Below are 56387 nucleotides of genomic sequence, written 5' to 3'. Positions count from 1 at the left end.
ACGTCATTTGCCAGCAGATAACGCAAAAACTCCCGGGTGCGGCTACCGCGCAGATCGACAATCGTCATGTGGGACACGTCGAACATACCGGCATCGGTGCGCACCGCGTGGTGCTCATCAATCTGCGAGCCGTAGTGCAGCGGCATCATCCAGCCATGGAAGTCCACCATGCGGGCGCCGCATAACACGTGTTGTTCGTACAAAGGAGTCTGTTGAGCCATCTTGTCCTCGTTGAAAAATTCACCGTGAAACCCGGTGTCGGTCCCGTTACCTGGCGCCGACGCAAACGTTCTCTTTTACCCGAACTTACCACCGAAACCGGCGGTTAACCATAAGGTAAAATGGGTCATCACATTAGCTTATGACCAAAAAACGCTAAAAAGCCTACAGAGTTATTCACTGGAAAAATGCGATTAACCCCGCACAAAATTAACAATGATCTAACAGGATTTAGCACATGGTGATATTTCGTGCGGAAAAACGGGCCGAATTTCCGTAACATAAAATCTCGCAGATTAGATTTTCTAATGCGAAAAATGACGTGAAATTAGAATATTTCAAACGAGGGAATTTCCCCGGCGCAGAGGCCGGGAAAATAAAGTGTGACGGGGGTCTAAATTAACGTAGCCAGTCCGGCAGGTCGTTAAGACCCATCGCCTGACGGAGGAGTTGAGGTTTGACGCCAGGAAGCGTATCGGCCAGTTTAAGACCAATATCGCGCAGCAGTTTTTTCGCCGGATTTGCGCCGGCAAACAGCTCGCGGAAGCCCTGCATGCCCGCCAACATCATCGCCGCACTGTGCTTGCGGCTGCGCTCGTAGCGACGCAGGTAGAGATGCTGGCCGATATCTTTGCCTTCGCGGTGCAGGCGACGCAGTTCCTCAACCAGCTCCGCCGCGTCCATAAAGCCAAGGTTGACGCCCTGCCCTGCCAGCGGATGAATGGTATGCGCCGCATCCCCCACCAGCGCCAGACGATGCGCCGCAAACTGACGCGCGTAGCGGCCGGTTAACGGGAACACCTGCCGCTCGCTTTCAAGGGTGCACAAGCCAAGGCGGTTATCAAACGCCATGCACAGCGCCTGGTTAAAGGCATCCGGCGTCGCCTCCTGCATCAGCTGGGCTTTTTCAGGCACCAGGGACCAGACAATCGAGCATAGGTGCGGATCGGCAAGCGGCAGGAACGCCAGAATGCCGTCGTTGTGGAAAATCTGCCGCGCCACGCCGCCGTGCGGCTCCTCGGTACGGATCGTGGCAACCAGAGCGTGATGACGATAGTCCCAGAAGGTCAGCGGAATATCGGCTTTATTCCGCAGCCAGGAGTTCGCACCGTCAGCACCGACCACCAGACGCGCGGTCAGCATGTCGCCGCTCTGTAAGGTGATAAACGCCTCGTTTTCACCCCACGCCACCTGCTGGATCTGCGCAGGCGCAATCAGCGTCACGTCGCTGCACTGCTGCGCTTTCTGCCACAGCGCGTGGTGGATCACCGCGTTTTCGACGATATGACCCAGATGGCTGTAACCCATGCTTTCATCATCAAAAGCAATATGACCAAAGCTGTCTTTATCCCACACTTCCATGCCGTGATAGCAGCTGGCGCGCTGCGCCACAATATCTGCCCAGACGCCAAGGTGCGTCAGCAATTTCTCGCTGGCGGCATTGATCGCCGAGACGCGGAGTTCCGGCGGGGCATCTGGCGCAACGGGCTGAGGCTGCTTTTGCTCCAGCACCGCCACGCGCAGGCCGCTGCCCTGTAAACCACAGGCCAGAGCCAGTCCGACCATACCGCCGCCAACAATGGCGACATCAACATTTTGCACGGTGATAACTCCTTAACGCGCGACCCAACCAAGAGTCCGCTGCGCCAGCACGTCACGTGCCGGAATGAATAATTCCATCGCCATTAGCCCGAGGTTGCGACCCGCAACCAGCGGTGCCCAGCGATTGGCAAAAAGATGGACTAAGCCGTCGGTGACGCCAATCGTCGCCTCTTTATCCACCTGGCGGCGCTTCTGGTAATGGCTGAGCACCGGGTATGCGCCACAGTCTTTTTGTTCGCCCCACGCCTGAGAAAGGGTTTCCGCCAGGCTCATAACATCCCGCAGGCCAAGGTTGAACCCCTGCCCCGCGATGGGGTGCAGCGTCTGAGCGGCATTACCGACAAGCGCCAGACGATGGGAGATGGACTGAGAGGCAGTAGTCAGCGAAAGCGGGTAAACCGCCCGCTGTCCAGCATGGGTAATACGCCCCAGCCGCCAGCCAAAGGCTTTCTGCAGCTCGGTACAAAAACGTTCGTCTGACCAGGCTTTAACCTCTTCGGCCTTATCCTGCGAATGACACCAGACAAGCGAACAGCGCCCGTCCGACATCGGCAGCATCGCCAGCGGGCCATGCTGCGTAAAGCGTTCAAACGCCCTGCCGTGGTGTTCAGCTGCGGTAGAGACGTTGGCAATGACCGCAACCTGCCCGTAAGGCTGCTGACGCCACTCCACGCCGCACTGGGCGCCGAGAGATGAGCGCGAGCCGTCCGCGGCGACCAGAAGCTGGCCTTCAAGCACGGTACCGTTTTCCAGCGTCACGCTGACCGACGCCTCACTGCGGCTCACGCTGGCCACGCGCGCCGGACAATGCAGCGTGACGCCCGGCGCATCCTGGAGCAGACGAAACAGACGCAATCCGACGTCGTGCAGCTCGACAACCTGACCCAGCGCGTCAATGCGGTAATCCTGCGCGTCCAGCGTGACAAAGCCAGCATGGCCGCGATCGCTTACGTGAACGGTTTTAATTGCCGTCGCGCAATCGGCGATGGCCTGCCAGATGCCAATACGGGACAGCTGCTGGCAGGTACCCTGCGCCAGGGCAATAGCGCGGGAATCAAAACCGGGATGATTTTTTGCCTGCGGCGCGACGGCTTCCACCAGGTGCACCGGAAGCTGTCCCTTCGACAAATGCGAAATGGCCAGCGCCAGCGTGGCCCCGGTCATGCCGCCGCCAACGATAATCACGCTCATGCGCGTGCCGCTGCCATCAGCGCCTCGATATCGTCAGCGTTTTTCACGACGCTCGCGGTCAGGTTTTCGTTACCGGTTTCGGTGATCACGATGTCGTCTTCGATGCGAATGCCAATTCCGCGGTACTCTTCAGGCACGTCGGCATCCGGCGCGATATACAGGCCTGGCTCCACGGTTAACACCATGCCCGGCTCCAGCACGCGCGAACGGTCGGTGCCGTACGCGCCAACGTCATGCACATCCAGCCCCAGCCAGTGGCTCAGGCCGTGCATGAAATACGGTCGATGCGCATTTTCAGCGATCAGGATATCGACCTCCCCTTTCAGGATCCCGAGCCTGACCAGACCGGTAATCATGATGCGCACCACTTCGCCGGTCACTTCCTGCATGGAGGTACCGGGACGATACAGCCTGAGCGCCGTCTCAAGCGATTCCAGGACAATGTCATAAATGGCGCGCTGTGCCGGTGAGAATTTACCGTTCACCGGGAAGGTACGGGTGATGTCCCCCGCGTAGCCCTGGTATTCGCAACCGGCGTCAATCAGGACCAGATCGCCGTCGCGCAGCGCGCTTTCGTTTTCGGTGTAGTGCAGAATGCAGCCGTTTTCTCCGCCGCCAACAATGGTGTTGTAGGAGGGATAACGCGCGCCGTGGCGGTTAAATTCGTGATGAATTTCGCCTTCCAGCTGGTATTCGAACATCCCGGGACGGCACTTTTCCATGGCGCGGGTGTGCGCCAGGGCGCTGATTTCGCCCGCACGACGCATCAAATTCAGCTCTTCTTCAGACTTGAACAGGCGCATTTCATGCACCACCGGACGCCAGTCCGTCAGCGTGGCCGGCGCGGACAGGTTCTGCCGCGAGCCTTTGCGCAGCTTATCCAGCGCGGTGAAAACAATCTCATCGGCGTAGGCATATTCACCCTGCGCGTGATAGAGCACGTCGAGGCCGTTAAGCAGCTGATAGAGCTGCTGGTTGATTTCGCTAAACGCCAGCGCGCGGTCAACGCCCAGCTTCGCCGGTGCGGCCTCCTGGCCTAAGCGGCGGCCAAACCAGATTTCGGCCGTCAGATCGCGCACGCGGTTGAAAATCACGCTGTGGTTGTGGGTGTCATTGCTCTTAATCAGCACCAGCACCGCTTCCGGCTCGTTAAAGCCGGTGAAGTACCAGAAATCGCTGCTCTGGCGATAGGGATATTCGCTGTCGGCGCTGCGCGTGACTTCGGGCGCAGCAAAAATCAGCGCGGCGCTGCCCGGCTGCATTGTTGCCAGCAGCGCCTGACGGCGGCGCGAATACTCTTGACTCGAGATAACCATGACACCCTCCTGTGCGTTATTTTTCTTAATGTAAGGTTGGCTTGCGGACTTCCGGCGCGGTCGGCTGAGAGCGCGTGAAGTTATCGTGGCACAGCAGTGCCGCCACGCGCACGTACTCGATAATCTCTTCAAGAGACATTTCCAGCTCTTCCTGGTCTTCGTCTTCATCGTAGCCGAGCTGGGCAATGTTACGCAGGTCGTCAATCGCTTCACCCGCTTCGCCGGTCACTTTATCCAGTTTAGGCTGCGTCACGCCGAGCCCCAGTAGATAGTGGTTTACCCAGCCGGCCAGCGCATCGGCGCGATCGAACACGCTGACGTCGTCGCCTTCAGGCAGATAAAGCTGAAAAAGGAAGCCATCGTCTTCCAGCGAATCGCTGGTTGCGGCGTGCATTTTACGCAGCGCTTCCGCCAGCTCGTGACCAAACGCCAGCCCTTCGTTCGTGAGGTCGTGGATCAGCGGCTGCCATGAGCTGTCGCTGTTTCCGCCGCACAGCATGCCACTGATCAGACCGTGCATTTCGGCAGGGGTTAAACCGACTCCCTGCTGGTTCAGTAACTGGTTTAAATCCTTGTAACCAGGCATTTCGTTCTGTATAGACATGAGCATTCGTCATCAAAGGGGGGAAGTTTCATGATATGCTACCACTTTGGACCCTGGTGATACCAGAAAAGGGCTTGTATCTTCACATCAGGGTAGCTATAGTGTCGCCCCTTCGCAGCCCCCGGGGCAGTAAGCGAAGGCAGCGCAGTCAATCAGCAGGAAGGTGGCATGTCTGCACAACCCGTCGATCTCCAGATTTTTGGCCGTTCACTGCGAGTGAATTGTCCGCCTGAACAAAGGGATGCTTTGAATCAGGCAGCGGACGATTTGAATCAGCGGTTGCAAGATCTAAAAGAACGCACTAGAGTCACAAATACTGAGCAGCTGGTTTTCATCGCCGCGTTGAACATCAGCTATGAACTGACTCAGGAAAAAGCGAAGACCCGCGACTACGCGGCAAGCATGGAGCAGCGCATTAAAATGCTCCAGCAGACCATAGAACAGGCATTGCTTGATCAAGGTCGCAATCCCGAAAGACCGGGACCAAAGTTTGAATAACACTTCTCAGTTGACTATGGTAGAGTAACTGTGAAGACAAAATTTCTCTGAGATGTTCGCAAGCGGGCCAGTCCCCTGAGCCGATATTTCATACCACAAGAATGTGGCGCTCCATGGTTGGTGAGCATGCTCGGTCCGTCCGAGAAGCCTTAAAACTATGACGACACATTCACCTTGAACCAAGGGTTCAAGGGTTACAGCCTGCGGCGGCATCTCGGAGATTCCCTCTCTTTTCTTCTACCGACTACCATGACCCAATTCCCTGAAGTTTCTGCTTCACGCCAGGACATCCGTCAGTTAATTCGTCAGCGCCGCCGTGCGTTAACCGCCGATCAGCAAGCGCATTTTGCCCAGCAGGCCGCCGCCCGCATGATGGCGTATCCCCCTGTCGTGATGGCGCACACCGTTGCGCTGTTTCTGTCATTTGATGGAGAACTGGATACCCAACCGCTGATAGAGCAGCTCTGGCGCGCCGGGAAGAAGGTCTATCTGCCGGTGCTGCACCCGTTCAGCGAGGGGAATTTGCTGTTTCTGCACTATCACCCGCACAGCGAGCTGGTGGTGAATCGCCTGAAAATCACCGAGCCGAAACTCGACGTGCGCGATGTGCTCCCGCTGTCACAGCTGGATGTGCTGATCACGCCGCTGGTGGCGTTTGATGAACAGGGCCAGCGTTTAGGGATGGGCGGCGGTTTTTATGACCGGACGCTGCAAAACTGGCAGCAGTACGGGTTGCAGCCGGTGGGCTATGCGCATGATTGTCAGGGCGTGGAGGCGTTGCCGGTGGAGAAATGGGATGTGCCGTTGCCGGCGGTAGTGACGCCATCGAAGTTGTGGGAGTGGTGAAACAGGCGTGCGGCCTGATGCCCTCACCCCAGCCCTCTCTCACGGGGAGAGGGAGAAAACATAAAAAACGGTAACTATCGTTACCGTTTCGCATTTACCTCGCCACAATCAGTACAGCAGACGCGCGCGAATCGTCCCCTGAATCGCCTTCATGCTCTGCAGCGCTTTCTCAGCAACATCGTCATCCGCTTCGATATCAATGACCACGTAGCCCATCTGCGAGTTCGTTTGCAGATACTGTGCGGCAATGTTGACGCCCTGCTCGGCAAAGATCTGGTTGATCGCAGTCAGCACGCCCGGACGGTTTTCGTGGATGTGCAGCAGGCGACGACCACCGTGCAGCGGCAGAGACACTTCCGGGAAGTTCACGGCAGAGAGCGTAGAACCGTTGTCGGAATATTTGCTCAGCTTACCCGCCACTTCCAGACCGATATTCTCCTGCGCTTCCTGGGTAGAGCCGCCGATGTGCGGCGTCAGGATCACGTTGTCGAACTCGCACAGCGGAGAGGTAAACGGATCGCTGTTGGTCGCAGGCTCCGTCGGGAAGACGTCGATGGCCGCGCCCGCCAGATGCTTACGCTTCAGCGCATCCGCCAGGGCCGGGATATCGACAACCGTGCCGCGCGCGGCGTTGATCAGCAGTGAGCCCGGCTTCATCAGCGCCAGCTCTTCCGCGCCCATCATGTTTTTGGTGGACGCATTTTCCGGCACGTGCAGGCTCACCACGTCGCTCATGTTCAGCAGGTCAGAAAGGTGTTGAACCTGGGTCGCATTGCCCAGCGGCAGCTTGCTTTCGATATCGTAGAAGAACACGTGCATACCCAGGGATTCCGCCAGAATACCGAGCTGCGTACCGATGTGGCCGTAGCCGATAATCCCCAGTTTTTTACCACGCGCTTCATATGAGCCGGACGCCAGTTTGTTCCACACGCCGCGGTGCGCCTTGGCGTTCGCTTCAGGAATGCCGCGCAGAAGCAGCAGCAGTTCGCCAATCACCAGCTCCGCCACGGAACGGGTGTTGGAGAACGGGGCGTTGAAGACGGGAATACCGCGTTTGGCGGCAGCATTCAGGTCAACCTGGTTGGTACCGATACAGAAGCAGCCGATAGCCACCAGCTTTTCCGCCGCGGCAATAACCTCTTCAGTCAGGTGAGTACGGGATCGCAGGCCAATGAAGTGGGCATCACGGATGGACGCTTTCAGCTCTTCGGTATCGAGCGCGCCTTTGTGAAATTCGATGTTGGTGTAACCTGCCGCACGAAGGCTATCGATTGCTTTTTGATGCACGCCCTCGACCAGCAGGAATTTAATCTTGTCTTTCTCCAGTGATACCTTTGCCATTTACCCGACCCTGTTTTTGTCTGAACTGATGTTGTGCTGGATATGAATCCGCTGTAGCCAACATATCAAAAAAAACTATTGCAGCAATATGAACGTTTGCGTCGGCACTCTGAAGAAAAGTCATACAGAGCAAAATGTCAGAGGAAAATGCTATGGAAATTTACAAACGCGGCAGGATCGGCATAAGAGGTTGAAAAACGTGACACAAGTCACCGAATTTAGCTTTTCAAAAATTTTTTAGCGGGGGGAGGACTCCCCCCGTCAGATCATTTTACGATGGTTTTCACGCCGTCAGCGGTGCCGATCAGCGCCACATCCGCGCCACGGTTGGCGAATAGCCCTACGGTCACTACGCCTGGAATACCGTTGATGGCATTTTCAAGCGCAATCGCGTCAAGAATTTCCAGACCGTGAACGTCGAGGATCACGTTACCGTTGTCGGTGACGACGCCCTGACGGTATTCCGGACGACCGCCCAGCTTAACCAGTTGACGTGCAACCGCGCTACGGGCCATTGGGATCACTTCGACCGGCAGCGGGAAATTACCCAGAATGTCGACCTGCTTGGAGGCATCCGCGATGCAGATGAACTTGTCCGCAACGGAGGCGATGATCTTCTCGCGCGTCAGCGCCGCGCCGCCGCCTTTGATCATCTGCATGTGGCCGTTGATTTCATCCGCACCATCAACGTAAATCCCCAGACGATCCACTTCGTTGAGATCGAAAACGGTAATGCCGAGGCTTTTCAGCTTTTCCGTGGAAGCATCAGAGCTGGAAACCGCGCCCTCGATTTGCCCCTTCATCGTGCCCAGCGCATCGATAAAGTGTGCCGCGGTTGATCCCGTACCGACACCAACAATGGTACCCGGCTGCACGTACTGGAGAGCGGCCCATCCTACTGCTTTTTTCAGTTCATCCTGCGTCATGATCGTTTTGCCTGTGGTGTGAAAACTCAGGGCGCATTATAGAACACGTCGAATGGAATTCGTCTGCCACGAAGGGAAAATTGTGTCATAGTGCAGAATAAGCAAAATTAAGGAGCCATCCAGAGCAATGAAACGTCCGGACTACAGAACACTACAGGCACTTGATGCAGTTATTCGTGAACGCGGTTTTGAGCGCGCGGCGCAAAAGCTTTGCATCACCCAGTCCGCCGTATCACAGCGTATCAAACAGCTTGAAAACATGTTCGGCCAACCGCTGCTGGTGCGTACCGTGCCGCCACGTCCAACCGAGCAAGGGCAAAAGCTTCTCGCCCTGCTGCGCCAGGTTGAACTGCTGGAAGACGAGTGGCTGGGTGACGAACAAACGGGCTCTACGCCGCTGCTGCTCTCTCTGGCGGTCAACGCCGACAGCCTGGCAACCTGGCTGCTGCCGGCCCTTGCGCCGGTATTAGCGGACTCCCCTATCCGCCTGAATTTACAGGTTGAGGATGAAACCCGTACCCAGGAACGCCTGCGTCGCGGTGAAGTGGTTGGGGCGGTCAGTATTCAGCCTCAGGCGCTGCCAAGCTGTCTTGTCGATCAGCTGGGCGCGCTGGACTACCTGTTTGTGGGTTCAAAAGCCTTTGCCGAGCGCTACTTCCCGAACGGCGTCACCCGCGCCGCGCTGCTGAAAGCCCCTGCCGTGGCGTTCGACCATCTGGACGATATGCATCAGGCGTTCCTGCAGCAAAACTTCGATCTGCCGCCGGGCAGCGTGCCGTGCCATATCGTCAACTCGTCTGAAGCCTTTGTGCAGCTTGCGCGTCAGGGCACCACCTGCTGCATGATCCCGCATCTGCAGATTGAGAAAGAGTTGAAAAGCGGTGAGCTGATTGACCTCACGCCGGGGCTGTATCAGCGCCGGATGCTCTACTGGCACCGGTTTGCGCCGGAAAGCCGCATGATGCGCAACGTCACCGACGCGCTGCTGGCGTACGGGCACAAGGTGTTGAGACAGGATTAATCGATTGAATTCCCTCTCCCTGCGGGAGAGGGTTAGGGTGAGGGCAAATTACTGCGCCTTAGCCGCCTCAGTTTGCTGAGTTTGAGTTGGCTCCAGCTGGAACACCACATCCACCTGATCGTCAAACTGGATGGTTGGCTGCTCGTAAGTTTCCTGAGCAGACACCGGGGCTGCATCAGCCTTCATCATCCGCACCATCGGGCTTGGCTGGTAGTTAGAGACGTGGTAACGCACGCTGTAAACCGGGCCGAGCTTGCTCTTAAAGCCAGAAGCCAGCTGTTCCGCCTGGTGAATGGCGTCATCAATCGCCGCTTTACGCGCTTCGTCTTTGTATTTCTCCGGTTGCGCAACGCCCAGCGACACGGAACGAATTTCGTTCAGACCCGCCTTCAGCGCGCCATCCAGCAGCGAATTAAGCTTATCCAGCTGACGCACGGTCACTTCGACGGTACGCACGGCACGGTAGCCTTTCAGGATGCTTTTACCATTCTGGTAGTCGTAATCGGGTTGAGTACGCAGGTTCGCGGAGTTGATATCTTTTTTACCGACACCGTTCTGCTCGAGGAAAGAGAGATATTGCGCAACACGATCGTCAGCCTGCTTCTTGGCAGATGCCGCATCTTTCGCAGACACATTGACTTCAATTGCCAGCGTTGCGACATCGGGTACCGCGTCCACGCTTGCGGTGCCTGAAGTGACGATGTGCGGGCCATCCGGCAGTTCACTTGCCTGCACCGACACCGCACCAAAACTTACTAATGCCGCCAGGGCCATCACCTTAAACTTCACTGTTATTCCTCCATGTTGCGAAGAGTGCCCATTAACAGGGCGCATGCCAGCAAGCTTAGCGGGTCTTGTTCAGTTGTCCATAAGACAAGGATTAGTTGAACAATTCCTGAACGTGGTGAATCCCCTCTTTTGCCAGCTGAAAAGCAATAAACCACATCACCAGCCCCACCAGAGTATTAATGATGCGCTGGGCTTTGGCCGTACGCAGACGAGGTGCCAGCCATGCAGCCAGAATGGCGAGGCCAAAGAACCAGAGGAAAGAGGCGCTAACCGTACCCAGCGCAAACCAGCGTTTCGGCTCAACGTCCAGCTGCCCGCCCAGGCTGCCCAGCACCACGAAGGTGTCCAGATAAACATGCGGATTAAGCCAGGTGACCGCCAGCATGGTGACGATAATCTTCCAGCGGCCCTGCTTCATGACTTCCGCGCTCGCCAGTTCGAGGTTGCTGCTCATCGCCGTTTTCAGGGCACCAAAACCGTACCAGAGCAGAAATGCCACGCCACCCCAGGTGACCAGCGCCAGCAGCCAGGGAGACTGCATGAGCAATGCGCTGCCGCCAAAAATTCCGGCACAGATCAGCAGTAAATCGCTTACCGCGCACAGCAGGGCAATCATCAGATGATACTGGCGGCGAATGCCCTGGTTCATCACAAACGCATTTTGCGGGCCAAGGGGAAGGATCATGGCCGCACCTAAGGCAAGCCCTTGAAAGTAATAAGATAACATGACGAAATTCTCACAGTATTGTCCTGGAAGGAGACTATACTGCGCGAATCACATTAGAGGAAATTGATAATATTAATTGGGGATTAGCAGCACTTATAAAAATAAAGCCCGGTGGCGCTAGCGCCTACCGGGCCTGCGGGAGAAGTTATTCGGCTTCTTTGACTTTTTTGACGTTTACGTCCATCTGAGGGTACGGGAAGCTGATGCCGTTGGCATCAAAGTCGCGCTTAATGCGCTCAAGCACGTCCCAGTACACGTTTTGCAGATCGCTGCTTTTGCTCCAGATACGCACCACGAAGTTAATGGAGGAAGCGCCCAGCTCGTTCAGGCGAACCGTCTGCTCTTTGTCTTTCAGAATGCGATCGTCTGAAGCAATGATGTTGCTAATCAGCGACTTCACCTGATCGATGTCGGAGTCGTACGCCACGCTGATAATCAGTTCGTTACGACGCACCGGTTCACGGGAAAAATTAATGATGTTGCCCGCGATGATTTTCCCGTTCGGCACGACCACGATGCGGCCATCGACGGTACGCATGGTCGTTGAGAAAATCTGCACCTGCAGCACGGTCCCGGCAATGCCGCCAAGGTCAACGTATTCGCCGGAGCGGAACGGACGGAAGGTGACCAGCAGAACGCCTGCCGCCAGGTTTGAAAGCGAGCCCTGCAGCGCCAGACCAATGGCCAGACCGGCGGCACCGAGAACGGCAATGACGGAAGCGGTCTGCACGCCCACACGGCCCAGCGCCGCAATCAGCGTAAAGGCGATAATGCCGTAGCGCACCAAAGCGGAGAGGAAGTCAGCCACCGTGGCGTCAATGTTACGGGCCAGCATTACGCGGTTAACCGTGTTCGATACAATGCGCGCCACGATCATCCCGACGATGATGATGGCAATCGCCGCGACGATATTGACGGCATAGCTCAGCAACAGCGCCTGGTTGCGCACCAGCCAGTTACCGGCGTTATTGATGCTGTCTACAACATCGAGTTGTTCCATTTATTCTTCCTTTTGTTAAACCAAAACACAAAATCCATCCCCCATGGAGACAGGCAGGTCCGTAAAGGGTAAACAAAAAGCGCAAGTATTGCCAAACAGATCACAAAAACCGGCCTGGCAGAGTATTGAAAAAGCAGAAAAAAAGGCCCGCATTTGCGGGCCTTCTGATGCTGTTAGCAGCTCAAATTACAGAACGTCTACCGCGTTCAGTTCTTTGAATGCCTGCTCCAGACGAGTAATCATTGAAGTCTGGGCAGCGCGCAGCCATACGCGTGGATCGTAGTATTTCTTGTTCGGCTGGTCTTCGCCTTTCGGGTTGCCCAGCTGACCCTGCAGGTAAGCTTCGTTGGTTTTGTAGTACTGCAGGATACCGTCCCATGTTGCCCACTGGGTGTCGGTATCGATGTTCATTTTCACTACGCCGTAGCTTACGGAGTCTTTGATTTCCTGAGCAGAAGAACCGGAACCGCCGTGGAAGACGAAGTTCAGGCTGTTGTGCGGCAGGTTGTGTTTCTTGGAAACATATTCCTGAGAATCACGCAGGATGGTCGGGGTCAGAACCACGTTACCTGGTTTGTAAACGCCGTGTACGTTACCGAAGGACGCTGCGATGGTGAAGCGTGGGCTGATTTTGCTCAGCTCGGTGTAAGCGTAATCAACGTCTTCAGGCTGGGTGTACAGGGCAGAAGCGTCCATGTGGCTGTTGTCCACGCCGTCTTCTTCACCACCGGTGCAACCCAGTTCGATTTCCAGAGTCATGTCCATTTTGGCCATGCGCGCCAGGTATTTGGAGCAGATTTCGATGTTTTCGTGCAGTGACTCTTCAGACAGGTCGATCATGTGAGAAGAGAACAGTGGCTTACCGGTAGCCGCGAAGTGTTTTTCACCCGCGTCCAGCAGACCGTCGATCCACGGCAGCAGTTTCTTCGCACAGTGGTCAGTGTGCAGGATAACTGGAACACCGTAGTGCTCAGCCATCTGGTGTACGTGGTGCGCACCAGAGATAGCGCCCAGGATTGCAGCACCCTGAGGAATGTCAGTTTTAACGCCTTTACCTGCGATGAACGCAGCGCCGCCGTTAGAGAACTGAACGATAACTGGCGCTTTAACTTTAGCAGCAGTTTCCAGTACGGCGTTGATGGAGTCGGTACCCACGCAGTTAACTGCTGGCAGAGCGAAGTTGTTTTCTTTAGCTACCTGGAACACTTTCTGTACGTCATCACCAGTGATAACGCCAGGTTTTACGAAATCAAAAATTTTAGACATGTTGCTTAGTCCTGTATCTTCGGCCGTTAGAAAAGGTGCGAGCTCTTAAAAGCGCGCTGAAAATTGGGCAGGTTTCCCTGCCCTGGAATGGCTTACTTCTTAGCGCGCTCTTCGAGCATTGCTACTGCTGGCAGTACTTTGCCTTCCACGAATTCGAGGAATGCGCCGCCACCAGTGGAGATGTAGGAGATCTTGTCAGCGATACCGAACAGGTCGATTGCCGCCAGGGTGTCACCACCGCCTGCGATAGAAAACGCTTCGCTGTCTGCGATAGCGTTAGCAACGATTTCAGTACCTTTGCGGAAGTTCGGGAATTCGAACACGCCAACAGGACCGTTCCACAGGATAGTTTTTGCGTTTTTCAGGATTTCAGCCAGTTTCTGTGCAGAAACGTCGCCCAGGTCCAGAATCTGCTCTTCATCTTTGATGTCGTTTACAGATTTCAGGGTCGCGGTTGCGGTTTCGGAGAACTCGGTCGCTACGCGAACGTCAGTTGGAACCGGGATATCGCAGGTGCTCAGCAGGCGTTTGGCTTCGTCAACCAGGTCTGCTTCGTACAGGGATTTGCCCACGTTGTGGCCCTGAGCGGCAACGAAGGTGTTAGCAATACCACCGCCAACGATCAGCTGGTCAGCGATTTTAGACAGGGAATCCAGAACGGTCAGTTTGGTAGAAACTTTAGAACCACCAACGATAGCCACCATTGGACGAGCAGGTTCTTTCAGTGCTTTACCCAGCGCTTCCAGTTCGTCAGCCAGCAGAGGACCGGCGCACGCTACGTCTGCGAATTTACCGATACCGTGGGTTGACGCCTGAGCACGGTGAGCCGTACCGAATGCATCCATCACGAATACGTCGCACAGTGCAGCGTATTTTTTGGACAGAGTTTCGTCGTCTTTCTTTTCGCCTTTGTTAAAGCGAACGTTTTCCAGAACAACCAGTTCACCGGCTGCAACTTCAACGCCGTCCAGGTAATCTTTCACCAGGCGAACCGGGTTGGACAGTTTGTCTTTCAGGTAATTAACCACTGGCAGCAGAGAGAACTCTTCGTTGTACTCGCCTTCAGTTGGACGACCCAGGTGGGAGGTGACCATCACTTTCGCGCCCTGCTTCAGAGCCAGTTCGATGGTTGGCAGAGATGCACGGATACGCGCGTCGCTGGTCACTTTGCCATCTTTAACCGGTACGTTCAGATCGGCACGGATGAAAACGCGTTTACCAGCCAGATCCAGATCGGTCATCTTAATTACAGACATGGTGAATCCTCTCGTTGATTCTTAAAGTTTTGCAGACGCACAATGCGTCTTACCTGAAACCTTGAGCGGCCATTGCTAACGTGGTGTCAAGCATTCGGTTAGCAAAGCCCCATTCGTTATCACACCAGACCAGCGTCTTGATAAGGTGTGCGCCACTGACTCTCGTTTGCGTACCATCGACGATGGCGCTGTGCGGGTCGTGGTTAAAATCTACTGAGACCAACGGTAATTCCGTATAGTCAACTATACCATGAAATGCCCCCTGTGCCGCTTTTTGCAGCAACAGGTTGACTTCACAGGCTTTTACCGGTTTTTTCACCGTCACGCTAAGATCGATTGCGGTGACGTTAATCGTCGGTACACGCACGGCAATCGCTTCAAACCGGTCATTAAACTGCGGAAAAATTCGGGTGATCCCTGCAGCCAGTTTCGTGTCCACCGGAATGATTGACTGGCTCGCTGCGCGAGTGCGTCGTAAATCCGGATGGTAGGCGTCGATAACCTGCTGATCGTGCATGGCGGAGTGAATCGTGGTCACGGTGCCGGATTCAATGCCATACGCATCGTCTAACAGTTTGATGACCGGAATAATGCAGTTAGTGGTACAGGAGGCGTTGGAAACAATGCGGTGTTCGGCCTGCAGCTCATGCTGGTTGACGCCAAATACGACGGTCGCGTCGAGGTCGTTACTGCCGGGATGAGAAAACAGGACTTTTTTCGCGCCTGCTGCCAGATGCGCTTCGCCATGTTCGCGGTTGCCGTACACGCCGGTACAGTCAAGCACCACATCCACACCCAGTTCACGCCAGGGTAGCCCGGAGATGCTGTTCTCATGCAGCACACGAATAGCGTCGTCACCCACAAACAGCTGTTCTCTTTCCTGGCGTACGTCCCAGGCAAAGCGTCCGTGGCTGGTGTCATATTTCAATAAATGCGCCATGCCCGTAGCATCCGCCAGTTCATTGATTGCCACCACGGTTATTTCCGCCCGACGTCCGGATTCATATAAAGCACGAACCACGTTACGTCCGATGCGACCGAAGCCATTAATCGCTACGCGTACGGTCATAGATCTCCTGCAAAGCAATCCCTGAGTTTGAGGTGGCTGAAAGAGTAATCCAGCTACGCCCGAAGGGGAATCCTTGCTGTCACAAACTGCGATTGATTGGTCAATTGTCGAACATTTAATCGACTGAAACGCTTCAGCAAGAATAAGCGAATCGGGGAATAAAAGGAATGTCTGTCCAGATGAATAAGCGCGCTATATGACTTGCGTCACATTTTAGGTGGAATAATGGCGGCAAGGTAAAAGCAAAACGGTAACCGAGAGGTTACCGTTTTTTAGTGTTTGCACCCTCTCCCGTGGGAGAGGGCTCGGGTGAGGGCATCAGCCCGCACCGTACAAACGATTACAGCAGTTCTTTCGCTTTCGCGACAACGTTCTCAACGGTGAAGCCGAACTCTTCGAACAGCTGTTCTGCAGGAGCAGATTCACCGAAGGTGGTCATACCGACGATAGCGCCGTTCAGACCCACGTATTTGAACCAGTAGTCAGCGATACCCGCTTCCACTGCTACACGAGCGGAAACCGCTTTAGGCAGAACGGATTCACAGTAAGCGGCATCCTGTTTGTCGAACGCATCGGTAGACGGCATGGAGACCACGCGCGCTTTCACGCCTTCGGCAGTCAGTTTTTCCCACGCGGCAACAGCCAGTTCAACTTCAGAACCGGTGGCGATGAAGATCAGCTCTGGCTGGCCCGCGCTATCTTTCAGCACGTAACCACCGCGAGCGATGTTTGCCAGCTGCTCAGGCGTACGCTCCTGCTGTGCCAGGTTCTGACGGGAGAGAATCAGCGCGGTTGGACCGTCCTGACGCTCAACGCCGTATTTCCACGCCACCGCGGATTCCACCTGGTCACATGGACGCCATGTGCTCATGTTCGGGGTCACGCGCAGTGAAGCCACCTGCTCTACCGGCTGGTGAGTTGGACCATCTTCGCCCAGACCGATGGAGTCGTGGGTGTAGACCATCACCTGACGCTGTTTCATCAGCGCGGCCATACGCACGGCGTTACGTGCATATTCGACAAACATCAGGAAGGTAGAGGTGTACGGCAGGAAACCACCGTGCAGGGAGATACCGTTGGCAATAGCGGTCATACCGAATTCACGTACACCGTAATGGATGTAGTTACCGGCAGTATCTTCGTTGATTGGCTTAGAACCAGACCACAGGGTCAGGTTAGATGGCGCCAGGTCAGCGGAGCCGCCCAGGAATTCTGGAAGCCATGGGCCGAACGCTTCAATCGCATTCTGAGACGCTTTACGGCTCGCGATTTTAGACGGGTTCGCCTGCAGCTTAGCGATGAATTCGTTCGCTTTCGCGTCGAAGTCAGACGGCATATCACCTTTCATACGACGGGTGAATTCAGCCGCTTCCTGCGGGAACGCTTTCGCATAGGCAGCGAATTTCTCGTTCCAGGCCGCTTCTTTCGCCTGGCCTACTTCTTTTGCATCCCACTGAGCGTAGATCTCAGACGGGATTTCGAATGCAGGGTGTTTCCAGCCCAGCGCTTCGCGGGTCAGTGCGATTTCCGCGTCGCCCAGCGGTGCGCCGTGGGAGTCGTGAGTACCCGCTTTGTTCGGCGAACCGAAGCCAATGATGGTTTTGCACATCAGCAGGGACGGTTTGTCCGTCACAGCGCGCGCTTCTTCCACTGCACGTTTAATCGAGTCAGCATCGTGACCATCAACGCCACGCACTACGTGCCAGCCGTAGGCTTCGAAACGTGCTGCGGTGTCGTCGGTGAACCAGCCTTCAACGTGACCGTCGATGGAGATACCGTTGTCGTCATAGAACGCAACCAGTTTGCCCAGCTTCAGGGTACCTGCCAGGGAGCACACTTCGTGAGAAATGCCTTCCATCATGCAGCCGTCGCCCATGAACGCGTAGGTGAAGTGGTCTACGATGTCGTGACCAGGACGGTTGAACTGCGCCGCCAGCGTCTTCTCGGCAATCGCCATACCCACAGCGTTAGCAATACCCTGACCCAGCGGGCCAGTGGTGGTTTCTACGCCAGCGGTGTAACCCACTTCCGGGTGACCTGGAGTTTTAGAGTGCAGCTGACGGAAGTTTTTCAGCTCTTCGATAGGCAGATCGTAGCCGGTGAGGTGCAGCAGGCTATAGATCAGCATAGAGCCGTGGCCGTTGGACAGCACGAAGCGGTCGCGGTCAGCCCATGACGGGTTCTGCGGGTTGTGGTTCAGGAAATCACGCCACAGGACTTCGGCGATATCAGCCATACCCATAGGAGCCCCTGGGTGGCCGGATTTGGCTTTCTGTACTGCGTCCATGCTCAGCGCACGAATAGCATTAGCAAGCTCTTTACGTGAGGACATTTTAACTCCAGATCGGACTGTTAAAGGCCATGCCCTTGACGACAGCGCGTTTTGGGCTACGCCGGAAAAAAGTGCCAACAATGTAACCCAAGCCGCAAGTCATGTACATGGAGCATTCTTTTGCTTGTTAAGAAATCTCTGGATCATGCTCGCATGTTGCGCAATCTGCTCGCCCGGCCCTGTAGATATTCCTTATACTTAGCCCGACACCGGCTTCGCTGACGGTGCCCTTTTCGGATTTTATTCAGTTTAACGAGTACGGAAGCAACCTCATGAAAATGCGTGCAATAGTGCTGGCCCTGGGTACAACGCTCCTGCTGAGCGGCTGTCAGAATATGGATTCTAACGGTCTGATGACGTCAGGCGCAGAGGCCTTTCAGGCCTATTCCCTGAGCGATGCGCAGGTGAAAGCGCTGAGCGACCAGGCCTGTAAAGATATGGACGGAAAAGCCACGCTTGCGCCGGCTAACAGTACCTACACGCAGCGTCTGAATAAGATTGCTTCCGCGCTGGGCGACAACATCAACGGCCAGCCGGTGAACTACAAGGTGTACATGGCGAAAGACGTGAACGCCTTCGCGATGGCGAACGGCTGTATCCGCGTCTATAGCGGGCTGATGGACATGATGACCGACAACGAAGTGGAAGCGGTCATCGGCCATGAAATGGGCCACGTTGCCCTGGGACACGTGAAGAAAGGGATGCAGGTTGCCCTGGGCACCAATGCCATCCGCGCAGCGGCGGCCTCTGCGGGCGGTATCGTTGGCAGCCTGTCGCAGTCACAGCTTGGCGACGTGGGTGAAAAACTGGTTAACTCTCAGTTCTCACAGCGTCAGGAGTCCGAGGCGGATGACTACTCCTACGATCTGTTGCGCAAACGCGGCATTAATCCATCAGGCTTAGCCACCAGCTTCGAAAAACTGGCCAAGCTGGAAGCCGGACGCCAAAGCTCCATGTTTGACGATCACCCGGCCTCAGAAGAACGCGCACAGCATATTCGCGACCGTATGGCCGCAGACGGGATTAAATAATTTCAGAAGGAGGCAATTTTGCCTCCTTTTTATTTCGCATGAATTGTTAACTTAACAGCACGTATCGATAACACCCCTGAAAGCCCCGCCAAATCTGCCTTATCACCTTGAAATGTCTGGTCACATAATTATTGCAAAGGTTACTTTTTCCGGTAATTATCACCCCGCAGTTATTCAAATTAATATATCCAGACAGAGACGTTCCCTCCGTGAAAAAAGAATTATCATTAATTGCTTTAAGCTTATTTTCCGCATTACCCGCCGCTGCAAGCCAGCAATCCGACAGCCAGGGTTTTATTGACGACAGCCATCTGGATCTGTTTTTACGCAATGCGTATATCAGCCGCGACTACCATCAGGGCCAGCAGGACAAAGCCGAATGGGGTCAGGGGATCATCGCCACGTTTGCATCCGGCTATACCGAAGGGCTGGTGGGCTTTGGCGTGGACGGAATCGCGCAGTATGGCGTGCGCCTGGACGGCGGCCGCGGCAAGAGCGGCGCGGGCGGCATCGACTTCTTTAAGCAGGAAGACGACGGCCGGGCAAAATCCGATCTGGCAAAGTTTGGCGCAACCGCCAAAATGCGCATCTCGAATACCGTACTGAGCTACGGAAATCAGCGCCCTGAGCTGCCCATCGTGAATGCCGACAGCTCCCGCCTGCTGTTTGAAAGCTACACCGGCACCATGCTGACCTCGAAAGAGATCGACGGTCTGGAAATCAACGCCGGTTACTTCACCGACGAGCAGCGTAAAAGCGATGACCGCCACGACAGCGGACTGAAGAGCCTCTCCTTCGGCGGTGCGAGCTATCAGTTTAACGACCAGTTCAGCGGCGCGCTGTACGCCTCTCATAATGAAGAGGTGATGAACAAGCAGTACCTGGGCATGAACTTCAAACAGCCGTTCAGCACCGGGCAGCAGCTGGTGCTCGACTTCAACGGCTATAACTCCCGTCTGGATCAGGGTTACGCGGACAGCCTCGACACGGGCCGCAGCAACACCATCTGGAGCCTGGCGGCGAGCTACATCTGGGACATTCACACGTTCAAAGTGGCGTACCAGCAGAGCAGCGGCAGCACCGGCTACAACTACGGCGGCTATCGCGACAAGGGCGGCGTGGGTGACGGCGGAAACACCATCTGGCTGGCGAACTCCTACTGGTCTGATTTTAACGGCGAAGACGAACGTTCCTGGCAGGCATCCTACGGTCTGGACTTTGGCGGCCTTGGCTTACCGGGCCTGAGCTGGACCACTGCCTACGTGCGTGGGGATAATATTAAAACCTCTGAAACCAGCAACGGCAAAGAGCACGAGTGGTTTAACCAGATCCAGTACCAGGTGCAGGATGGTCCGGCGAAGGATCTGAAGCTTAAACTGCGCTACTCCGTACTGCGCATCTCCGGCAACGCCAGCGAGTACAACGTGGGCGGGGACGAGATTCGAGCTTATGTGGAATACCCGTTTAACGTGTTCTGAAGGCAATAAAAAACCTCTCAATAGAGAGGTTTTTTTTCACGCAAGGTGAGGCTTATTCGCCTTTTTTGGCTGCCTGAATGTAGAGCATTTCCAGCGCCAGAGTCGCTGCGGCCAGCGCGGTGATCTCGGACTGGTCATACGCAGGCGCCACTTCCACCACGTCCATCCCGACAATGTTCAGATCCTTCAGGCCGCGCACCAGCTTGATGGCACGATCTGAGGTCAAACCGCCGATGACCGGCGTACCGGTGCCCGGTGCAAATGCCGGATCCAAGCAGTCGATGTCGAAGGTCAGATACACGGGCATATCACCCACGATCTGCTTCACCTGAGCGATGATGTCGTCGACGCCGCGATCGTTAACCTGGCCCGCATCCAGCACGGTGAAGCCGTTGTCTTTGTCGAACTCGGTGCGAATACCGATCTGCACGGAGTGGTTCGGGTCGATCAGACCTTCGTTCGGCGCGGTGAAGAACATGGTGCCGTGGTCAAACTCGCAGCCGTTCGCGTAGGTGTCGGTATGTGCATCGAAGTGCACCAGCGCCATTTTACCGAAGTGCTTCGCATGGGCGCGCAGCAGCGGCAGGGTCACGAAGTGGTCGCCGCCGAAGGAGAGCATGCGCTTACCGGCAGCCAGCAGCTTCTCGGCGTGCGCCTGCAGCTTCTCGCTCATCTCACGCGCGTCGCCGAAGGCGTACACCAGGTCACCGCAGTCCACCACGTTCAGGCGCTCGCGCATGTCGAAGTTCCATGGGAAGCGGTTATGCTCCCAGGCCAGGTTAGTGGAAACCTGACGAATCGCAGCCGGGCCGTGACGCCCCCCCGCGCGGCCAGATGTTGCCATATCGAACGGCACGCCGGTGATCACCCAGTCAGCGTCGCTGTCGTACGGCTGGAAGTTCATCGGAAGGCGTAAAAAACCAAACGCGTTAGATACCAGAGAGTTATCGTACTGATGACCTAAAGTGCTCATGTCCTGACCTCTTTTAAAGTCGATACATTAAAAACAGATGAAAAAAAATCCCCTCCGCGTCGTTAAACCCGACGAGGAAGGGATTGATTCGTAAATCGCTTATTGGGGCGAATTATCGCCGGTAATGCATACGGGTTCAAGTGAGTATAGGGCATTGTGCGGTCTGATGCCCTCACCCCGCCCTCTCCCTGTGGGAGAGGGCGTTTTCCTACTCGTCTTCCAGGTAGGTGTACCCGTACAGGCCCGCTTCAAACTCTTCCAGGAACTGCTGCTGGAGCGCATCGTCCAGACCGGTGTTTTTCACCTGGTCGCGGAACTGAGTGAGCAGTTTTTTCGGATCCAGCTGAACGTATTCCAGCATGTCCGCCACGGTGTCCCCTTCATCGGACAGCTCAATTTCCACGTTGCCGTCAGGGAACACGAACACGTCCACCGCTTCGGTATCACCGAACAGGTTGTGCATGTTGCCGAGGATCTCCTGATACGCGCCGACCATAAAGAAGCCCAGCATCGGTGGGTTCTCCGGGTCGTATTCCGGCATTGGCATCGTCGTTGCGATACCGTCTCCGTCAACGTAGTGGTCGATGGCACCGTCGGAGTCACAGGTGATGTCCAGCAGCACCGCACGGCGTTCCGGCGCGTGGTTCAGCCCTTCCAGCGGCAGAACCGGGAACAGCTGGTCGATACCCCAGGCATCCGGCATCGACTGGAACAGCGAGAAGTTGACGTAAATCTTGTCCGCCATACGCTCCTGCAGCTCGTCGATAATCGGACGGTGCGCGCGGTTGCTCGGGTCGAGCTGTTTCTGCACTTCATGGCACATGTTCAGGTAGAGCTGCTCCGCCCACGCGCGCTCCTGCAGGCTGAAGGTGCCTGAAGAATAACCCACGTGAATATCATGCAGGTCCATCTGGCTGTCGTGCAGCCATTCGCGCAGGGAACGACGCGTGCCCGGCTCGTGCATTTCCTGCCAGGTTTCCCACATGCTTTGCAGGGAACGCGGAGCATCGTCTGCCGGAGGCGTCGCTTCGCTGATTTCGCTACGCTCAACGCCGATGATGTTAGAGACCAGCACCGTATGGTGCGCGGTCACCGCGCGACCGGATTCGGTGATCACCGTCGGGTGCGGCAGGCCGTTCTCTTCACAGGCATCGCCGATCGCCCAGATGATGTTGTTCGCGTATTCGTTCAGGCCGTAGTTCACGGAACAGTCAGACTGCGAGCGGGTCCCTTCGTAGTCCACGCCGAGGCCGCCGCCCACGTCGAAGCACTGAATATTCACGCCGAGCTTGTGCAGCTCAACGTAGAAACGCGCTGACTCACGCACGCCGGTGGCGATGTCGCGAATATTGGCCATCTGCGAGCCGAGGTGGAAGTGCAGCAGCTGAATGCTGTCCAGACGACCGCGCTCGCGCAGGATTTCCACCAGCTGCAGCACCTGGTTTGCCGCCAGGCCGAACTTGGATTTCTCGCCGCCGGAGGACTGCCATTTACCGGAACCTTGTGACGCCAGACGCGCACGCACGCCAAGGCGTGGCACCACGTTCAGACGTTCGGCCTCTTCCAGCACGATGGCGATTTCGGTCATCTTTTCGATAACCAGATAGACCTTGTGGCCCATCTTTTCGCCGATCAGCGCCAGACGAATGTATTCACGGTCTTTATAGCCGTTACAGACGATCACTGAACGGGTCATGCCCGCATGCGCCAGAACCGCCATCAGCTCCGCTTTGGAGCCAGCTTCCAGGCCCAGCGGCTCGCCGGAGTGGATCAGGGATTCAATCACGCGGCGGTGCTGGTTCACCTTGATCGGGTAAACCAGGAAATAGTCGCCTTTATAGCCGTAGGACTCACGCGCGCGCTTGAACGCGGCGTTAATAGAACGCAGGCGATGTTGCAGGATCTGCGGGAAGCAGAACAGTGCAGGCAAACGCTGGCCCTGAGCCTCACGAGCTTTCACCAGTTTCGCGAGATCCACGCGCGCTTCAGGGACGTCCGGATCCGGGCAGACGCTGATGTGGCCCAGTTCGTTGACGTCATAGTAGTTATTGCCCCACCAGGCAATATTGTAAGTGCGCAGCATCTTGCTGGCTTCCTCGGAGCTCATCGCAACCTCCTGCATAGAACGTAGTACACCCTGTTCGCCCGCTGACGAAGGCGAAAAAGAAGACATGTCGTCAGACATAGCGAACCTCAACTCTTTGTAATAAGTGTAAAACAGTTGACTACTATCGCAGCGTTATACGGCGATAACAACCCATAAACGGCTCCGTTTCCCAGCAGAGTATGCTGAAAACCAGACCGTGCGACCGGTTTCTTATTCATATCATTGTAAAACACGTATCCGAACTCTGTATGACAAGGTTCGGCGAAACCACGAGAAAACTCTTGTATTAACAAGAGCGCCCTTGTTCAGTTTTCACAAAGCGTGACCGGCCCTGGAATCCTGAGAAGCGCCGAGATGGGTATAACATCGGCAGGTTTGCAGACTAGAAATGCGGGTTGCGGGAATCAAATACGCGCCAGAACGGCTGCGCTGAATGTGCGGAAAACGATGGTTCATTATCTCGTATCACCTCCACGGCCGCCTCTGTTGAAACGGACCACAAGCCAAAGCTAAAAGTTCACTGCTTAACCCGGCTGGAAGTGGCGACACGATGAGTTCATCGAGCGCTTATTTTATATGAGCCGCGCGCCGCGTTTTATACCGAGAACAGGGGTAAAAAGCAAAAGATAAATGTGCGTGTTGCCGGGGCCGTCAGGAATTATTGCCAGCCGTAATTTCAACTGAGTGAGAGGTTAGTCAAAAAAAACTGGAAATCGGGCGAAGAAGTGACCTAAAATAGCCGTCCAGATGTTAATCCATCTATACTGATTAACACTCATACTGCCAGTGTCAAAAACCTGCAGGCCTTGGTAGAATTATCTCCTTTGGCTATTCCGCACAGCAGCTTGAGCTAACCAAATTCCTCTTAGGTGAAATAAAACATGGCAAAACACCTGTTTACGTCCGAGTCCGTATCAGAAGGACATCCTGATAAAATTGCTGACCAAATCTCCGATGCAGTGCTGGATGCGATCCTGGCGCAGGATCCTAAAGCGCGCGTCGCGTGCGAAACCTATGTCAAAACCGGCATGGTTCTGGTTGGCGGTGAGATCACCACCAGCGCATGGGTTGATATCGAAGAGATCACCCGTAACACGGTGCGTGAGATCGGCTATGTGCATTCTGATATGGGCTTTGATGCCAACTCCTGCGCGGTTCTGAGCGCGATTGGCAAACAGTCTCCAGACATCAACCAGGGCGTTGACCGTGCCGATCCGCTGGAACAGGGCGCGGGCGACCAGGGCCTGATGTTCGGCTATGCAACCAACGAAACCGACGTGCTGATGCCAGCACCGGTCACCTACGCACACCGTCTGGTGCAGCGTCAGGCTGAAGTGCGTAAAAACGGCACCCTGCCGTGGCTGCGCCCGGATGCGAAAAGCCAGGTCACCTTCCAGTATGACGACGGCAAAATCGTTGGGATTGACGCGGTAGTGCTTTCTACCCAGCACTCCGAAGATGTCGATCAGAAATCCCTGCAGGAAGCAGTGATGGAAGAGATCATCAAGCCGGTTCTGCCGACCGAATGGCTGAGCTCTGCGACCAAATTCTTCATCAACCCAACCGGACGCTTCGTTATCGGCGGCCCAATGGGCGACTGCGGCCTGACCGGTCGTAAAATCATCGTTGATACCTACGGCGGCATGGCGCGTCACGGTGGCGGTGCGTTCTCTGGTAAAGATCCGTCTAAAGTTGACCGTTCTGCGGCGTACGCGGCACGTTATGTGGCGAAAAACATCGTTGCAGCCGGCCTGGCTGACCGCTGTGAGATCCAGGTTTCCTACGCGATCGGCGTAGCTGAGCCAACCTCCATCATGGTTGAAACCTTCGGTACCGAGAAAGTGCCTTCAGAACAGCTGACGCTGCTGGTGCGCGAGTTCTTCGACCTGCGTCCATACGGCCTGATTCAGATGCTGGATCTGCTGCACCCAATCTACAAAGAAACCGCGGCATACGGTCACTTTGGTCGTGAACATTTCCCATGGGAAAAAACCGACAAAGCCGCCCTGCTGCGTGAAGCTGCCGGTCTGAAGTAATCGACTGACATCTGCGTGATAAAAGGCCAGCCTTCGGGCTGGCCTTTTTTTGTTGGTGGCGCCGCAAAGGTGCACATATGGTACCGATTACACCGCACCGGACGCGTCTCGCTTTCAGAATATTCTCTTTGCATGATCGCCTTTCTTCTGCTGTTACATCGCCTTTCAGTTAAGTCTGAAATGTGTTCTTTCGCGATGCATATCACCTCGTTTACCTCTATATTTTCAAAGCTTTAATTATTTTTACGGTTGCGCGTTAGTGTAACCGATTACACCAATGTGATTAATCTCACATATTTTTACGGGTCACTCACCTACCCTTTACATCAATAAAACTGATAACCCAACTGGAGGGCATAATGCCTGACAATAAAAAACATGGGCGTACGTCCAACAAGGCGATGACATTCTTCGTCTGTTTCCTCGCCGCCCTGGCAGGATTACTTTTTGGCCTGGATATCGGCGTCATTGCCGGTGCATTACCTTTCATCACTGACGAGTTCCAGATCAGCGCTCACACCCAGGAGTGGGTGGTCAGCTCCATGATGTTCGGCGCCGCAGTGGGTGCCGTCGGCAGCGGCTGGCTCTCCTTCAAGCTCGGGCGTAAAAAGAGCCTGATGATCGGCGCGATCCTGTTCGTTGCCGGTTCACTCTTCTCTGCCGCTGCGCCTAACGTTGAGGTTCTGCTGGTTTCCCGCGTGCTGCTCGGCCTGGCCGTGGGCGTGGCGTCCTATACCGCCCCGCTTTACCTGTCTGAAATCGCGCCGGAGAAAATCCGCGGCAGTATGATTTCGATGTATCAGCTCATGATCACCATCGGTATTTTGGGCGCGTATCTTTCCGATACCGCGTTTAGCTACAGCGGCGCATGGCGCTGGATGCTCGGCGTGATCATCATCCCGGCAATTCTGCTGCTGATTGGCGTCTTCTTCCTGCCGGACAGCCCGCGCTGGTTTGCCGCCAAACGTCGATTCCACGATGCCGAACGCGTACTGATGCGCCTGCGCGACACCAGCGCCGAAGCGAAAAACGAGCTGGAAGAGATCCGCGAAAGCCTGAAGGTCAAACAGTCCGGCTGGGCGCTGTTTAAAGAGAACAGCAACTTCCGCCGCGCGGTGTTCCTCGGCGTGCTGCTTCAGGTGATGCAGCAGTTCACCGGGATGAACGTCATCATGTATTACGCGCCAAAAATCTTTGAGCTGGCGGGCTATACCAACACCACCGAGCAGATGTGGGGGACCGTCATCGTGGGTCTGACCAACGTGCTGGCGACCTTTATCGCCATCGGTCTGGTGGACCGCTGGGGACGTAAGCCAACTCTGACGCTGGGCTTCCTGGTGATGGCGGCCGGTATGGGTGTCCTCGGTACCATGATGCATGTGGGCATTCACTCACCAACCGCCCAGTACTTTGCGGTCGGCATGCTGCTGATGTTTATCGTCGGATTTGCGATGAGCGCCGGCCCGCTGATTTGGGTGCTGTGCTCTGAGATCCAGCCGCTGAAAGGGCGTGATTTTGGTATCACCTGCTCTACCGCAACCAACTGGATTGCCAACATGATCGTCGGCGCAACGTTCCTGACCATGCTCAATACCCTGGGCAACGCGAACACCTTCTGGGTCTACGCCGGTCTGAACATCTTCTTTATTGTGCTGACTATCTGGTTGGTTCCAGAAACCAAACACGTTTCTCTGGAACATATTGAACGTAACCTGATGAAAGGTCGTCCGCTGCGCGAAATCGGCGCCCACGACTGATCCTCACGCGGGAGGCGCCTCTTGCGCCTCCCCGCTTCGCGCTTTATGCTCTGCCCCTATGAAAGCACCCCGTCTCCCCATTGCCGTTCAGCAAGCCGTTATGCGCAGCCTGCGGGAAAAACTCGCCCAGGCGAACCTGAAGCTCGGCCGTAATTACCCTGAACCTAAGATCGTATATCAGCAGCGCGGAACCGCAGCGGGCACCGCCTGGCTCGAGCCCTATGAGATCCGCCTTAACCCGGTGCTGATGATGGAAAACCAGCAGGCGTTTATCGAGGAAGTGGTACCGCACGAGCTGGCGCATCTGCTGGTGTGGAAACACTTCGGACGCGTCGCGCCCCACGGCAAGGAGTGGAAGTGGATGATGGAAGCGGTGCTCGGCGTTCCGGCACGCCGTACCCATCAGTTCGAGCTGGAATCGGTGCGCCGCAATACCTTCCCCTACCGCTGCCAGTGTCAGCAGCACCAGCTTACCGTCCGCCGCCATAATCGCGTGGTGCGCGGCGAGGCGACCTACCGCTGCGTCAAATGCGGCGAGCCGCTGGTTGCGGAATAATCATCTGAACTTTCAGGAACTTTCCTGATCTGACTGATTGCATACGGGAACAACATTCGTTACGTTGCGGGCTCGTTTTGACACGGAGTGTAAGATGTCCCGTAATTTTTCTCTCGCGGTCGCCTTTCTGACGACGGCGCTCTCAGGCCATGCTCTGGCCGACGGTATCAACAGTTTTTCCCAGGCCAAGGCAGCAGGCGTGAAGGTGAACGCCGATGTGCCGGGCGATTTCTACTGCGGCTGTAAAATTAACTGGCAGGGTAAAAAAGGGGGCGTTGACCTTGAGTCCTGCGGCTATAAGGTGCGTAAAAACGAAAACCGCGCCAGCCGCATTGAATGGGAACATGTCGTTCCGGCCTGGCAGTTTGGCCACCAGCGCCAGTGCTGGCAGGATGGCGGACGTAAAAACTGCGCCAAAGATCCGGTTTATCGCCAGATGGAAAGCGATATGCATAACCTGCAGCCTGCCGTAGGTGAAGTGAACGGTGACCGGGGTAATTTCATGTACAGCCAGTGGAACGGTGGCGAAGGCCAGTACGGCCAGTGCGGTATGAAGGTTGATTTTAAAGAGAAAGTCGCCGAGCCCCCTGCCCGCGCGCGCGGCAGCATTGCCCGCACCTACTTCTATATGCGTGACCGTTACGACCTCAACCTCTCCCGCCAGCAGACGCAGCTGTTCAACGCCTGGGACAAGCAGTACCCGGTGACGGAGTGGGAATGCCAGCGCGACGAACGCATCGCCAGAGTCCAGGGGAATCACAACCCTTACGTCCAGCGGGCTTGCCAGGCGCAAAAGAGCTAACCTACACTACGGCCATTCGCTTATATCGCATGACACATGGAATTTCTGACTATGCGCATTCCCCGCATTTACCATCCTGAACTGATTACCGCAGGCCGCGAAATCGCCCTGTCTGATGACGCCGCCAACCACGTTGGCCGCGTGCTGCGCATGGGCGCAGGTCAGGCAATACAGCTGTTCGACGGCTCGAACCAGGTTTTCGACGCGGAAATCACGCGGTCTGATAAAAAAAGCGTACACGTTAACGTCCTGCGTGGCGAAGTGGATGACCGGGAATCACCGCTGCACATCCATCTGGGCCAGGTGATGTCGCGCGGCGAGAAAATGGAGTTCACCATTCAGAAATCCATTGAACTGGGTGTAAGCCTCATTACGCCACTTTTTTCTGAGCGCTGCGGCGTTAAACTGGATGCGGAACGTCTGAACAAAAAGATCCAGCAGTGGCAGAAAATTGCCATTGCGGCTTGCGAACAGAGTGGCCGCAACCGTATTCCGGAGATCCGCCCGGCGATGGATCTGGAGGACTGGTGTGCAGAAGAGGAGAGCGGGCTGAAGCTCAATCTTCATCCGCGCGCCAGCGCCAGCATCAATACGCTGCCTCTGCCCGTTGAGCGCGTACGCCTGCTGATTGGCCCCGAAGGCGGCCTGTCGGCGGATGAAATTGCGATGACGGCACGTTACCAGTTTACTGATATTCTGTTGGGACCTCGCGTTCTGCGCACTGAGACAACGGCACTCACGGCCATTACCGCGCTACAGGTACGGTTTGGCGATCTGGGTTGAAGCATTAACGGAGAAGAACATGATCAAGCTCGGCATCGTGATGGACCCCATCGCAAACATTAACATCAAGAAAGATTCCAGCTTCGCCATGCTGCTGGAAGCGCAGCGTCGCGGCTATGAACTCCACTATATGGAGATGAACGATCTTTACCTGATCAACGGTGAAGCCCGCGCGCGCACCCGCATCGTTAACGTCGAGCAGAACTACGACAAATGGTACGAGTTCGGCACCGAGCAGGATATTGCCCTGGCCGATCTCAACGTCATCCTGATGCGTAAAGATCCGCCGTTCGACACCGAATATATCTACAGCACCTACATCCTTGAGCGTGCAGAAGAGAAAGGCACGCTGATCGTCAACAAGCCGCAGAGCCTGCGCGACTGCAACGAGAAGCTCTACACCGCCTGGTTCTCTGACCTTACGCCGGAAACCCTGGTGACCCGCAGCAAAGCGCAGCTGAAAGAATTCTGGCAGAAGCACGGCGATATCATCATGAAGCCGCTGGACGGCATGGGCGGCGCGTCGATTTTCCGCGTGAAAGAGAGCGACCCGAACATTGGCGTGATTGCCGAAACGCTGACCGAACTGGGTACGCGCTACTGCATGGCGCAAAACTATATTCCGGCGATCAAAGACGGCGATAAGCGCGTTCTGGTTGTGGATGGCGAACCGGTTCCTTACTGCCTGGCGCGTATCCCGCAGGGTGGCGAAACTCGTGGGAACCTGGCAGCCGGTGGCCGCGGTGAGCCGCGCCCGCTGACCGAAAGCGACTGGGAAATTGCCCGCCGCGTTGGCCCGACGCTGAAAGCCAAAGGCCTGATCTTCGTTGGCCTGGATATCATCGGCGATCGTCTGACCGAAGTGAACGTCACCAGCCCGACCTGCATTCGTGAAATCGAAGCGGAATTCCCGATTTCGATCACCGGAATGCTGATGGACGCTATCGAAAAACGTTTACAGAAATAACCTAACAATACTATTAGTGACAGCGCCTGTGTTTGTCCCCATACTGGGCGCTGTCGCTTTTTAAACCAGGAAACAGTACCTCTGACAATGAATTTACAGCATCACTTTCTTATTGCCATGCCTGCTCTCCAGGACCCGATTTTTCGCCGCGCCGTAGTTTATATTTGTGAATACAATGAAGACGGCGCGATGGGTATTATCATCAATAAACCGCTGGAAAATCTTCAGGTTGAAGGAATTCTGGACAAGCTGAAAATACCGGCTGAAGCGCGACTGCCGGAAATCCGGCTTGATAAACCGGTGATGCTGGGTGGACCTCTTGCAGAAGATCGCGGCTTTATCCTGCATACGCCGCCGGTATTCTCTTCCAGTATTCGAATTTCGGATAACACCGTTATCACGACCTCGCGCGACGTGCTTGAAACGCTGGGCACCGCTGAGCAGCCTTCTGAAGTGCTGGTGGCGCTGGGCTATTCGTCGTGGGAGAAAGGCCAGCTTGAGCAAGAGATCCTCGATAACGCCTGGCTTACCGCGCCTGCGGACATGAATATCCTGTTTAAAACCCCGATCGCCGATCGCTGGCGTGACGCGGCAAAGCTGATTGGCATTGATATCCTGACCATGCCTGGCGTAGCGGGGCACGCCTGATGAGCGGAACGCTTCTGGCCTTCGATTTTGGTACTAAAAGCATTGGCGTCGCCGTGGGTCAGCGCATCACCGGTACCGCGCGTCCGCTTACGGCCCTGAAGGCCAACGACGGCACGCCAGACTGGAATCTTATCGAGCGTCTGCTCAAAGAGTGGCAGCCGGATGACGTGATTGTTGGGCTCCCGCTGAACATGGACGGCACAGAACAGCCGCTTACCGCCCGGGCGCGTAAGTTCGCCAATAAAATCCATGGTCGCTTTGGCGTCTCCGTGAAGCTTCACGACGAGCGTCTCAGCACCGTCGAAGCGCGTGCGGGCCTGTTTGAGCACGGCGGCTTCCGGGCGCTCAACAAAGGCAGCGTGGACTCCGCTTCTGCCGTGATTATCCTCGAAAGCTATTTCGACCAGGGCTTTTAACCACAGGGGCCTACAGCCGCCCCTGCGCCCGTCTCTCCGCCAGGCTCTGGTCAAAGTTCTGCATTCCTGCCTGCTGACCGGTTTGAATGATGCCGGGCAGTTGCCACGTTTTCCCTTCGCGAATCAGATTCGCCGCCGCCGCTGTGTTCACCAGCAGTTCATACAACGCGACGCGCCCGCCCTGTAGATCGGGAAGCAGCTTTTGCGCCAGCACCGCCCGCAGGCTGCCGGCCAGCTGGTTACGCACCGGATCTTTCTCCTGCGCCGGGAACGTATCGACCAGCCTTTCAATCGCCTGCGATGCCCCGCGCGTATGCAGCGTCGCCAGCACCAGATGTCCGGTTTCCGCCGCCGTCAGCGCCAGGCGGATCGTTTCGCTGTCGCGCAGTTCCCCCAGCAGAATAACGTCCGGATCCTGGCGTAAGGCGCTGCGCAGCGCTTCAGCAAATGACGGGCTGGGCTGTCCTATCTCCCGCTGCTGGATCAGGCAACGCTCGCTCTGGTAGATAAACTCCACCGGATCTTCAAGCGTGAGGATATGGCCGTCAGCATGGTGGTTTAGAAAATCGACCATCGCCGCCAGCGTAGTGGATTTGCCGCTGCCGGTCGCCCCCGTGACCAGAATCAGCCCGGCGTCATTGGATAACAGTTCCGGGATTACCCTCGGCGCGCCCAGCGAAGCGAGCTGCGGGCAGCTACGCGGCAACAGCCGCAGCGTCACAGAGATACCGCTCATCTGCTTAAAGGCACTGCCGCGCAGACGCTGGCCTCCCGTTACCGTCGCGGCAAAATCCACCTGGCCCTTTGCCCACCATGTTCCCTGCTGCTCATCGTTGAGCCACGCTTTTAATAACGCCCCAACGTCGGGAGGCTGAAAGGGAGCGGGTTCAAGCCGGCCTAATCTGCGCCAGCGCGGTGGCGAATCACTGCACAGGTGTAGATCGGAGACGTTATGCTTTACACTAAGGGCCACAATTTCTTCCACATCCATAGACTACTCCTCGGAAAATGAACGACATTGCGCATAACCTGGCACAGGTCCGGGACAAAATCTCAGCCGCCGCAGCGCGCTGCGGCCGTGCTTCAGAAGAAATTACGCTGCTTGCAGTCAGCAAAACCAAGCCTGCGAGCGCCATCGCAGAAGCTATTGATGCAGGCCAGCGGGCGTTTGGTGAAAACTACGTGCAGGAAGGCGTGGATAAAATTCGCTACTTCCAGGAACAGGGGAATACGGATCTGCAGTGGCACTTTATTGGCCCCCTGCAGTCGAACAAAAGCCGTCTGGTGGCAGAGCACTTCGACTGGTGCCACACCATCGACCGCCTGCGTATTGCTACCCGCCTGAATGACCAGCGTCCGGCAGAAATGCCGGCACTCAACGTGCTTATTCAGGTCAACATCAGCGACGAAAACAGCAAGTCCGGCATTGCGCTGAGCGAACTGGGTGCGCTGGCCGCCGAGGTGGCCGAACTGCCGCACTTAACCCTGCGCGGGCTGATGGCAATTCCGGCACCTGAGTCAAGTTATGAAAGGCAGTTTGCCGTGGCACAGCAAATGGCTGTAGCATTTGAGGCGCTTAAAGCGCGCTATAACACGGTAGACACGCTTTCACTGGGCATGTCGGATGATATGGAAGCCGCCATCGCGGCAGGCAGCACTATGGTGCGCATCGGCACGGCAATTTTCGGTGCGCGCGACTACTCAAAATAATAAGGAAACCTGAGGAACGCCATGAAGACGTTGACTTTCCTGCTCTCAACAGTGCTTGAGCTGTATACGATGGCGCTTTTGCTGCGCGTCTGGATGCAGTGGGCCCGCTGTGATTTTTACAATCCGTTCTCGCAGTTTGTCGTGAAAATCACGCAACCTGTTGTCGGACCGCTGCGCCGCGTTATCCCGGCGATGGGTCCCATCGACAGTTCGTCTCTGCTGGTGGCGTTTATTCTGAGCGTTATCAAAGCGATCGTGCTGTTTATGGTCATCACCTTCCAGCCGATTATCTGGATTGCTGCGATCCTGATTTTAATCAAAACCATCGGCCTGCTGATTTTCTGGGTGCTGCTGGTCATGGCCATCATGAGCTGGGTAAGCCAGGGCCGTAGTCCGGTAGAATATGCGCTGATCCAACTGGCCGAGCCGCTACTGCGCCCGATTCGCAACCTGCTGCCTTCGATGGGCGGTATTGATTTCTCGCCGATGATCCTGGTTCTGCTGCTCTATGTGGTCAACATGGGGATCGCTGAGCTGTTACAGTCCACGGGCGATATGCTGCTGCCGGGGCTGTGGATGGCGCTATGAGTGCCGTAAGCACCTGCGCTGACGGGCTGGTTTTGCGGCTGTATATTCAGCCGAAAGCCAGCCGTGACGGTATTGTCGGGCTGCATGGCGACGAGTTAAAAGTCGCCATCACCGCCCCGCCGGTTGACGGCCAGGCGAACGCGCATCTGACCAAATATCTGGCAAAACAGTTTCGCGTCGCCAAAAGCCAGGTCATCATTGAAAAAGGTGAACTTGGGCGACATAAACAGGTAAAAATCCTTAATCCGCAATCTATCCCGACGGAAGTCGCGGCTCTGAAAGAACAGGACTAAACCATGCAGAAAGTTGTTCTCGCGACCGGCAACGCCGGTAAAGTGCGCGAGCTGGCCTCGCTATTAAATGATTTTGGGCTGGACGTGGTCGCCCAGACCGATCTTGGCGTGGAGTCCGCCGAAGAGACGGGGCTGACGTTTATCGAAAACGCGATCCTGAAAGCACGCCACGCCGCGCAGATTACCGGCCTGCCCGCGATTGCCGACGACTCCGGCCTGGCCGTGGACTTCCTGGGCGGTGCGCCGGGGATTTATTCTGCGCGCTATTCCGGCGTGGACGCTACCGACCAGCAGAATCTGGAAAAGCTGCTTGTCGCCCTGAAAGACGTACCGGACGAACAGCGCACCGCGCAGTTCCACTGCGTGCTGGTCTATATGCGCCACGCGGAAGACCCGACGCCGATTGTCTGCCACGGCAGCTGGCCGGGCGTGATTACCCGTGAAGCAGCTGGCAACGGCGGCTTTGGCTACGACCCGATTTTCTTTGTCCCGACCGAGGGCAAAACCGCTGCGGAACTGACCCGCGAAGAGAAAAGCGCGATTTCCCACCGTGGACGCGCGCTGAAACTGTTACTGGAAGCACTGCGTAATGGCTAATTTGCCACCTCTGAGTCTGTATATTCACATCCCGTGGTGCGTGCAGAAGTGCCCGTACTGCGATTTCAACTCGCACGCGCTGAAGGGCGAAGTGCCGCACGATGACTACGTTGCGCATCTGCTGGCCGACCTGGACGCCGATGTCGCTTACGCACAGGGACGTGAAGTTAAGACCATTTTCATTGGTGGCGGTACGCCGAGCCTGCTGTCCGGCCCGGCGATGCAGACGCTGCTGGACGGCGTGCGTGCGCGCCTGAACCTGGCGGCAGATGCTGAAATTACGATGGAAGCCAACCCCGGCACCGTTGAGGCCGACCGTTTTGTCGACTATCAGCGCGCGGGCGTGAACCGCATCTCCATCGGCGTGCAGAGCTTTAGCGAACCGAAGCTGAAACGTCTGGGGCGCATTCACGGCCCGGAAGAGGCGAAGCGCGCGGCAAACCTGGCGACCGGGCTGGGCCTTCGCAGCTTTAACCTCGATCTGATGCACGGCCTGCCGGATCAGTCTCTGCAAGAGGCGCTGGACGACCTGCGCCAGGCGATCGAACTGAACCCACCGCACCTGTCGTGGTACCAGCTCACCATCGAGCCAAACACGCTGTTTGGTTCCCGCCCGCCGGTGCTGCCGGACGACGACGCGCTGTGGGATATCTTCGAGCAGGGTCACAGGCTGCTGACCGCTGCGGGCTATCTGCAGTATGAAACGTCCGCATATGCGAAGCCGGGCTACCAGTGTCAGCACAACCTGAACTACTGGCGCTTTGGCGACTATCTGGGGATTGGCTGCGGCGCGCACGGCAAGGTGACCTTCCCGGACGGGCGCATTCTGCGCACCGCTAAAACCCGCCACCCGCGCGGGTATATGGAAGGGCGTTACCTGGAGCGTCAGCACGACGTCGAGGCGGCGGATAAACCGTTTGAGTTCTTTATGAACCGCTTCCGTCTGCTGGAAGCCGCGCCGCGCGCGGAATTTGCGCGTTACACCGGGCTGCCGGAATCGGTGATTCGCCCGCAGATTGACGAGGCGCTGGCGCAGGGGTATCTCACGGAATGTGAGGAATACTGGCAGATCACCGAGCACGGCAAGCTGTTCTTAAATTCCCTTCTTGAGCTGTTCCTCGCCGAATAATCCTGAAGGCTGATTCAGGATTTTGCATCCCGCTCTGCCGGCTGAGAGAAAGGCTGGCAGAGTGTGGGGATGGAAAAATCAAAACAACTCCGCAAAGAAATGACGCCCGAAGAATTACGCCTCTGGTATTTGCTCAGGGGGCGTCGCTTCTTTGGGTATAAGTTTCGTCGGCAGATGCCTGTTGGTCCGTACATCGTGGATTTCGCCTGCTTTAAGGCAAAGCTGATCGTTGAGCTGGACGGGGGTCAGCATCAGAATGAAGAGGCGTATGACTTACGAAGAACAGCATTCTTAAACGCAAACGGCTGGGAAGTTTTGCGGTTCTGGAATAATGAATTCAGGGCTAATGAGGAGGAGGTGTTGATAGCTATTCTGCAACGACTGCAATGCCTGATGCCCTCACCCTAACCCTCTCCCACAGGGAGAGGGAACGATTACACCCTCTCCCATGGGGAGAGGGCCGGGGTGAGGGGCCCAGCGCGCAGAGATCTTACTTAAGCGTCCCCACCAGCGCCTTCCGGCTATCTTCCAGCGACACCACGCGTTTACACACGTCTTTGCCGAACTGCTGGAAATCATCTTCCTGGTTCTTCCACTCGTTCTGAATGGAGGTCTGCAAGCCGCCCAGGCTGCCCAGCACGCCCTGCAGCGGATTACCGCCGCCCTTCAGCACGGCTTTCGCACCCATCTCGTTGATGCTGTCCTGCAGGATGCCGCCCATAGCCTGGTTCACCAGCTGCTGCCCGTCAGCGCGGACCTGATCGATCGCCTTGTAGTGGAACGTCAGGCCGTCGGAGCGCGTCTCGATAATGCGGTTCATCTGCTCTTTAAGCTGCTTATCGAGCTTCGTCAGACGGGTGCGCATATTGCTGCTCTCACCCACCTCTTTGGTGATGATCTTATCCAGTGCGACGCGGCTTTTCTCAACGCGGGTCAGCGCGCCTTCATTAATCCATGGCAGCGCGGTACGCAAATCGGCCTGATAGTCTTTCGCCTGCTCACGCTGTGCGGCAGTCAGGTTGTACTGCTTGCCGTTAAAGGTGACGTTCCCCTGCGGCGTAATCACCAGATTGCCGTTCTCGCCTTTGACCTGCACGGTTTGCGGGCTTAACACCACGTCATCACGCGGGGTGACGCTACATTGATAATCCGCATGGGCGGTGAATCCGGTTGCCATCAAAGCAACAGCCAGCAACGTTTTGCGCATCTTAAACACTCCCTCAGACAAAATGGGCCAGCTAATGCTGGCCCCTTACTGCTTTATTAGTCCCACCAAACGTCGAAAAGTTCGCTGACGCGGACATCTTCGAGCTTGTGGTCTTCAAGCCATTTACGTACCAGGGCCTGATGTTCTTCAGTGCATTTACCCACTTCCTGGGTGCAGATCAGACCTTCCCAGGCCAGGTAGCCGCTACCGTCGAAGGCCAGCTTGTTTGGCTCAATCACGTCATTGATGAACGCATCCACGTCCTGATCGATCTGTTCTACACTGGTGCCTTCCGGGAAACGCCACGCAACGGAGAAGCCCACTTCCTGGAATTCTTCGATGTGCATCTTTTTACGCAGACGACGGCTACGATTCTTTGCCATTATTTCACCCTCTCGAACATTAAGTCCCATACACCGTGACCAAGACGATGGCCACGCTGTTCAAATTTCGTTACCGGACGCGATTCCGGACGCGGTACATAGTCGTTGCTCTCAGACTGGTTTTTATACCCGTCCAGCGACGACATCACTTCCAGCATATGTTCCGCATACGGTTCCCAGTCGGTCGCCATATGGAAGACACCGCCCAGCTTCAGCTTACTTTTCACCAGCTCGGCAAACGGTGCCTGAACGATACGGCGTTTATTATGACGTGCTTTGTGCCACGGGTCAGGGAAAAAGAGCTGAACCATGGTTAAAGAATTGTCAGGAATCATTTTATGCAGCACTTCCACCGCGTCGTGACACATCACGCGCAGGTTCTCAACGCCCTCTTCATGGGCCGTTGCCAGGCATGCACCCACGCCCGGGGAGTGGACTTCGATACCGAGGAAGTTCTGCTCCGGTCGCGCTTTCGCCATGGCCACCAGCGAGGTGCCCATACCAAACCCGATCTCCAGCGTGACGGGTGCTTCGCGGCCGAACAGTTCGGTAAAGTCCAGAGGCTGCTCGCTGAATTCAACGCCCATCACCGGCCAGTAGTTGTCCAGCGCATGTTGCTGCCCTTTTGTCAGGCGACCCTGACGGCGGACAAAGCTGCGAATACGGCGCAGCGGGCGACCGTTTTCATCAAATTCCGGTGAAATGACGTCGTTTTTCATAAAAGAGTTGTCTGCTTGTGAGAATGTTCGGGAAACGGGCATTATCCAAAGTTAAGGCTTCTATGCAAGCATGGGAAAGATCCGGTTTACAGCAGATTGACGCTGTGCTGCAATCTGCGTCCCTGATTATGCGAATCGATGACCATGCAAGCCTCTCAATTTTCAGCCCAGGTGCTGGACTGGTACGACAAATACGGGCGTAAAACCCTGCCCTGGCAAATTGAAAAAACGCCTTACAAAGTATGGCTATCCGAGGTGATGTTGCAACAAACGCAGGTCGCCACGGTGATCCCTTACTTCGAGCGTTTTATGGCGCGCTTCCCGACGGTGGCCGATCTGGCCAACGCCCCGCTGGACGAGGTCCTTCATCTGTGGACCGGTCTTGGCTATTACGCCCGCGCGCGTAACCTTCACAAGGCCGCACAGCAGGTTGCCACGCGCCACAACGGGACATTCCCGGAAACCTTCGACGAGGTGGCCGATCTTCCCGGCGTCGGACGTTCAACCGCAGGCGCCATTCTCTCCCTCTCTTTAGGCAAGCATTTCCCGATCCTCGACGGCAACGTGAAGCGCGTGCTGGCACGCTGCTATGCCGTCGACGGCTGGCCGGGGAAGAAGGACGTTGAGAAACGCCTTTGGGAAATAAGTGAAGCGGTCACCCCGGCCAACGGCGTCGAGCGTTTCAACCAGGCGATGATGGATCTCGGCGCGCTGGTCTGCACGCGCTCAAAACCAAAATGCGAACTCTGCCCGGTGAATAATCTCTGCGTGGCGTATGCCAACCATTCGTGGGCGCAATATCCGGGTAAGAAACCCAAACAGACGCTGCCGGAGCGCACCGGCTATATGCTGCTGATGCAGCACGGCGACGAGGTCTTCCTCGCCCAGCGTCCACCGAGCGGTCTGTGGGGTGGTCTATACTGCTTCCCACAGTTTGAAGATGAAGATTTGCTGCGTGAATGGCTTAAACAGCGCGGGATTGCTGCCGATAACCTGACGCAGCTGACCGCGTTTCGCCATACGTTCAGCCATTTCCACCTGGATATTGTACCCATGTGGCTTCCCGTGTCGTCATTTGCCTCGTGCATGGATGAAGGCACCGCTCTCTGGTATAACTTAGCGCAACCGCCATCAGTCGGACTGGCGGCTCCCGTGGAGCGCCTGTTACAGCAATTACGTGCCGGTGCAATGGTTTAGCATCGACAAGAAAAAGAGGAATGAGTATGGCCAGAACGATTTTTTGTACTTTCCTGCAGCGTGACGCTGAAGGCCAGGATTTCCAGCTTTATCCGGGCGACCTGGGTAAACGCATCTACAATGAAATCTCCAAAGAAGCCTGGGGACAGTGGCAGAAAAAGCAGACCATGCTGATCAACGAGAAAAAACTCAGCATGATGAACCCGGAACACCGCAAGCTGCTGGAGCAGGAGATGGTGAGCTTCCTGTTCGAAGGTAAAGACGTGCACATCGAAGGCTATACGCCACCGGAAAAATAACAGCGTGCGGGGGAAACCCCGCCGTTAAAGCAAACACAACACGCACTCCCGGAATGATGAAAAAACTTTTAGCGCTAGCCCTTGTTGCGCCGTTGCTTGTCTCGTGTTCGTCAAAAAAAGGCGAAGATTACAACGAAGCCTGGATCAAGGACACCAACGGTTTTGACATTTTGATGGGGCAGTTTGCCCACAACATCGAGAACATATGGGGATTTAACGAAGTTCTTATTGCCGGACCTAAGGACTACGTTAAGTACACCGACGCCTATCAGACCCGTAGCCACATCAACTTTGATGAGGGGACGATCACGATTGAGACCATCGCAGGCACCGACCCTGCGGCACGACTGCGTCAGGCGATCGTCAAAACCCTGCTGATGGGTGACGATCCTGGCTCTATCGATCTCTACTCCGATGCCGACGATATCACTATCTCGAAAGAGCCGTTCCTGTACGGCCAGGTCGTCGATCAGACCGGTCAGCCGATCCGCTGGGAAGGTCGCGCCACGAAATTTGCCGACTACCTGCTGCAGACGCGCCTGAAAAGCCGCTCTAACGGCCTGAAGATTATCTACAGCGTCACCATCAACCTCGTCCCGAACCACCTCGACAAGCGTGCGCATAAATACATTGGGATGGTGCGTCAGGCCTCGCGCAAGTACGGCGTGGATGAGTCGCTGATTCTGGCGATTATGCAGACCGAATCCTCGTTCAACCCGTACGCGGTGAGCCGTTCCGACGCCCTGGGGCTGATGCAGGTAGTGCAGCACAGCGCCGGTAAAGACGTCTTCCGCGCGCAGGGGAAATCCGGCACGCCGAGTCGCAGCTATCTGTTCGATCCGCAGAGCAACATTGATACCGGCACGGCCTATCTGGCGATGCTGAACAATGTGTACCTGGGCGGAATTGATAACCCAACGTCGCGCCGCTATGCGGTGATCACCGCCTATAACGGCGGCGCGGGCAGCGTGCTGCGCGTCTTCTCGAATGACAAAGTGCAGGCCGCGAACATCATCAACAGCATGGCGCCGGGGGATGTCTACTCTACCCTCACCACCCGCCACCCGTCTGCGGAATCCCGTCGCTATCTGTATAAGGTGAATACGGCGCAGAAGAACTACCGTCGCCGGTGATCGGCACACCTTCTCCCCTCTGGGAGAAGGTGTTCTGTTTCCCCTCTCCCTGTGGGAGAGGGTCAGGGTGAGGGCATCAGGCCGCACCTATCCAACCCCACCCATACGAAAATGTTATTTGCATCACAATCCAAACTGCAAATTAATGTGGATTGCATTTTTTTGCGGGAGGTAACAAAACATATCGTTGCCAACTGATAGAATTGCATCAAATAACAACCCTGAATGTTCCCAAAACAACATATCTCCCGCTCACTTGTGAGGAAAGTAACATGAACCTTAAGCTGCAGCTTAAAATATTGTCGTTTCTGCAGTTCTGCCTGTGGGGTAGCTGGCTGACTACACTCGGCTCCTATATGTTTGTGACGCTCAAGTTCGACGGTGCGTCAATCGGTGCCGTATACAGCTCGCTCGGTATTGCGGCTGTCTTCATGCCAACGCTGCTGGGCATCGTGGCGGATAAATGGTTGAGTGCGAAATGGCTGTACATGCTTTGCCATCTGGTGGGCGCGGGGACGCTGTTTATGGCAGCCCAGGTGACCACGCCGGGGGCGATGTTCATGGTGATCCTGCTTAACTCGCTGGCCTATATGCCAACGCTTGGCCTGATCAACACCATCTCCTACTACCGCCTGAAATCCGCGGATTTGGATATCGTGACCGATTTCCCGCCAATCCGTATCTGGGGTACCATCGGCTTTATCATGGCGATGTGGGGCGTGAGCTTCGCAGGCTTCGAACTGAGCCATATGCAGCTCTATATCGGTGCGGCGCTCTCCGTGGTGCTGGCGATCTTCACCCTGACGCTGCCAACCATTCCGGTTTCTAACCAGCAGAAAAACCAGAGCTGGAGCACCATGCTCGGCCTGGACGCGTTCGCGCTGTTTAAAAACAAACGCATGGCGATCTTCTTTATCTTCTCCATGCTGCTTGGCGCAGAGCTGCAGATCACCAACATGTTCGGCAACACCTTCCTGCACAGCTTCGATAACAACCCGCTGTTCTCCGGCAGCTTTATCGTTGAACATGCGTCGGTGATGATGTCCATCTCTCAGATCTCTGAGACGCTGTTCATCCTGACCATCCCGTTCTTCCTGAGCCGCTACGGCATCAAAAACGTCATGCTGATCAGTATCGCGGCATGGATGTTGCGCTTCGGCCTGTTCGCCTACGGTGACCCGAGCGCGTTTGGTACCGTGCTGCTGGTGCTGTCGATGATCGTTTACGGCTGCGCCTTCGACTTCTTCAACATCTCTGGTTCGGTGTTTGTGGAAAAAGAGGTGAAGCCTGAAATCCGCGCCAGCGCGCAGGGTATGTTCCTGATGATGACCAACGGCTTCGGCTGTATTCTGGGCGGCGTGGTAAGCGGTAAAGTGGTTGAGATGTACACCACCAACGGCATCACCAACTGGCAGCCCGTGTGGCTGATCTTCGCGGCGTACTCGCTGGTGCTGTTCTTCGCGTTCATCGCGCTGTTCAAGTACAAGCACGTGCGCGAGCCGCACGGTGCGCAGCCGATCGCGCATTGATTGTTGTGCCCGGTGGCGCTGCGCTTACCGGGCCTACAAAACCAGACCGTAGGCCGGGTAAGGCGAAGCCGCCACCCGGCTATTTTATTGCAGAGAGCACCCACCCCACCGACAGCAAATCCGCGCTGCCGCCCGGGCTCAGATTGCGTTCAATCAATGCCTTATCCATCTTATGCAGCGCCTCGCGATCCCAGCCACTCACCAGTAATTCCCGCGCGTAGCCCTGAACGTAGCGCAGCCCTTCAATGCCGCCTCGCGAGACGAGATTACTGTCCTGATTGACCGCCATCAGGCGCAACAGCAGGCCGTGAAGCGACTGTCCGCTCCACTGCGCCAGCGCCCTACGCGCCGTCGCAAAGCCGCTTTCCGCCTCTCCGCGCGCGCCGGTTAAGCCGTACAGATGAAACTGCCGCTCGCCCGCCGTCTTCTGCCCGCTGCGCGCGGCCAGCTCCCGCGACACCAGCCCGCTGCAGATGTTACTCACCTCACAGCAGAGGCTGTCTGCGGAGATATTTTTCACACGTCCGGCAGCGAAGCACAGTAAACCCAGGGCAAAAATCCCGCCCTTGTGGGTGTTCACTCCGTTCGTCGCGGCGTACATCGCCTGCTCGCAGGCCATCCCCATCGGGCGGATAATGCGAAGCTGTGCGTCAGCGGGTTTATCCGCATGTGCGTTACCGAGTTCGGCAAAGCGCGAAAACCACGGCGTTATCGCCGCAATGCTGCGGACGAACAGCGCGTGGTCCATATCGCGATGGGAACCGTTATTGAGCTTGTCCACCAGCCCCGGCTTGGGCGTCAGCTCCAGCTCCTGCCATAGCGCCGCCTCCGCAAGCGCGGGCACGTCAACCGGGCGCGGTTTAGTCGCGAGCAAACCAGTCATCGATCGTCTTCTCCACGCGGGAAACCACCTGCTCAACGGGGTGATTGCGCGAACGGGAACAAGCATGAGCGGGTTCGTCGCAGATCAGGCAGCGTCTGAGATTCGCCCCCAGCGACTGGCGCCCGACGTGGCCGTGCTGAGGGCAGATCACGTCCAGATCCCACAGCCTGCCGAGCGGGTGCGTCTGCTCCAGATCCGCGCAGTGCGCTTTGATTTCAACCGCGGGATGGGCCACGCACCACAGGGCTTCTGGCCCGGTCGGGAGCCACAGCACCTGACGGTCCAGCACCTGCCAGCGGTTTTCCCACAGCAGCTGGTCGCACATTTGCAGCGCCACGCCCATGGTATTGCGATAGCGCAGGCTGTCTTTGATTTCCCCTGGCGTGACCAGCGTGAGGGAAATGACCGGTTGTTGATAGTGCTCAAGCATGTCAGCCTGGCGCGCTGCGCGGCGCTCTTTCGCCGCCAGCAGTTCGTCCAGGCTGACACCCGCCCGCACGGGTGTCGCTATAGTCATAACTACTCCTTTACCTGTCGCACGGTGTCGATCACGCTGCCGTCGCGGTAGCGGATCACTCCGACGATTTTGTCGGTAAATTCAATCGGTTTCGGTACGCCCGTCAGGGAAATCGCCCGCTCGTAAAGCGCGCTGATATCTACAACTTTGAGCCCAGCTTCCAGCAGGCGCTCGCGGATCTCCGGGCGCGCCGGGTTGACCGCAATGCCGTGGTCGGTGACCAGCACGTCGATGCTTTCGCCCGGCGTGAGGCGCGTGGTGACGCGCTTCACTACCGTTGGAATGCGGCTGCGCAGCAGCGGCGCGACGACGATGGTCAGGTTTGCCGCGGCGGCCACGTCGCAGTGTCCGCCGGACGCGCCGCGCATCACCCCGTCGGAGCCGGTGATAACGTTGACGTTGAAATCAACGTCGATTTCCAGCGCGCTGAGGATCACCACGTCGAGCTGGTCGCAGCTTGCAGCCTTGCTGCCAGGGTTGGCGTAAACGTTGGTGGAGATCTCCACGTGGTTCGGGTTGCGCGCCAGCGAGGCCGCCGCCTGGCCGTCAAAGCACTGGGTATCGAGCAGCTTTTCGATGAGTCCCTTCTCGTGTAAATCCACCAGGCTGCCGGTGATGCCGCCGAGCGCAAAGCGCGCCTTCACGCCGCTGCGCTCCATCTTCTCTTCCATAAAGCGCGTGCAGGCGGTCGCCGCCGCGCCGGAGCCCGTCTGCATCGAGAAGCCCGGTTTGAAGTAGCCGGAGTGTTCAATCACGTCCGCCGCATAGCGGGCGATCATCAGCTCGCGCGGGTTGCTGGTGACGCGCGCCGCACCGACGCTGATTTTCGCCGGGTCGCCCACGCTTTCAACCTGCACGATGTAGTCCACCTGGTCCTGCACCAGGCTGGCGGGCATATTCGGAAACGGCACCAGTTCTTCAGTCAGCAGCACTACCTTGCGGGCAAAGTGCGCGTCCACCATCGCGTAGCCCAGGGACCCGCAGCACGATTTACCGTGCGTGCCGTTGGCGTTGCCAAACTCATCGCTGCACGGCACGCCGAGAAACGCTACGTCGATATTCAGCTCGCCGTCCTGAAGCAGCTTCACGCGCCCGCCGTGGGAATGAATTTGCACCGGCTCGTCCATCAGCCCGTGGGAGATGGCATCCGCCAGCCTGCCGCGCATGCCCGAGGTGTAAATCCGGGTGATGACGCCGCTTTCAATATGCTCGATCAGCGCGTCGTTACAGGTCATCAGCGAGCTGGAGGCCAGCGTCAGGTTTTTGAAGCCCATTCGCGCCAGCAGCGCCACGACGGTGTTGATCACCCGGTCGCCTTCGCGAAACGCGTGGTGGAAGGAGATGGTCATCCCGTCCTGCAGGCCGCAACGCTTAACCGCCTCTTCAACAGAGGCGCAGAGCTTGCGGCTGTGCTTCGCGTCGCTGTCCGCCAGCCACGGCGTGGCGCTGTGGGCGGTATCAAAGGGTTTTAAGTCCCGCAGATGGGGGAAGTTCACGTGAAGAAGTTCTGTCTGATTCATTATTTTATCCTTACCGACGCACGCCGGAGGCCGCCGCGCGCTCCAGCACCACCTGCGCGTGGTTAATAATCGGTGCATCCACCATTTTGCCGTTGAGCGACACCACGCCCAGGCCGTTACGCTCGCCCTCTTCTGCCGCCTCAATCACCCTTTTGGCGTGATCCACCTCTTCCTGAGTCGGGGCGTAGGCGTTGTGCAGCATGTCAATCTGGCGCGGGTTAATCAGCGATTTTCCGTTAAAGCCCATCTTGCGGATCAGATCGACCTCGCGCAGGAACCCGGCCTCGTCGTTAACGTCTGACCACACCACGTCGAAGGCGTCGATGCCCGCCGCGCGGGCGGCGTGCAGCACGGCACAGCGGGCGTAGAACAGCTCGGTGCCGTCGCCGCGCTCGGTCTGCATGTCCATCACGTAGTCAAAGGCGGCCAGCGCAATCCCGATGAGGCGCGGAGAGCTGCGGGCAATCGCCACGGCGTTGATGACGCCAATGGCCGATTCAATCGCCGCCATCACGCGGGTGGAGCCGATCTCGCGGCCGCACTCGCGTTCGATACGCTCAAGGTGGCCTTCCAGCTCGTAGATATCGTCCGGGGTGTCGGTTTTCGGCAGGCGGATCACGTCCACGCCGGCCCGCACGGCGGCCTCCAGATCCAGCAGGCCAAACGGCGTGCTGAGCGGGTTAATACGCACCACGGTTTCGATATCCTGATACATCGGGTGCTGAAGCGCGTGGAACACCAGCATGCGCGCGGTATCCTTCTCGCGCAGGGCGACGGCGTCCTCAAGGTCAAACATGATGGAGTCGGGACGGTAGATAAATGCGGTGGAAAGCATGGCGGCGTTGGCGCCCGGCAGGAACAGCATACTGCGGCGGAGTTTGCTCATTTCAGCGCCCCCCAGTTGATGGCCTGTTCATCGGCGGCACGCATCAGCGCGCTTTGCAGGCGGGCGCGGATAACACAGTCCAGCGCCCCTTTGTCTTCAATAATAATTAATCCCTGGTGCACGTTCATGGCGCGCAATGTGTCGTTGACCACCTGGCGAATTTGCTCGCCAAACTGCTTAATCACTTCACTGTGGATGACTATCTCCAGCTCGCCGTGAGCGGGAGCGATTTTCACCATCAGGTCGCTGGACTCCTGCGTTCCGGCCAGCGCCTCCCTTACAATTTTCATGATAAATTCCTGGTAGTTAAGCGACTTCCGCACTCGCACGGTAATGCGTTTCGAGATGCGCGAAGGTGGAGTCCGGGACAATCTCCCGGATCCGGGAAAACTGCTGTGTCTTCAGTAAGCGGCGCACTTCGGACGCTGATATGGCGTTGCCGGTGGCCTTGATGCGCGGCATTTCCACCACCTCGATATGCGAGGCCAGCAGGTCGTGCAGCGTCTGGTTGTAATGGCGGGTGATATCGCAGAACGGCTCCGAGCCGATGAAGCGGTGCGTGATGCCGAGCGCCGGGGCGATAAAGTCCCGGAAGATCAGCACGTCGATCTCGCTCCAAGCCTGCTGCACTTTGCCGGTCTCCTTCAGGAAGTAGGCCGGGAAGGTGGCGCGGGAGATGATGTACTGCGAGCCTTCATGCACCACCACGTTCGGCAGATGCGCCACGCCCGCGCGCACCATCTCGAGGCGCGCGCTGAACGGGAAGAACGAGGCGTCTTCACGCACCACGAACAGGTGCAGGGCGTCGCACCGCTGCGCCGCCTGCTCCACCAGATGGCGGTGGCCGAGGGTGAACGGATTGGCGTTCATCACTATCGCGCCAACGTTCTCCCCGCACTTGCGCTTCGCGCGCAGGGAACGGCAGTAGCGTTCGATCCCCTGCGGGGTGTTTTCCATCAGCACCGCGTTGTTCCCGCTCTGGGCAATCGGCCAGAAGCCGCTGCGGGCAAAGCGCTCCCGGTTGCACGGACGGGTGCAGAGGAAGAGATGAAAATGGCCGCACTCCAGCGCCGCATTTTCCACCTCTGCAAGCAGCCGCGCGCTGAGGTTCTCGCCGCGAAGCTGCTCGTTAACCGCCACGCATTTGATGACGTTGGCAGCAAGCCCTGCGCAACCCACCAGCTGCGAGCCGGACCAGGCTTCGACAAACAGCGTGATGTCGTTGTCCAGGCCAAGGCCGCTGTCTGCCAGCAGGTAGCGGATCTGGCTTAAGCGTTCCGGGTGTTTCGCCACGACGGTGTGGCGAAAATCGATGGGTTGACTGTTCATGCCGTCTTTCTTAATGTGCTGCCGCAAGCCCGACGGCTGGCGCTTCCACGATCACGTTGCTGAGATGACCGATATGCTCGATCTCCACCTCAATGCGATCCCCTTCTTTCATAAACAGCGGCGGATTGCGCTTTTTACCCACCCCGCCAGGAGATCCGGTGATGATCACGTCGCCCGGGCTGAGGCGGGTGAAGGTGCTGATGTACTCAATCAGCTCCGCCACCTTGTGGATCATGCTGCTGGTGTTGTCTTCCTGCACCATGCGGCCGTTCAGCCAGGTGCGGATCGCAAGCTGGTGCGGATCAGGGATCTCGTCCGCCGTCGCCATCCACGGCCCAAACGCGCCGGTTTTGCGCCAGTTTTTACCGGCGGTAAACCAGGTGTGCTGCCAGTCGCGGGCGGAGCCGTCCATGTAGCAGCTGTAGCCCGCCACGTGGCGCAGGGCGTCGTCGCGGCTGATGTTCTCCCCACCTTTGCCGATGATCACCGCCAGCTCGCCTTCATAGTCGAATTCACTTGAATGGCGCGGCTTCAGCACCGGCTCGTTGTGGCCGGTCTGTGAATCCGGGAAGCGGACAAACAGCGTCGGGGCCGGGTTATGCTGGTCAAACTCCTTGCGCTTGTCGGCATAGTTCATGCCCACGCAGAGGATCTTTTCCGGCTGCTCGATCACCGGTAAGAAGGTGATGGCGCTCATCGGCACGTCCACGGCATCGTTCAGGTAGCGGGTGGCCTGCGCCAGCCCGTTGCCCTGCAGCAGCGCCTTTAGGTCGCTGTAGCGGTCGCCGAGACGGCGGCCTAAATCAATCACGCCGTCGGCCTGGACGATGCCGTAGCTGCGTTTTCCCTGGTATAAAAAGCTTGCGAGTTTCATTGTTCTTTCCTGAAAACTTAAACGAGGAAGTTGCCCAGAATCAGCAGTGAGACTGAGACGTTAATCGCCCCGCCGATACGGGTAGCAATCTGGGCGAACGGCATCAGGCTCATACGATTGCCTGCGGTCAGGATCGCCACGTCGCCGGTACCGCCCTGGCCGCTCTGGCAGCAGGAGACGATGGCGACATCAATCGGGTGCATACCAATCTTTTTGCCGACGAAGAAGCCGGTTGCCACCAGTGCGGAAACGGTGCTGACAATCACCAACAGGTTGCTGACGGTGAACGCCGCCACCAGTTCATGCCAAGGGGTGATAGCTACGCCGACGGCGAAGAGGATTGGGTAGGTCACGGAGGTCTGGAAGAATTTGTACACCACCTGAGAGCCTTCCAGCAGGCGCGGAGAGGCGCCGTTGCAGAGCTTCACCAGGACCGCCATAAACAGCATGCCAACTGGTGCTGGCAGGCCAATCAGCTTGTGGCCGAGCATGCCCAGCATGTAGAGCAGCACCGCCAGCAGCGCGCCGGAGGCGATAGTGGTGACGTCCGCTTTGCCGGAAAACGCAGGCTGAGAGACGGTGGCATCGGCATTCGCGCGGTTAGGCATCAGCTGGCCTTCACCGGTCAGGTGCGGGAAGCGTTTACCGAGCTGGTTCAGGCAGCCGGAGATGATGATTGCCGTCAGACCGCCGAGCATCACCATCGGCAGCACGCGGCCGAGCGCCACGCCCTGGTCCATGTGCAGCAGGGTGGCATAGCCGATGGAAAGCGGGATCGCCCCTTCCCCGACGCCGCCCGCCATAATCGGCAGAATGATAAAGAAGAAGATCTGGAACGGCTCAAGACCCAGCGCCAGGCCGACGCCCATTCCCACCAGCATGCCGACGATTTCACCGCACAGCATCGGGAAGAAGATGCGCAGGAAGCCCTGAATCAGCACCGTGCGGTTCATGCTCATGATGCTGCCGACGATAATGCAGCAGATGTAGAGATAGAGAATGTTGGTGGATTTGTAGAACTTGGTGGTGGACTCGACCACCACGTCCGGCAGCAGGCCATAATAGACCAGCGCGGAAGGGATAAAGGTGGCGCAAATCGCCGCCGCGCCGAGCTTGCCGACAATCGGCAGGCGTTTGCCAAACTCGCCGCAGGCAAAGCCGAAGAAGGCCAGCGTTGCCACCATGACCACGATATCGCTCGGCAGTTTTCCGCCCAGGCAATCAATGGCAATCAGCGCGCCCGCCAGAACGAACAGCGGCAGAGGAATAATCCCAACTTTCCAGGTATCCATAATATGCCACCAGCGCTCTTTGAGCGAAGGCCGCTGAATTTCAATCGGGTCGTGGGTAACAGAGAAAGAATCGTCAGTTGTGCTCATAATAAGCCCCTTGGTTATTTTGTGCGTTCAGCTTAGAGTCACAAAGGCTTACTTTATGTGAGGAATGGCATATTAAAAGCGAAGTTTTAATGGCAGCTATGGTTTTAATGGTTTCTTTTATTTAATGTGATTTATACCTTATTTATTGCCGTGGTTTTTATGGTTTCTTTTCCGAATTGAACAAACAAATAACATTTATTCGGGAAGCCCGAAGCACGTTCGCCTTCAGGATAACTCTTTTACAGCGCCCGCTGTGCAAGGGATCACAAGTTTTCGGCAAAGCGGGCGTCAGCGCGAAAAAAGATGATATATTGGCGATCTTTGCTGCTACCTCGCGTGATAGTTATGAAAGTTTCTTTCCAGATTAAGCTGTTTATTTCGCTGGTTGCCTTTTTCTCGGTGCTTTTCGCGCTGCTGGGCGGATATTATTATGCCGACGTCGGGAAACAGCTTTATCAGGAAATGAGTACGCGTGCCAAAATACAGGCTGAAGAGATTGCGCTTATTCCAACATTGCGTAATGAAGTTGAACAAAAGAATATCAGCGCCATCCATGATTTTATGCAGAAGATTTCTGCGCACAGTGACGCCAGCTTTATTGTGATTGGTGATAATAAGGGGCAGCATCTTTTTCACTCCGTCTTTGCCGACAGAGTGGGCACAACTCTGGTTGGCGGTGACAATGAAGCCGTGTTGCAGGGTAAAAGCACCACTACCATCCGCAAAGGCGGGCTGGGCATTTCGCTGCGCAGTAAAGCCCCTATCTTCAACGCCGCCGGACAGGTGGTCGGCATTGTTTCTGTCGGCTATCTCACCAGCTATCTTGATACCATTACCGTCAGCAAAGTGGTTAATATCCTGATTGCCGCCGTGCTGCTGCTGATCGCTCTCTTTATCTTCTCCTGGTTCTTTACCCGCAGCATCAAGAAGCAGATCTTCTCCCTTGAGCCGCGCGAGATCGGCCTGCTGGTGCGCCAGCAGAAGGCGATGATGGAATCTATTTATGAAGGGGTGATTGCCATTGACGATCGGCGGCGGATTGAAGTGATCAACCAGGCGGCGCGCAAGCTGCTGGGTCTGAGCCAGCCGGCCCGCGAGCTGCGCGGACAGCTGATAAGCCAGGTGATCGATCCGGTCCCGTTCTTCGACACGCAGACGATGCTGGCGAAAGATACCCATGACGAAATTTGCCGTTTTAACGATCTCACGGTGATTGCCAGCCGGGTGCACATCATGCTTGAGGGGTCGCTGCAGGGCTGGGTGATCACCTTCCGCGATCGCAACGAGATCGACTCGCTAAGCGCCCAGCTCAGCCAGGTTAAACGCTATGTCGATAACCTGCGCATTATGCGCCACGAGCAGTTAAACAGGATGACCACCCTTTCCGGCCTGCTGCACATGGGCCGCTATGAGGAAGCCATTGGCTACATTCAGGCGCAGTCGGAACATGCCCAGGAGCTGCTGGACTTTATCTCTTCGCGCTTCAGTTCCCCGACCCTGTGCGGCCTGCTGCTGGGGAAAGCCGCCCGCGCGCGGGAGAAAGGCGTAGAGCTGTGTTTCGACCCGGGCTGTCGGCTGGACAGACCGTTCCTGCCCCTTGGTGAGCAAGAGCTGATTTCGATTATTGGCAACCTGCTGGATAACGCCATCGAAGCGACGCAGCGGTCGCCGCTTCCCCACGCGCCGGTAGAAGTGCTGATCAAACTCAGCGAACAGGAGCTGATTATTGAAGTCGCCGACCAGGGCGTTGGCATTACACCGGAGATGCGTGACCGGATCTTTGAACGCGGCATTACCACCAAAACGCGCGGCGATCATGGGATTGGCCTGTATCTGATCGAAAGCTACGTCACACAGGCTGGCGGCGCGATAGAAGTTGCCGATAATACGCCACGCGGCGCCATTTTCTCCTTGTTTATCCCGGCCACGGGAATCGCCCGGCAACTGGAAGACACCGACTATGCAACATGAACTTATCGACGTACTGATTGTTGAAGACGAGAACGAACTGGCGCAACTGCACGCGGAGCTGATAGGCAAACATCCGCGTCTGAGGCTGGTGGGCATTGCCTCGTCGCTGGCTGCGGCCCAGGCAGAGCTTGAAAGCAAACAGCCGCAGCTGATGCTGCTGGATAACTACCTGCCGGACGGCAAAGGCATCTCGCTTATCAATAACCCCATGCTGACCCGCGCCAACTGCTCGGTGATTTTTATTACTGCCGCCAGCGATATGGACACCTGCAGCCAGGCGATTCGCAACGGCGCGTTCGACTACATCCTAAAACCCGTCTCCTGGAAGCGGCTCAGCCAGTCGCTGGAGCGGTTTGTGCAGTTTGCGGAACAGCAGCGCGTGTGGAAGATTGTCGACCAGCAGAACGTGGATTCGCTGTATCAGCTCCAGGCAAAAAACTACCGCCTGGACAATGGCAGTAAAGGCATTGAGGAAAATACGCTGGCGCGGGTGCAGACGCTGTTCAACGACAAGGCAACGCACTGCTTTACCGTGGATGAGGTGGTGAGCGAAACGGGATTAAGCAAAACCACCACCCGGCGCTATCTGGAGCACTGCGTGGAGGCGGGTTTTCTGACGGTGGAGATGCTGTACGGCAAGATTGGGCATCCGAGGAGGATGTACAAGCGTAGTGCGGTTTGATGAAACGTTCCCCTCACCCCGGCCCTCTCCCCAAAGGGGCGAGGGTGAAAAGACGGCCTCGTGCAATCCCCTCTCCCCTTTGGGGAGAGGGTTAGGGTGAGGGGGGCTACCTTAATACATACCCATACAGCCGCTTAATCCCGTCGGCATCCTTCTCGCTGTAAACCCCCTGCAGCTCCGGCGAGAAGCCCGGCAGCAGGTTGATGCCCTCCTCCAGCGCGAGGAAGTAACGCTGTACCGCCCCGCCCCAGACCTCACCCGGCACCACGCACAGCACGCCCGGCGGATAGGGCAGCGCCCCTTCGGCAGCAATGCGCCCTGCCGCATCCCGTATGCGAACCAGCTCCACGTCACCGCGAATATAGGCCCGGTTTGCATCCTGCGGGTTCATCACCACCTCCGGCAGGCTCTCCTTGCGGAACATCGCCTTCTGCAGATCCTTCACGTCAAAGCTGACGTAGAGATCGTGCATCTCCTGACACAGCTGGCGGAGGGTATAATCCCGGTAGCGCACCGGGTATTTCTGGAAGATCGTCGGCAATACGTCCGCCAGCGGCGTGTCGTCTTCAATATGCTGTTCGAACTGGCCCAGCATCGCCACCAGCTGCGCCAGCTTCTCGCTGCTTTCGGCAGGCGTCAGCAGGAACAGGATCGAGTTGAGGTCGCATTTCTCCGGCACGATGCCGTTTTCGCGCAGGTAGTGCGCCAGAATCGTCGCCGGGATCCCGAAATCCGTGTACTCCCCGGTTTCAGCATCGATACCCGGCGTGGTCAGCAGGAGCTTGCATGGGTCGACAAAGTACTGCTCGCGGGCATAGCCCTCAAAGCCGTGCCATTTGGCCCCCGGCTCAAAGCTGAAGAAGCGAAGCTCGCTGGCAATGGCGTGCGTCGGATGATCCTGCCACGGCCGCCCCGCCACCACCGGCGGGATAAACGGTTTGATCATATGGCAATTCGCAATGATTGCCTTGCGCGCTTCAATCCCCAGCTCGACGCACTCCGCCCACAGCCTGCGTCCGCTTTCCCCTTCGTGGATCTTGGCATTCACATCCAGCGCGGCGAACAGCGGATAAAACGGGCTGGTGGAGGCATGCAGCATGAACGCGTTGTTCAGCCGCTTGTGCGGGCAGAAACGCGCCTGACCGCGAATGTGGTTATCCTTTTTATGAATCTGCGACGTTTGCGAGAACCCGGCCTGCTGTTTATGCACCGACTGGGTCACGAAAATTCCCGGATCGTTCTCGTTCAATTCCAGTAAGAGCGGTGACGTTTCCGCCATCATCGGAATAAACTGCTCGTAGCCCACCCATGCGGAGTCAAAGAGAATGTAGTCGCAGAGATGACCGATCTTGTCGATCACCTGGCGGGCGTTGTAGATCGTCCCGTCGTAGGTGCCAAGCTGAATGATGGCCAGGCGGAACGGGCGCGCCTCGTCGGCCTTTTCCGGCGCCGCTTCACGGATAAGATCCCGCAGATAGGCATCGTCAAAGCAGTGGTCGTCAATCCCGCCAATAAAGCCAAACGGATTGCGCGCGGCCTCAAGATAAACCGGCGTGGCGCCCGCCTGGATCAGCGCCCCGTGATGGTTAGATTTGTGGTTATTGCGGTCGAACAGCACCAGGTCGCCGCGGGTCAGCAGCGCGTTGGTCACCACCTTGTTTGCCGCAGACGTGCCGTTCAGCACGAAGTAGGTTTTGTCCGCATTGAACACTTTTGCCGCGAACTTTTGCGCGTGCTTGGCGGACCCTTCGTGGATCAGCAGATCGCCCAGCTTCACGTCGGCGTTGCACATGTCGGCGCGAAACACGTTTTCACCGAAGAAATCATAGAACTGTCGCCCTGCCGGGTGTTTTTTGAAAAATGCCCCGTGCTGGTGGCCCGGACAGGCGAAAGTGCTGTTGCCCATCTCCACATACTGGCTCAGGGTGTCGAAAAAAGGCGGCAGCAGATTCTCTTCGTAACGGCTGGCAGCGCTCTCCAGTTCCAGAAACTCCTGAGCTTTACCCGAGATGACCGCGGTGGCGCCGTCGGGTACGTCCGTTGGCTCCTGCGAGAAAATAAACACCGGTAAATGAAAGCCCGTGCGTTTCAGCAGTGCAAGAATGCCGCTGCGACTTTCAGCTGTTGTGATGACGACGGTCGCCACATCGGTAAAATCAGTGCTGTCCAGCGTCACCTTTTCGCGGTGCGTAGACACAGTGGAGAGCAGCTCGCGGCTGACGGCAATTTTCATGGTTTTCATAGGCGCAGTTACCCTCACCGGGCGGTGAGACAGGGAGGAGAAAATTCGCGCAATAATGTCACCTTTTATTTTGAGGTGCAAGAAGGAATCAGTATGCACGAAATCAACCAAAGCTAAGGCCCGCGAAGCCCTGCCGTGCCATAATAATGCAATATCAATGATTAAATAACAGGAGTTAACTTTGGTTATCGGGCCATTTATTAACGCAGGCGCCGTATTGTTGGGCGGCGTACTCGGCGCCGTGCTGAGCCAGCGGTTGCCGGAGCGTATTCGCACCTCCATGCCCTCAATATTCGGCCTGGCATCGTTAGGGATCGGTATTCTTCTCGTGATCAAATGCGCCAACCTGCCGGTGATGGTGCTGGCCACCCTGCTCGGCGCGCTGATTGGCGAGTTCTGCTATCTGGAAAAAGGCATTAACAGCGCGGTGAGTAAAGCCAAAAACCTGATTGCCCGACCGGGCGGCAAGGCGAAACACGGTACGCACGAGTCGTTTATTCAAAACTATGTCGCCATCATCATTCTGTTTTGCGCCAGCGGCACCGGGATTTTCGGTTCAATGCAGGAAGGGATGACGGGCGACCCAGGCATATTGATTGCGAAAGCGTTTCTTGATTTCTTCACCGCCACTATTTTTGCCACCACGCTCGGCATTGCCGTTGCCGCGATTTGCGTGCCGATGCTGCTTATTCAGCTGGCTCTCGCCACCTGCGCCACGTTGATTCTCCCGCTCACCACGCCGGCGATGATGGCAGACTTTACCGCCGTCGGCGGCCTGCTGCTGTTGGCTACCGGGCTGCGCATCTGTGGGATTAAGATGTTTGCCGTGGTGAACATGCTGCCCGCACTGCTGCTCGCCATGCCGCTCTCCGCGCTCTGGACGCACTTTTTTGCTTAAGGATACGGCGAAATGGTGAGAGATTGCGCAGTCTGTAACGAAAACAACATTTTTCGTTGACGCCACGGGGCAGATCGGGTTTAATGCGCCCCGTTGCCCGGATAGCTCAGTCGGTAGAGCAGGGGATTGAAAATCCCCGTGTCCTTGGTTCGATTCCGAGTCCGGGCACCACTATTTAAAGAACCCGCCCTCGTGGCGGGTTTTTGCTTTTGGTTTTTCCCCACCCCAGGGATCGTTCCCACCTGCGTCCAGCAGTTTGTTTTTAAAGATAAACAAACACGCCTCGTTGAAGTTCTCCGCCCCCAGGCGTTCCGAGAGAGCCGTTCGTTTACGATAGAGGCTTTTCACCGACGTATTCAGCTCATCGGCAATGGCTTCCATCGGCATCCCTGCCCTCAGCAGCCGCAGCATGATCGCTTCGTGCGTGCTAAGCCGTAAGTTAAGCAGCCACTTCGTGGTCAGGCGCCTGCCCTTCATATTGAGCACCAGGTTAAATAACGACGCCATATCCGGCGCGGTCAGCGACGTGTTCATAAATAACTTCATACTGAGCAGATTCTCCTCGCGGTGTCGCATATCGAGCATAACGCAGCAGATTGTTTTTTTCGTTCTGGCCGGATGGCGTATCAGGTAATCATATAAACGGAGCGGAGAACGACTATCAATCAATACAGAATATTCATCTGCACCGTTATCAAATATGTTTCTGTCAATCGAGTCGAGCAGGATAATATCCGGGAAAAATATCCGCATCCCTCTGACAAGGTAGCGATCCTGAGTCACTAAAATAATTGAAGTTGCCACTAACCATCCCTTTTAGATTAAAGCAAGCACGATCCCTCGCAAAGAAGGCCGCCTTCGTTTT

General features: G+C 56.6%; 57 protein-coding genes, 1 tRNA gene and 1 other RNA gene (1 of these 59 running past the window's edge). 28 read left to right on the top strand and 31 right to left on the bottom strand.

Going from position 1 to position 56387, the window contains the following annotated elements:
* The 5 genes from gcvT to SPH27_RS16360 form a co-directional block, all read right to left on the bottom strand.
* Positions 1-221: the 5' portion of a glycine cleavage system aminomethyltransferase GcvT gene (gene gcvT / locus SPH27_RS16380; RefSeq protein WP_182071662.1), read on the bottom strand. 874 nt of this gene lie to the left of the window's left edge; 221 of the gene's 1095 nt are visible here — the first part of the coding sequence; it begins with the start codon at positions 219-221; the stop codon falls past the left edge of the window.
* 397 nt (positions 222-618) lie between these two features.
* Positions 619-1821, bottom strand: coding sequence for an FAD-dependent 2-octaprenylphenol hydroxylase (gene ubiI, locus SPH27_RS16375; protein WP_039262975.1), 1203 nt, complete (start codon positions 1819-1821; stop codon positions 619-621).
* A gap of 12 nt (positions 1822-1833) precedes the next feature.
* The gene (gene ubiH / locus SPH27_RS16370) at positions 1834-3012 is read right to left on the bottom strand and encodes a 2-octaprenyl-6-methoxyphenyl hydroxylase (protein WP_182071661.1); all 1179 of its coding nucleotides are present in this window, start codon (positions 3010-3012) and stop codon (positions 1834-1836) included.
* Positions 3009-4322, bottom strand: coding sequence for a Xaa-Pro aminopeptidase (gene pepP, locus SPH27_RS16365; RefSeq protein WP_094935401.1), 1314 nt, complete (start codon positions 4320-4322; stop codon positions 3009-3011). Before pepP ends, ubiH begins: the two co-directional genes overlap by 4 nt.
* A gap of 31 nt (positions 4323-4353) precedes the next feature.
* On the bottom strand, positions 4354-4932 hold the full coding sequence (locus SPH27_RS16360; RefSeq protein WP_029739212.1) for a YecA family protein: 579 nt from the start codon (positions 4930-4932) through the stop codon (positions 4354-4356).
* A 168-nt stretch (positions 4933-5100) separates the two neighbouring features.
* Between SPH27_RS16360 and zapA the strand changes: the two genes are divergently transcribed.
* The 3 genes from zapA (at position 5101) to SPH27_RS16345 (ending at position 6276) form a co-directional block, all read left to right on the top strand.
* Positions 5101-5430, top strand: coding sequence for a cell division protein ZapA (gene zapA, locus SPH27_RS16355; protein WP_006811891.1), 330 nt, complete (start codon positions 5101-5103; stop codon positions 5428-5430).
* A gap of 41 nt (positions 5431-5471) precedes the next feature.
* Positions 5472-5655: non-coding RNA, 6S RNA (ssrS, locus tag SPH27_RS16350), on the top strand.
* A gap of 24 nt (positions 5656-5679) precedes the next feature.
* On the top strand, positions 5680-6276 hold the full coding sequence (locus SPH27_RS16345; protein WP_032660084.1) for a 5-formyltetrahydrofolate cyclo-ligase: 597 nt from the start codon (positions 5680-5682) through the stop codon (positions 6274-6276).
* A gap of 108 nt (positions 6277-6384) precedes the next feature.
* On the opposite strand, the gene serA is transcribed toward SPH27_RS16345, so the two are convergent.
* Both serA and rpiA read right to left on the bottom strand, forming a co-directional pair.
* Positions 6385-7617: a phosphoglycerate dehydrogenase gene (gene serA, locus SPH27_RS16340; protein WP_023309113.1), complete on the bottom strand. Its 1233-nt coding sequence runs from the start codon at positions 7615-7617 to the stop codon at positions 6385-6387.
* 266 nt (positions 7618-7883) lie between these two features.
* Positions 7884-8543 carry a ribose-5-phosphate isomerase RpiA gene (rpiA, locus tag SPH27_RS16335; RefSeq protein ID WP_003860091.1) on the bottom strand — a complete coding sequence of 220 codons (660 nt, stop codon included), beginning with the start codon at positions 8541-8543 and terminating at the stop codon, positions 7884-7886.
* 127 nt (positions 8544-8670) lie between these two features.
* Here rpiA and argP point away from each other — a divergent pair, with 127 nt between their 5' ends.
* Positions 8671-9564: a DNA-binding transcriptional regulator ArgP gene (argP, locus tag SPH27_RS16330; protein ID WP_008499727.1), complete on the top strand. Its 894-nt coding sequence runs from the start codon at positions 8671-8673 to the stop codon at positions 9562-9564.
* A gap of 48 nt (positions 9565-9612) precedes the next feature.
* On the opposite strand, the gene SPH27_RS16325 is transcribed toward argP, so the two are convergent.
* The 7 genes from SPH27_RS16325 to tkt all read right to left on the bottom strand — a co-directional run bounded on the left by SPH27_RS16325 (position 9613) and on the right by tkt (position 18003).
* Positions 9613-10353 carry an oxidative stress defense protein gene (locus SPH27_RS16325; protein WP_023309114.1) on the bottom strand — a complete coding sequence of 247 codons (741 nt, stop codon included), beginning with the start codon at positions 10351-10353 and terminating at the stop codon, positions 9613-9615.
* Between the two features lie 91 nt (positions 10354-10444).
* On the bottom strand, positions 10445-11080 hold the full coding sequence (gene argO, locus SPH27_RS16320; protein WP_021242063.1) for an arginine exporter ArgO: 636 nt from the start codon (positions 11078-11080) through the stop codon (positions 10445-10447).
* Between the two features lie 145 nt (positions 11081-11225).
* Positions 11226-12080 carry a small-conductance mechanosensitive channel MscS gene (gene mscS, locus SPH27_RS16315; protein ID WP_033146600.1) on the bottom strand — a complete coding sequence of 285 codons (855 nt, stop codon included), beginning with the start codon at positions 12078-12080 and terminating at the stop codon, positions 11226-11228.
* A 186-nt stretch (positions 12081-12266) separates the two neighbouring features.
* On the bottom strand, positions 12267-13346 hold the full coding sequence (fbaA, locus tag SPH27_RS16310) for a class II fructose-bisphosphate aldolase (protein ID WP_032660076.1): 1080 nt from the start codon (positions 13344-13346) through the stop codon (positions 12267-12269).
* Between the two features lie 92 nt (positions 13347-13438).
* Complete coding sequence (pgk, locus tag SPH27_RS16305) at positions 13439-14602, bottom strand: phosphoglycerate kinase (protein ID WP_023333323.1); 1164 nt, start codon at positions 14600-14602, stop codon at positions 13439-13441.
* A 49-nt stretch (positions 14603-14651) separates the two neighbouring features.
* Positions 14652-15671 (bottom strand): erythrose-4-phosphate dehydrogenase, encoded by a 1020-nt coding sequence (gene epd / locus SPH27_RS16300; RefSeq protein ID WP_039262970.1) that lies wholly within the window; start codon positions 15669-15671, stop codon positions 14652-14654.
* 340 nt (positions 15672-16011) lie between these two features.
* The gene (gene tkt / locus SPH27_RS16295; RefSeq protein ID WP_182071660.1) at positions 16012-18003 is read right to left on the bottom strand and encodes a transketolase; all 1992 of its coding nucleotides are present in this window, start codon (positions 18001-18003) and stop codon (positions 16012-16014) included.
* Positions 18004-18275: 272 nt separating this feature from the next.
* Here tkt and SPH27_RS16290 point away from each other — a divergent pair, with 272 nt between their 5' ends.
* Entirely contained in the window at positions 18276-19034 is a 759-nt protein-coding gene (locus tag SPH27_RS16290; protein ID WP_021242066.1) for a M48 family metallopeptidase, read from the top strand.
* A gap of 209 nt (positions 19035-19243) precedes the next feature.
* Positions 19244-20512: an OprD family outer membrane porin gene (locus tag SPH27_RS16285; RefSeq protein ID WP_182071659.1), complete on the top strand. Its 1269-nt coding sequence runs from the start codon at positions 19244-19246 to the stop codon at positions 20510-20512.
* A gap of 52 nt (positions 20513-20564) precedes the next feature.
* Here SPH27_RS16285 and speB read toward each other — a convergent pair whose 3' ends face one another.
* From speB to yqgB, 3 genes are all read right to left on the bottom strand, one after another.
* The gene (speB, locus tag SPH27_RS16280) at positions 20565-21485 is read right to left on the bottom strand and encodes an agmatinase (protein WP_014071686.1); all 921 of its coding nucleotides are present in this window, start codon (positions 21483-21485) and stop codon (positions 20565-20567) included.
* 208 nt (positions 21486-21693) lie between these two features.
* A complete protein-coding gene (gene speA, locus SPH27_RS16275) occupies positions 21694-23670 on the bottom strand; it encodes a biosynthetic arginine decarboxylase (RefSeq protein WP_023309121.1) in 1977 nt (658 codons plus the stop codon).
* Between the two features lie 8 nt (positions 23671-23678).
* Positions 23679-23810: an acid stress response protein YqgB gene (gene yqgB / locus SPH27_RS16270; RefSeq protein WP_127341063.1), complete on the bottom strand. Its 132-nt coding sequence runs from the start codon at positions 23808-23810 to the stop codon at positions 23679-23681.
* A 663-nt stretch (positions 23811-24473) separates the two neighbouring features.
* Here yqgB and metK point away from each other — a divergent pair.
* The 8 genes from metK (at position 24474) to ruvX (ending at position 31557) form a co-directional block, all read left to right on the top strand.
* Positions 24474-25628 (top strand): methionine adenosyltransferase, encoded by a 1155-nt coding sequence (gene metK / locus SPH27_RS16260; protein ID WP_182071658.1) that lies wholly within the window; start codon positions 24474-24476, stop codon positions 25626-25628.
* A 359-nt stretch (positions 25629-25987) separates the two neighbouring features.
* A complete protein-coding gene (gene galP, locus SPH27_RS16255) occupies positions 25988-27385 on the top strand; it encodes a galactose/proton symporter (protein ID WP_182071657.1) in 1398 nt (465 codons plus the stop codon).
* Between the two features lie 58 nt (positions 27386-27443).
* Entirely contained in the window at positions 27444-27941 is a 498-nt protein-coding gene (locus tag SPH27_RS16250) for a SprT family zinc-dependent metalloprotease (RefSeq protein ID WP_033146604.1), read from the top strand.
* A 94-nt stretch (positions 27942-28035) separates the two neighbouring features.
* On the top strand, positions 28036-28743 hold the full coding sequence (endA, locus tag SPH27_RS16245) for a deoxyribonuclease I (RefSeq protein WP_182071656.1): 708 nt from the start codon (positions 28036-28038) through the stop codon (positions 28741-28743).
* A gap of 51 nt (positions 28744-28794) precedes the next feature.
* Positions 28795-29526, top strand: a complete 732-nt coding sequence (gene rsmE, locus SPH27_RS16240; protein ID WP_023309126.1) for a 16S rRNA (uracil(1498)-N(3))-methyltransferase — start codon at positions 28795-28797, stop codon at positions 29524-29526.
* 19 nt (positions 29527-29545) lie between these two features.
* Entirely contained in the window at positions 29546-30493 is a 948-nt protein-coding gene (gene gshB / locus SPH27_RS16235; RefSeq protein ID WP_029739222.1) for a glutathione synthase, read from the top strand.
* An 87-nt stretch (positions 30494-30580) separates the two neighbouring features.
* Positions 30581-31141: a YqgE/AlgH family protein gene (locus SPH27_RS16230; protein ID WP_008499752.1), complete on the top strand. Its 561-nt coding sequence runs from the start codon at positions 30581-30583 to the stop codon at positions 31139-31141.
* Positions 31141-31557: a Holliday junction resolvase RuvX gene (gene ruvX / locus SPH27_RS16225; protein WP_029739223.1), complete on the top strand. Its 417-nt coding sequence runs from the start codon at positions 31141-31143 to the stop codon at positions 31555-31557. Before SPH27_RS16230 ends, ruvX begins: the two co-directional genes overlap by 1 nt.
* A gap of 10 nt (positions 31558-31567) precedes the next feature.
* Here the strand turns inward: ruvX and SPH27_RS16220 are convergent, their stop codons facing one another.
* On the bottom strand, positions 31568-32548 hold the full coding sequence (locus SPH27_RS16220; RefSeq protein ID WP_182071655.1) for a type IV pilus twitching motility protein PilT: 981 nt from the start codon (positions 32546-32548) through the stop codon (positions 31568-31570).
* 17 nt (positions 32549-32565) lie between these two features.
* On the opposite strand from SPH27_RS16220, the gene SPH27_RS16215 reads away from it, so the two are divergent.
* The 6 genes from SPH27_RS16215 (at position 32566) to SPH27_RS16190 (ending at position 36282) form a co-directional block, all read left to right on the top strand.
* Positions 32566-33267 (top strand): YggS family pyridoxal phosphate-dependent enzyme, encoded by a 702-nt coding sequence (locus SPH27_RS16215; protein WP_182071654.1) that lies wholly within the window; start codon positions 32566-32568, stop codon positions 33265-33267.
* 21 nt (positions 33268-33288) lie between these two features.
* On the top strand, positions 33289-33855 hold the full coding sequence (locus SPH27_RS16210) for a YggT family protein (RefSeq protein WP_047060424.1): 567 nt from the start codon (positions 33289-33291) through the stop codon (positions 33853-33855).
* Complete coding sequence (gene yggU / locus SPH27_RS16205; protein ID WP_023309131.1) at positions 33852-34148, top strand: DUF167 family protein YggU; 297 nt, start codon at positions 33852-33854, stop codon at positions 34146-34148. The genes SPH27_RS16210 and yggU overlap by 4 nt, the downstream gene beginning before the upstream one ends.
* A 3-nt stretch (positions 34149-34151) precedes the next feature.
* Positions 34152-34745, top strand: coding sequence for an XTP/dITP diphosphatase (locus SPH27_RS16200; protein WP_048979374.1), 594 nt, complete (start codon positions 34152-34154; stop codon positions 34743-34745).
* Complete coding sequence (hemW, locus tag SPH27_RS16195) at positions 34738-35874, top strand: radical SAM family heme chaperone HemW (protein ID WP_182071653.1); 1137 nt, start codon at positions 34738-34740, stop codon at positions 35872-35874. Before SPH27_RS16200 ends, hemW begins: the two co-directional genes overlap by 8 nt.
* 69 nt (positions 35875-35943) lie before the next feature.
* Positions 35944-36282 (top strand): endonuclease domain-containing protein, encoded by a 339-nt coding sequence (locus tag SPH27_RS16190; protein WP_039262962.1) that lies wholly within the window; start codon positions 35944-35946, stop codon positions 36280-36282.
* Between the two features lie 82 nt (positions 36283-36364).
* On the opposite strand, the gene SPH27_RS16185 is transcribed toward SPH27_RS16190, so the two are convergent.
* From SPH27_RS16185 to trmB, 3 genes are read right to left on the bottom strand one after another with little or no spacing between them, the layout of a single operon-like run.
* Positions 36365-37081 carry a DUF2884 domain-containing protein gene (locus tag SPH27_RS16185; protein ID WP_024906551.1) on the bottom strand — a complete coding sequence of 239 codons (717 nt, stop codon included), beginning with the start codon at positions 37079-37081 and terminating at the stop codon, positions 36365-36367.
* Between the two features lie 56 nt (positions 37082-37137).
* Positions 37138-37464: a YggL family protein gene (locus SPH27_RS16180; protein WP_014885198.1), complete on the bottom strand. Its 327-nt coding sequence runs from the start codon at positions 37462-37464 to the stop codon at positions 37138-37140.
* Positions 37464-38183, bottom strand: a complete 720-nt coding sequence (gene trmB / locus SPH27_RS16175) for a tRNA (guanosine(46)-N7)-methyltransferase TrmB (RefSeq protein WP_033146613.1) — start codon at positions 38181-38183, stop codon at positions 37464-37466. Before trmB ends, SPH27_RS16180 begins: the two co-directional genes overlap by 1 nt.
* 138 nt (positions 38184-38321) lie before the next feature.
* Here trmB and mutY point away from each other — a divergent pair, with 138 nt between their 5' ends.
* From mutY to SPH27_RS16155, 4 genes are all read left to right on the top strand, one after another.
* Positions 38322-39380 (top strand): A/G-specific adenine glycosylase, encoded by a 1059-nt coding sequence (mutY, locus tag SPH27_RS16170; RefSeq protein WP_048977245.1) that lies wholly within the window; start codon positions 38322-38324, stop codon positions 39378-39380.
* Between the two features lie 26 nt (positions 39381-39406).
* Entirely contained in the window at positions 39407-39679 is a 273-nt protein-coding gene (locus tag SPH27_RS16165) for an oxidative damage protection protein (protein ID WP_023309138.1), read from the top strand.
* Positions 39680-39735: 56 nt separating this feature from the next.
* On the top strand, positions 39736-40812 hold the full coding sequence (mltC, locus tag SPH27_RS16160; RefSeq protein ID WP_033146615.1) for a membrane-bound lytic murein transglycosylase MltC: 1077 nt from the start codon (positions 39736-39738) through the stop codon (positions 40810-40812).
* 272 nt (positions 40813-41084) lie between these two features.
* The gene (locus SPH27_RS16155; protein ID WP_029740744.1) at positions 41085-42341 is read left to right on the top strand and encodes a nucleoside permease; all 1257 of its coding nucleotides are present in this window, start codon (positions 41085-41087) and stop codon (positions 42339-42341) included.
* A 79-nt stretch (positions 42342-42420) separates the two neighbouring features.
* Here the strand turns inward: SPH27_RS16155 and citG are convergent, their stop codons facing one another.
* The 8 genes from citG to SPH27_RS16115 are packed head-to-tail and all read right to left on the bottom strand — an operon-like array spanning position 42421 to position 49729.
* Positions 42421-43224, bottom strand: coding sequence for a triphosphoribosyl-dephospho-CoA synthase CitG (gene citG / locus SPH27_RS16150; protein ID WP_182071652.1), 804 nt, complete (start codon positions 43222-43224; stop codon positions 42421-42423).
* On the bottom strand, positions 43202-43741 hold the full coding sequence (gene citX, locus SPH27_RS16145) for a citrate lyase holo-[acyl-carrier protein] synthase (RefSeq protein WP_048979379.1): 540 nt from the start codon (positions 43739-43741) through the stop codon (positions 43202-43204). The genes citG and citX overlap by 23 nt, the downstream gene beginning before the upstream one ends.
* 2 nt (positions 43742-43743) lie before the next feature.
* The gene (gene citF, locus SPH27_RS16140) at positions 43744-45261 is read right to left on the bottom strand and encodes a citrate lyase subunit alpha (RefSeq protein WP_126785797.1); all 1518 of its coding nucleotides are present in this window, start codon (positions 45259-45261) and stop codon (positions 43744-43746) included.
* Positions 45262-45271: 10 nt separating this feature from the next.
* Positions 45272-46147, bottom strand: coding sequence for a citrate (pro-3S)-lyase subunit beta (gene citE, locus SPH27_RS16135; RefSeq protein WP_039262957.1), 876 nt, complete (start codon positions 46145-46147; stop codon positions 45272-45274).
* Entirely contained in the window at positions 46144-46437 is a 294-nt protein-coding gene (gene citD / locus SPH27_RS16130; RefSeq protein ID WP_008499773.1) for a citrate lyase acyl carrier protein, read from the bottom strand. Before citD ends, citE begins: the two co-directional genes overlap by 4 nt.
* A gap of 16 nt (positions 46438-46453) precedes the next feature.
* Entirely contained in the window at positions 46454-47476 is a 1023-nt protein-coding gene (gene citC / locus SPH27_RS16125) for a [citrate (pro-3S)-lyase] ligase (RefSeq protein ID WP_322435718.1), read from the bottom strand.
* A 10-nt stretch (positions 47477-47486) separates the two neighbouring features.
* Positions 47487-48350, bottom strand: a complete 864-nt coding sequence (locus SPH27_RS16120) for a fumarylacetoacetate hydrolase family protein (RefSeq protein WP_021242089.1) — start codon at positions 48348-48350, stop codon at positions 47487-47489.
* 17 nt (positions 48351-48367) lie between these two features.
* Complete coding sequence (locus SPH27_RS16115) at positions 48368-49729, bottom strand: 2-hydroxycarboxylate transporter family protein (RefSeq protein WP_029740738.1); 1362 nt, start codon at positions 49727-49729, stop codon at positions 48368-48370.
* A 345-nt stretch (positions 49730-50074) separates the two neighbouring features.
* Here SPH27_RS16115 and SPH27_RS16110 point away from each other — a divergent pair, with 345 nt between their 5' ends.
* Together SPH27_RS16110 and SPH27_RS16105 are read left to right on the top strand one after the other, a co-directional pair.
* A complete protein-coding gene (locus SPH27_RS16110) occupies positions 50075-51700 on the top strand; it encodes an ATP-binding protein (RefSeq protein ID WP_087823212.1) in 1626 nt (541 codons plus the stop codon).
* The gene (locus SPH27_RS16105; RefSeq protein ID WP_182071651.1) at positions 51690-52382 is read left to right on the top strand and encodes a response regulator; all 693 of its coding nucleotides are present in this window, start codon (positions 51690-51692) and stop codon (positions 52380-52382) included. Before SPH27_RS16110 ends, SPH27_RS16105 begins: the two co-directional genes overlap by 11 nt.
* A 106-nt stretch (positions 52383-52488) precedes the next feature.
* Here the strand turns inward: SPH27_RS16105 and SPH27_RS16100 are convergent, their stop codons facing one another.
* Positions 52489-54624, bottom strand: a complete 2136-nt coding sequence (locus SPH27_RS16100; RefSeq protein WP_182071650.1) for an ornithine decarboxylase — start codon at positions 54622-54624, stop codon at positions 52489-52491.
* A gap of 181 nt (positions 54625-54805) precedes the next feature.
* Here SPH27_RS16100 and SPH27_RS16095 point away from each other — a divergent pair, with 181 nt between their 5' ends.
* A complete protein-coding gene (locus SPH27_RS16095; RefSeq protein WP_048977256.1) occupies positions 54806-55522 on the top strand; it encodes a DUF554 domain-containing protein in 717 nt (238 codons plus the stop codon).
* A 95-nt stretch (positions 55523-55617) separates the two neighbouring features.
* Positions 55618-55693 (top strand) — tRNA-Phe (locus tag SPH27_RS16090).
* Here SPH27_RS16090 and SPH27_RS16085 read toward each other — a convergent pair.
* On the bottom strand, positions 55694-56275 hold the full coding sequence (locus SPH27_RS16085; RefSeq protein ID WP_049015725.1) for a helix-turn-helix transcriptional regulator: 582 nt from the start codon (positions 56273-56275) through the stop codon (positions 55694-55696).
* Positions 56276-56387 lie beyond the last annotated feature (112 nt).

This window comes from Enterobacter sp. A103 (assembly GCF_034427535.1).
In the GTDB taxonomy this organism is placed as follows: Bacteria; Pseudomonadota; Gammaproteobacteria; order Enterobacterales; family Enterobacteriaceae; genus Enterobacter; species Enterobacter asburiae_B.
The sequence above is the reverse complement of the archived record's forward strand: the minus strand, read 5'-3'. Positions and strand labels throughout refer to the sequence as shown.

Coding starts and splice junctions, on each gene's coding strand:
- SPH27_RS16100 (WP_182071650.1), bottom strand. CDS start 54,624: ATGAAAACCATGAAAATTGCCGTCAGCCGCGAGCTGCTCTCCACTGTG.
- SPH27_RS16200 (WP_048979374.1), top strand. CDS start 34,152: ATGCAGAAAGTTGTTCTCGCGACCGGCAACGCCGGTAAAGTGCGCGAG.
- SPH27_RS16345 (WP_032660084.1), top strand. CDS start 5,680: ATGACCCAATTCCCTGAAGTTTCTGCTTCACGCCAGGACATCCGTCAG.
- speB (WP_014071686.1), bottom strand. CDS start 21,485: ATGAGCACTTTAGGTCATCAGTACGATAACTCTCTGGTATCTAACGCG.
- hemW (WP_182071653.1), top strand. CDS start 34,738: ATGGCTAATTTGCCACCTCTGAGTCTGTATATTCACATCCCGTGGTGC.
- speA (WP_023309121.1), bottom strand. CDS start 23,670: ATGTCTGACGACATGTCTTCTTTTTCGCCTTCGTCAGCGGGCGAACAG.
- yqgB (WP_127341063.1), bottom strand. CDS start 23,810: ATGAATAAGAAACCGGTCGCACGGTCTGGTTTTCAGCATACTCTGCTG.
- SPH27_RS16115 (WP_029740738.1), bottom strand. CDS start 49,729: ATGAGCACAACTGACGATTCTTTCTCTGTTACCCACGACCCGATTGAA.
- tkt (WP_182071660.1), bottom strand. CDS start 18,003: ATGTCCTCACGTAAAGAGCTTGCTAATGCTATTCGTGCGCTGAGCATG.
- SPH27_RS16250 (WP_033146604.1), top strand. CDS start 27,444: ATGAAAGCACCCCGTCTCCCCATTGCCGTTCAGCAAGCCGTTATGCGC.
- citG (WP_182071652.1), bottom strand. CDS start 43,224: ATGACTGGTTTGCTCGCGACTAAACCGCGCCCGGTTGACGTGCCCGCG.
- citE (WP_039262957.1), bottom strand. CDS start 46,147: ATGAGCAAACTCCGCCGCAGTATGCTGTTCCTGCCGGGCGCCAACGCC.
- trmB (WP_033146613.1), bottom strand. CDS start 38,183: ATGAAAAACGACGTCATTTCACCGGAATTTGATGAAAACGGTCGCCCG.
- argP (WP_008499727.1), top strand. CDS start 8,671: ATGAAACGTCCGGACTACAGAACACTACAGGCACTTGATGCAGTTATT.
- mltC (WP_033146615.1), top strand. CDS start 39,736: ATGAAAAAACTTTTAGCGCTAGCCCTTGTTGCGCCGTTGCTTGTCTCG.
- SPH27_RS16120 (WP_021242089.1), bottom strand. CDS start 48,350: ATGAAACTCGCAAGCTTTTTATACCAGGGAAAACGCAGCTACGGCATC.
- SPH27_RS16105 (WP_182071651.1), top strand. CDS start 51,690: ATGCAACATGAACTTATCGACGTACTGATTGTTGAAGACGAGAACGAA.
- SPH27_RS16220 (WP_182071655.1), bottom strand. CDS start 32,548: ATGGATGTGGAAGAAATTGTGGCCCTTAGTGTAAAGCATAACGTCTCC.
- metK (WP_182071658.1), top strand. CDS start 24,474: ATGGCAAAACACCTGTTTACGTCCGAGTCCGTATCAGAAGGACATCCT.
- SPH27_RS16190 (WP_039262962.1), top strand. CDS start 35,944: ATGGAAAAATCAAAACAACTCCGCAAAGAAATGACGCCCGAAGAATTA.
- SPH27_RS16290 (WP_021242066.1), top strand. CDS start 18,276: ATGAAAATGCGTGCAATAGTGCTGGCCCTGGGTACAACGCTCCTGCTG.
- ubiH (WP_182071661.1), bottom strand. CDS start 3,012: ATGAGCGTGATTATCGTTGGCGGCGGCATGACCGGGGCCACGCTGGCG.
- fbaA (WP_032660076.1), bottom strand. CDS start 13,346: ATGTCTAAAATTTTTGATTTCGTAAAACCTGGCGTTATCACTGGTGAT.
- SPH27_RS16185 (WP_024906551.1), bottom strand. CDS start 37,081: ATGCGCAAAACGTTGCTGGCTGTTGCTTTGATGGCAACCGGATTCACC.
- gshB (WP_029739222.1), top strand. CDS start 29,546: ATGATCAAGCTCGGCATCGTGATGGACCCCATCGCAAACATTAACATC.
- mscS (WP_033146600.1), bottom strand. CDS start 12,080: ATGGAACAACTCGATGTTGTAGACAGCATCAATAACGCCGGTAACTGG.
- citF (WP_126785797.1), bottom strand. CDS start 45,261: ATGAATCAGACAGAACTTCTTCACGTGAACTTCCCCCATCTGCGGGAC.
- SPH27_RS16155 (WP_029740744.1), top strand. CDS start 41,085: ATGAACCTTAAGCTGCAGCTTAAAATATTGTCGTTTCTGCAGTTCTGC.
- galP (WP_182071657.1), top strand. CDS start 25,988: ATGCCTGACAATAAAAAACATGGGCGTACGTCCAACAAGGCGATGACA.
- SPH27_RS16165 (WP_023309138.1), top strand. CDS start 39,407: ATGGCCAGAACGATTTTTTGTACTTTCCTGCAGCGTGACGCTGAAGGC.
- mutY (WP_048977245.1), top strand. CDS start 38,322: ATGACCATGCAAGCCTCTCAATTTTCAGCCCAGGTGCTGGACTGGTAC.
- argO (WP_021242063.1), bottom strand. CDS start 11,080: ATGTTATCTTATTACTTTCAAGGGCTTGCCTTAGGTGCGGCCATGATC.
- SPH27_RS16210 (WP_047060424.1), top strand. CDS start 33,289: ATGAAGACGTTGACTTTCCTGCTCTCAACAGTGCTTGAGCTGTATACG.
- SPH27_RS16180 (WP_014885198.1), bottom strand. CDS start 37,464: ATGGCAAAGAATCGTAGCCGTCGTCTGCGTAAAAAGATGCACATCGAA.
- rpiA (WP_003860091.1), bottom strand. CDS start 8,543: ATGACGCAGGATGAACTGAAAAAAGCAGTAGGATGGGCCGCTCTCCAG.
- yggU (WP_023309131.1), top strand. CDS start 33,852: ATGAGTGCCGTAAGCACCTGCGCTGACGGGCTGGTTTTGCGGCTGTAT.
- citC (WP_322435718.1), bottom strand. CDS start 47,476: ATGAACAGTCAACCCATCGATTTTCGCCACACCGTCGTGGCGAAACAC.
- zapA (WP_006811891.1), top strand. CDS start 5,101: ATGTCTGCACAACCCGTCGATCTCCAGATTTTTGGCCGTTCACTGCGA.
- pgk (WP_023333323.1), bottom strand. CDS start 14,602: ATGTCTGTAATTAAGATGACCGATCTGGATCTGGCTGGTAAACGCGTT.
- citD (WP_008499773.1), bottom strand. CDS start 46,437: ATGAAAATTGTAAGGGAGGCGCTGGCCGGAACGCAGGAGTCCAGCGAC.
- SPH27_RS16110 (WP_087823212.1), top strand. CDS start 50,075: ATGAAAGTTTCTTTCCAGATTAAGCTGTTTATTTCGCTGGTTGCCTTT.
- SPH27_RS16230 (WP_008499752.1), top strand. CDS start 30,581: ATGAATTTACAGCATCACTTTCTTATTGCCATGCCTGCTCTCCAGGAC.
- ruvX (WP_029739223.1), top strand. CDS start 31,141: ATGAGCGGAACGCTTCTGGCCTTCGATTTTGGTACTAAAAGCATTGGC.
- epd (WP_039262970.1), bottom strand. CDS start 15,671: ATGACCGTACGCGTAGCGATTAATGGCTTCGGTCGCATCGGACGTAAC.
- rsmE (WP_023309126.1), top strand. CDS start 28,795: ATGCGCATTCCCCGCATTTACCATCCTGAACTGATTACCGCAGGCCGC.
- SPH27_RS16360 (WP_029739212.1), bottom strand. CDS start 4,932: ATGTCTATACAGAACGAAATGCCTGGTTACAAGGATTTAAACCAGTTA.
- SPH27_RS16215 (WP_182071654.1), top strand. CDS start 32,566: ATGAACGACATTGCGCATAACCTGGCACAGGTCCGGGACAAAATCTCA.
- serA (WP_023309113.1), bottom strand. CDS start 7,617: ATGGCAAAGGTATCACTGGAGAAAGACAAGATTAAATTCCTGCTGGTC.
- citX (WP_048979379.1), bottom strand. CDS start 43,741: ATGACTATAGCGACACCCGTGCGGGCGGGTGTCAGCCTGGACGAACTG.
- endA (WP_182071656.1), top strand. CDS start 28,036: ATGTCCCGTAATTTTTCTCTCGCGGTCGCCTTTCTGACGACGGCGCTC.
- SPH27_RS16085 (WP_049015725.1), bottom strand. CDS start 56,275: ATGCGGATATTTTTCCCGGATATTATCCTGCTCGACTCGATTGACAGA.